Origin of the sequence: Arthrobacter ginsengisoli (genome assembly GCF_031456935.1) — a bacterium.
GTDB classification, from domain to species: domain Bacteria; phylum Actinomycetota; class Actinomycetes; order Actinomycetales; family Micrococcaceae; genus Arthrobacter; species Arthrobacter ginsengisoli.
Window position 1 is genome coordinate 1 of sequence record NZ_JAVDVQ010000025.1, and the last position, 50551, is coordinate 50551.

Consider the following 50551-nt stretch of genomic DNA (forward strand, 5'->3'; position numbering starts at 1 on the left):
CCTAACCATCCACAGCGGGACACCTCTGGGGCGTTGCTGAAGTGAATGCTGCGCTCGTTAACCCGTCCCATGGCGGAATCTGTACACACGACTTCGACGGTGCAACACTGCGTTGATGAACATCTCCGAGTGGTGGCCCCTGGTCGATGCGGAAACACGCGGCTGGCTCATTGAGCACAACGGCGAGCCGCTGCCGCCGCAAGTCATCGCCCACATCATGGCGGTTACCGGCGGCACGACCGATTCTGAGTGGTGGGCCGGCAAATCAGCAGACGGCCCCCAGCTTTCGGACGAGGCTGTGGATTGGATCGAGGCTGTCGCCAATGACGAGGAGCCGGCTGCGGGCTGATATCTTCTGACGCGTCCCGCAGGGGGTTCCCTAACGGGACACGTCAACGTTATGTCGTCGTGGGGCAGTTCGTGCTGCGTTCGGGGCGAGGCCTTGATCGTTGGCACCGTGCCGTGGCGGCGGCTGCTGGCGCCGCCGGGGTTCCGTTGTCTTCGTGTAGCTCTGTTAAGCCGCTGTCAGCGTCTGAAGGGGCGCTACCTGGTCATGCAGCGGTGCGCCGATGGGATCATGAATGGCTTGAAGGGAGGTGACCTGGTGATGGAGAGTCGAGAGGCTGAGCATGCCGTGCTGTATGCCCAAGACTCGGCAACGGGCGCGGGCATGACCCGGTTGCAGCCGCGGTTGGATTTCTCCAGCAGGATCAAGTTTCAGGGCGAAGAAGCGCCGCGCCCTGTCGATGCGGGGTGCGGCTGTTTGGGGGGAGGCCTCTGGTGGGGCGAAGTGGGGGTGTGGACAGTGTCCACACTTTGGGTCTCGGACTGGGCCGTACCGGTGCCGGACTGGGCCGGATTCCGTATGTTTTGGCGGGAGTCCAGTGTTTGCAAGGGCGGGAACCCGGTTCGAGTCCCACCTCGGGCACAGTGTTTCCGCAGGTCAAAGGCTTTTTGTCTTTTTGCGATTGACAAAGCTTGACATGGATAAAGCTAAAGGTTTAAATCCGGCCCCTACCGGCGCGGTTGCCGAACCGGCTGTTGCTGACGAAGGCCTCCACCTTCTTTAGCGGCAACTGTTGCGCGCGGCATTCGGGCCAGCAGCGGCGAGTTGCTCATTGCCGCGGGCTTGGAGCCACGAGCGTCACGTTGGGTTTCAGACTGGTTCAATACGGTGACGAAATACGGTGACGTAAAAGAGAAATCAACCCCTATTCTGACGGCTCCGCGGCTGTACCTGGCGTCAGGCTGGGGTGTGCTTCACCCCGATAACCGCGAAAGGGCATCTGGTAGTCCGCTCCAATCGCACGGCCACCAAATGACCAGCCTGCCGGAGTCACATCGGCTAGCTCCCACGGTTCGATGCCAGGCCTCGCTGGAAACCATGAACCTTTGCTTGGTATGCCAGGCGCGCGAGCTTTAGCGGGCTTGACGGAATATGGCGGTGGCCTGAACGAAGGCTTTGCCGGTGCTGCCTGGTTCGGCGCTGAACAGTTCGACGTCGACGACCCGCAGTGACGAACCGGCATAGCGCACATGTGTTCGGGTGGCGATTTCACCGAATGCCGGTCGCAGGTAGGTAGCCCGGAGCGACTGCAGGTCGTAACCGGTTCTGTCGGGCATGGCTTGCTGGGCGGTCAAGGCGGCCATCATCATCAATGCGCCGCCGTGGAGGGCCCCTTCGGAGTTGCGGAGGAGGTCTTTGCGGGCAAACTCGAGTCCGGGAACGAAGCTTTGGGCGAAGTCGGGGCGACCACCCGGCAGGGCCGGGGTTGCGGGACCAGCGGCGAGCAAGGCACCCAAAGAGGCCCCTTCCTCCTCGCCGAGCGGTTGCTTAGCTAGGGCCTCGAAACGGTCCAGCCCTTCTGAGGTGTTTCCCTCTGCGCGTTGGAACCAGCCGGTGCCCTGGACATATTCGGTCCCGTCCGGACCTTGGAGTGTTCCTGTGGCCATTCCGCCGGCCTCATCGCCCACCAGCGCGCGGGTCCAGGCTTCGAGGACGGTTCCGTCGGCGGGCAGCGGGCGCATGAAGTTAAGGTGCAGTTCGGTGGTGACCACCCAGTTGAGCCCATCCACGCTGGTGCGGAGGGCGGAGGAAAGGGTGTTGTCCAAGATGACGGCGGCGGCGGCGCCTGTCGGGCGGCCGTCCATGTCGAGGACCCAGTGGCCGGTGTCCATGACGCCCGTACGAACGCCAAGTAGCCCGTCGGGACGGTCCCTGAGCAGGCGGACCCTCATCATCTTCTCCACAGGGCCGGTTATGGTCGGGCGTTTGACCGGCAGCTTGGGCACATCTGTGGGTGGTTCAGCGTCCGTGGGGGCCTTGGTTGCCGGGGCGTGCGGTGGGTGGTGGCCGGAAGCGGTCATTGACACAGGGTCACACCTTCGGTTGGTTGGGCGGTCGATTCAGCAAAACTACGCAGAATGGCGGGCAGATCCAATTCATGGAGCTTCCTCAGGGACGTTGCTGGCATGAACAGGACAGGAGGGTCAGCAGGCTAGTAGTCGGTCTGCAAGCGAGCATTGCCGCTTTGCACCCACAAGGTGGAGGCGCCGTTTACGTTGGGAATGACGCATCCTTGGCCGACAAACCGGGAGGGCGCTGTTTGGTCCCGGTCTTCCGACTGCAGGGGTTGCCCCCAGCCAGTCTTGGGGCAGTGCTCACCCGAGCGGATAGCGAGCGTTTCTCTTCGCGTAGTCATAACGGTCCTCAGAGGAGAAATAGTGGCTGGAGGGTGCAACCGCTGTTTGCGGTGTGTCGTATGAAAGAGGTACCCGGAAGGGAGCTTGCGTTCGGCTTATTTGGTGACTTTGCCCATGCGGCTGGCGATGGGTGTGGTGAACAGAGGTTGGGCCAGGAACCAAGCGGCGGCAACCATGGCCAGCGATGCCAGGAAGACCACCAGACCCCACCAGTCCACAACGTCCCGGGAGGTGTACATGTGGTTCAGGTTCCGTAGTGCCCCGGTGCAGAACACCAGGAAAATGTGCACGATGGTGAACCCCACGAAATAGAGCATCACCGGGAAGTGCACTGCACGGGCCCACTCCACCGGGTAGGCCTTGTTGAGCCGTTCGGCCTTCTCCGGCCACCACGTGGAGAACCGCATCCCGGAGAGCACAGCCAGCGGGGCAGCAATGAACACGGTGACGAAGTAGGCCATGACCTGCAGGGCGTTGTAGTGCACCCACCCGTTCTCGGAGGGCCAGTCGAGGGAGGCGTATTGGACGGCTGCGGAGAGCATGTTGGGGATGACGTCCCAGTGCGTGGGCACAATCCGCATCCACTGCCCGGTGGCGAACAACAGCACCACGAACACCAGGCCGTTGACAACCCAGAGTACGTCCAGGCACTGGTGCAGCCATTGGGTGAGGGAAACTTTCTTCGGGCTGTTGCCCTTCGGAGCGAAGAAGGAGTTCTTCTTCGGCGTCCAATAGCCCGAGGGTTTGCGCTCAGTGCGGACCTGCAGGCCGGTGCGGATAATCAGGACGATGAAGAACATGTTCAGGAAGTGCTGCCAGCCCAACCAGGACGGGATGCCCTCAGGGGCTGACCCCGGCTGGGAGGCGTGCCCGTCGTAGGTGGCAATGAACTGCTGCACGCCTTCGAGGGTCCGCAGCCACCGGGCGCCTAATACGACTGCTGCAGCCAGGACCAGCAGCCCGGCGACGATCGCGGCAGGCTTCACCAACCTCGGAAGAGCGGTCGGTGACTGGGCCGTTCCGCCTGCGGCGGGGGTCCCCGTGCCCGCGGTGGCTCCCGCGCCCGCAGGGGTCGGAGCGGCGGACGGGCCTGCGGCTGGCGTGAAAGCGGGGGCGCTCCCCATACGCGTTTTGGGAGCACCCTCTTTGCGGGTTTCCGCCGGGGCCATCCGCACGGCGGCGGGGGTGGATGTTGCCGTGGCTGAGGGGGCCTCGGAGGGTGCCGGGGTACCGCTGCCCATGCGTCGTTTCCGTGCAGGGGGTGCCGCTGCCGAAGTTGGCTGTGCACCCATGTCTGCCGTGGCCCTGTTATCCGTTGCGACGGGTGAATCCACCGTGGCCGGGGGGTTCGAAGGCGTTGCCGCCGTGGGGCCTGAGGTGGGCGGCCGGGGGTCGCTTGCCGGCACGCCCGGGGGAGTGTCCAGCGGCTTGTAACCTGCCATGCGGCGCGGGGCCGCTGGCCTGCCTGGGGTGTGATCGCTGGTCATTGTAAGTGTCTGTCCTGGGTTCGGGGGATGGAATAAGTCGCGGCTGCGTCCGGGCGCCGCTAATTGCGGCGGTTGTTGATTTCCTTGATGAGCTGCGGGACCACGGCGAAAATGTCCCCGACTATCCCGAAGTCCGCGATGTCAAACATTGGGGCGTCCTCGTCGCTGTTGATCGCCACGATTGTCTTGGCGGTCTGCATCCCGGCGCGGTGCTGGATCGCCCCGGAGATCCCGAGGGCTACGTACAGTTGGGGTGTCACGGTTACCCCGGTCTGGCCGACCTGATAGGACTGCGGCACGTAGCCGGCATCCACTGCTGCCCGGGAGGCACCCACTGCGGCACCCAAGGCGTCAGCGAGGTCTTCCACGAGGGAGAATGCGTCTTTGGATCCAACACCCCGGCCGCCGGAAACCACGGCTTTGGCCCCACGCAGAACTGGGCGCCCGTTTTCGGCAGGGGTATCCGTGAGCTCGACGATGTTCGCTCCCCGAGCCACTTGGGTGATGACAGCTGCGGTGGCGACTTGCGGGGCCTCAATGGCCTGCGCACGGGCTTCTATGGAGCCTGGACGCACGGACGCGATCATCAGCCCGCCTTCCACGGTGGACTCGGTGGTGAAGTCGCCACCGAAGACCGCGTGTGAGGCGATGACTTCCTGGTCGTTCTCGTCGTAGCGCACCCCGACCACGTCCGCGGCCACCGACCCGTTAGCGACGATGGCCAACCGGCCGGCCACCGCCTTGGAGTCGTTTGTTCCCGGCACCAGCACCAGTCGTGCGGAGTAGGCTTGGATGGCGTCTGCCAGGGCACCGACTTGCGCTGAGCCCAGCCCTGCGGCCGCAGGGTCGGCCTCGGCGACGTATACGTGGGCGGCGCCCAACGCGCCCAACTGTGCAGGCAAGTCTTCGCCTGTTCCGGGGGCGGCGATTACGACGGCCACGGGGCTGCCGATGCCGGCAGCCGCCCCGAGCAGGGATGCCGCCGTCGACTTCGGCGATCCCCCGCCGGTGGTCTCGATCAACACGAGTACATTTCCAAAATTTGCCATGATGGGTTCCTTTACCTCTTGGCCAGCACCGGCTAGGGTTGCCGGAGGCTGCGGGGGCTGTTCAGGGGCCGCCCGGATTCGACTAAAGACAGGACGGGGATGGGTGCCCGGTCAGACCAGGCGGTTGGAGATCAGGAAGTCGGCCAGCTGGGCTGCTGCAGTGCCGTCGTCCGTGATTTTCGGGCCGGCCTGCTTGGGCGGGCGCGCCGTGGCCGAGACCATCACGGAACGCACGGAGGCCGCTTCCGGCCCGGCCTGGATTCCCAGATCCGCTAGTGCCCACGTCTCCAGCGGCTTCTTCTTGGCGGCCATGATGCCTTTGAAGTTCGGAAACCTGGCCTCCGCGGTTTTCTCCGTCACGGAAATCACTGCCGGGCATGCCGAGGACAACCGGAGTGTGCCTCCATCAACCTGAGCCCGTCCCGATACTTCGTTTTCAGTGATCGCAACTTCATCCAATCCTGGCAGCACTGGCCAGCCCAGAATCTCGGCAACCATGGCAGGGACCATCCCGCCGCGCCCATCGGTGGCCTCATTGCCGGCCAGCACCACGTCGACGTTTCCGATCTTGTCAATCGCGGCTGCCAGCACCCGGGACGTCTGGACCATGTCCGAACCCGTCAAGGCCGGGTCGTTGACAAACACTGCCGAATCCGCACCCATCGACAAAAGCTTCCGGAGTGCCTTGTTGGCGTCCTCCGGGCCCATGGCCAACACAACTACTTCCGCATCCTTGGTGGAATCCTTGACCAGCAGTGCATTTTCCAAGGCACGCTCGTTGATCTCATCCGGCACCGGATCAGACGCGGCCCGGTCCAACAGTCCCGACTCCAAATCGATCTTCCGGTCCGACCAGGTGTCCGGAACCTGCTTAGCCAACACGACAATCTTCACTTCACTTCTCCTTCTAATAACGCATTCAATTGACTACGTCCCGAGGCTGTCATTGCTGAGGGGACGGGGGGCGCTGAGTAATGGATCAGGCGCTCGAGGACCGGTTGTCAGCCGCCACAGGAGGGCGCTGGCAGATACGGTCAGTGCGCCGAAACCGCAGGACATCAAGACGAACGGCGTTGTACCCAACGGGACAAGCCCCAGTGCAAACGTGCCCAGCGCGGTCCCGGCATAGAGGGCGGAGTTGTTCCATGACAGCGCGTAGGCGCGGTTCTTGCCGGCCGAATTGGTCAGCATCTCCTGGCTGTTACTGACGAAGGCCGATCCTGCCGCAAACGTAAACGCCCAGCCGGCCAGGGAGAACCAGAGGTGACCCGAGGCGGTGGCCAGGATGACGAAGCCGGTCATCACAGCGGCGAAGGAAAGGTTCAACAGCTGTTGCGAGCCATGCCGGGCGCGAACCCAGTCCACGAGACGCCCCCCGACGGTGGCCCCCAGCAGGGAACCTGCTCCCACGATCGCACCCACAAGACCGAGCTGGGCGGTATCCAGGCCGAACCGGGTGAAGAGCAATGCCCCGGCGAAGGTGTAGGTGGCATACCGGGTGGCCTGCGCAAAGAAATTAGCCGTCAACAGAAAGCTGAACTCCCTACGACGCCACAAATTCAAGGAGTCCGCGAACGCCTCCCTGATACCGACCTTTTCCGGGACACGGACTTCCTTGCCCAAACGCAGCCCGATCAGCGCAGCCAGCACTGCACCGAGCACGGCAATGGCCAGGAAGGTCCACCGCCACGACGCGAACGAGGCAACGAGGCCTCCCAGCGGAACGCCTACGATTTGTCCGGCAGCAAAGGTCGAGGCCACGCCCGCTACGGCCTTGCCCACCTGGTGGGGCGCCGCCGTCTCCGTAGCGAAGGACCACACCGGCGGGCCCATAATTGAGGCGCCAACGGCAGCCAGTACCCGCCCGGCAACCACCAGACCAAGCGTTGGCATAAGTGCTGCCCCCAGCACGCCGACACTGAATACTGCCGCTCCGACCCACATGGCCGAGCGTCGTGTGAAGCGGTTGGTGATCAAGGCGACCGCCGGGCTGAGCAGTGCGTAAACGAGGGAGAAACTCCAAGCAACCACGGAAGCTTCCCCGATGCTCACACCGAAACCCGCGCTGATCTGTGGCAACAGCGGCGAGACCATGAACATGTCCATGCCCAGAACGAGGAACAGCGAGCTGGCGAGCCGTTGCTTGGACCACGGGGTGGCCGTGATCATTGAGGTGGATATCATCGCTCGGCTTCCCTGCTCCCGCTATGGTACTGCTGCGCATGAAGTGTCATGGTGCTCACGCCTCCCGGACGAGGGCGGGCCTGCCGGCCCGTCCCCGTGGGTTAGAGGCCCATCCTCTTGGCGAGGACGTTCCGCTGGATCTCGTTGGTACCGCCGCCGATCGGGCCGACCCGTGAATCCCGGAAGTACATCTGCATGTCGTATTCCATGGCGTAGCCGGAGCCGCCGTAAACCTGCAGGCCGATGTCGGAGACCTTGAAGTTGTTCTCCGTGGCAATGATCTTGGCTATCGAGGTTTCCTCAATGGCAGACTCGCCGGCGTCCAACAGCTCCGCCACCCGGTACGTTGCCTGGCGTGCCTGCTCGGCCATGATCCACATGTCGACCAGTTTGTGCTGGATCACCTGGAACTTGGAGATGGGCTGGTCGAACTGGATGCGCTGCTGCGCGTAGTCACCGGCATCCTCGGTGATCCGATAGCAGTTCCCTGCCGAGATCGCGGCCAGTCCCAGACGCTCCAGGCCAAGCGCCTTCATGAGGTTCTTCCAGGTCTTGCCTTCCTCACCGATGCGGTCCTCGTCCGGCACGAAGACGTTCTCCAGCACAACTTCGTTCGCGTGCGTGGTGCGCCGTCCCAGCATTTGCAACGGGTTGATCGTCACACCGGCACTCTTGGCGTCGACGAGGAAGGTAGTGAAGCCCTGGTGCCGCTCAGCGTTCGGATCCGTCTTGGCGATCACAACAAGGTAGTCGGCCACATGCGCGCCGGAGATCCAGACCTTGGTGCCGTTGAGTACCCAGCCGCCGTCCTGCCTCACTGCCTTGGTCCGGAGGCCGGCTACGTCAGAACCGGTTCCCGGCTCGGACATAGCGATGGACATCTTGATGGAGCCGTTGATGATACCCGGGATGATCCGGTGCTTAAGCTCCTCGGAGCCAAACTTTGCCACGTGGCCGCCAGCATAGATCGAGGTGATCATCACCGCTTGCCCGATGCCGGCGTAGTGGTATCCAAGGGTCTCCATGAAGTTGGTGATGTCCTTGTAGCTGGCGCTTGCGCCTCCGTACTCCTCGTCGAAAAACAAGCCCAGGAAGCCGCTTTCTGCAAGTGCATTGTAGGCGGCATGGGGGAATTCTTTGACGTCGTCGATACGGCGGATTTCTTCCCTGGGCAGCGTTGCTTCCAGGATCTCCAGGACCGCCTCGCGGACCATCTTCTGATCCTCGGTGAGTCCCGTGGTGTTGACCAGTAACTTCATTGTCTTGTCTCCAGTGGTAGTCATGTGTGCTGCGATGTTGTCGTGCCGTGTTGGGTGGTCAGTTGGCGGCGGGTTCCGGTTCTGATGCCGCTCGTCCTGCCATCCCGGCCCTGGTGTAGGCCATGGTCTTCATAAGGCCCCGCTGGACCACCGTGTCGTCCTGATTTACGAGTTCCATTAACCGGACAACCACACCCCGGTCAGGTTTCGATGTGATCTTGGCGCCCTGCACGGTAGTCCGCAACCGCACCGTGTCCCCAATAAAGATCGGTGCGAGGAACTGCCATTCGTCCACACCCAGCGCGGCGATTGCGGTGCCGTCGAAGTCACCCATGCGGGCGCTCAGTCCGGTGACGATCGACATGCCCAGAGTGCCGTGGGCGATCCTCTGCCCTATGGGGGAGCGGCGCGCAAATTCGGCGTCCGTATGCATGGGGTTGGAATCGCCTGAAATCCACGAGTACATGACGATGTCCGTCTCAGTCACGGTTCTGGCTGGGCTCTCGTTGACGTCACCGAGGGTGAAGTCCTCTACGCATTTGCCCATTCCGCTGTCCCTTCTGCGTGGTTGGCGACCGGTGCGGCGCCGCCCGTTTTCGGGGTGCTGCCGTGCTCCCGAGGTGCCAAAACGATGAGGGCGTCGACCGCCATGGGTCCGTGCTCCCGGGTGATGCGTACGGGGTTGAGCTCGATTTCGGTCGCCAGGCCGTCGAGGTCCCGCACTAGTTGTGAGAAAGCGACGATGGTGTCGGCGAGGGCATCGATGTCGTAGGGGGCGTGGCCCCGGGCGCCCTCAAGGACTTTGACCAGAGTCATCTCCCTAATGGCTGCCAGGGCGGTCGGACGATCGAGCGGAGTGAGGTAGACCTTGACGTCCTTGAGGATCTCGACCCAGGTGCCCCCGCTGCCGAGCAGGACCAGGGGTCCGAATACGGGGTCGAAGCGGGCACCCAGCAGGATTTCGGGTCCTTCCCCGGCCATCTGCTGCACGCTGTAGCCGACGATTTGGGCGTGCGCGGCCTCCGAGAGCATGCGGGCAGACATGGTGGTCAACGCCTCGCGGACCTCGTCGGCACTGGCGAGACCGACCCGTACGCCGCCTACCTCGGACTTATGCAAAATGTCCGGGGACACGACCTTGAGCACCACCGGGTATCCCATGGCGTCCGCAGCGGCGACTGCCTCGTCCGGAGTCTGGACCACCTGTTCTGCCGGAACCTTGATGCCGTAACGGGCCACGATCTCCTTTGCGGCAGTCTCCGTCAGCGCTGTCGCGCCGGAGGCTGCGGCGCCCAGCAATCCGGCGGCGGGATTCCCGACTGCGGCATCGGCGGTGGAGCCCGACAACGGGGACCAATCGGTGCGGGCGTGCCAGTCCATCCATCGTCGGATCGTCCACATGCACCGGGAGGGGGACCGGAACACGGTGACGGAGGCATCGCTGTCCAGGTCGCGGCTGCCCGGTCCTTCCAGCCATTCGTTCATCCAGACGGCGGCCAGTGCGGTGTTGGTTTCGCTTGCAACCTCCGCGAGGTAACGGGCCCTCACACCGGTGGTTGTCTCGTGGACAAACGTCAGCGGAACCACTACGGCCCCGTAGCTCGGATCGTCACAGAAGGACATCACTGCTGTCTTGAACGTGGAGATGTCCTTGAGTACCTCGGCAGTAAGGTCCGCCGGATTGGCCATGGAACCGAAGCCGGGAACGATGTCCTGGAGGACGGCGGCCGTGGCGTCATCCAGGGCCGGCAGCGGCAGAGCGTTTTCTTCAGCCTTATCGGCACAGATCACGCCTGCCCCGCCCGAAGTTGCCATGATCCCCACGCCTGCCCCGTTAGGGCCCTGGGGATTGCGGGAGAAGAACGTCGCGACTTCCAGAAGAGCCTCGAAGTCCTCCACCAGGACCGCACCGGCCCGGCGGAAGGCTGAGCGGTAGGCCTCCGCGGAACCTGCGAGCGTCCCGGTGTGGGACAGTGCGGCCTTGCTGCTGGCCTCACCGTTTGCGGCCTTGTAGACGATGACAGGCTTTCCGGCCCGACCGGCCTTCAGGATGGCCTCGATGAACCGCCGGCCATCGGAGATACCCTCGAGCAGGCACACGATGACTGAGGTGTCCGGGTCTTCCGCAAGGTAGGACACGTAGTCGGCAACGTCCACATCCACCGAGTTGCCACAGGCAAGGAACTTACTGAAGCCCATGCCACGATGCACACCCTGAAGAAGCGAGTACCCGAGAGCGCCGCTCTGTGAGACCAGGGAGATGCTGCCCGCGTCACCGGAGATCATCTGCCCGCAGTCGGTCATGAAGTTCATGGCCGCCTTGCTCTGGGCATTAACGAGGCCAATGCAGTTGGGGCCGGCGAGCCGCAGCCCGCCGTGCCGGGCGGTATCCAGCAGGCGAAGCTGCGCTGCTTCGCCGTCCACATCCCCGGTCTCACGGTAGCCGGAGGCATAAACCACGGCCCCGCCGATGCCCAGGCGGGCCGCTTCCTGGATGACCGGTTCGGCCAGGTGCTGTCCCACACAAACGATGACACAGTCGGGGACCTCAGGGAGGTCGGCCAGATTGGAAAAAGTGGGCCGGCCAAGGATCTCGCTGTGCTTCGGGTGGATGCCGTAAACGGTCCCCGTGAAGTTGGCGAGGTTCTCGAGCGTCCGGCGCCCGAAGCTGCCTTCGGTGGGCGAAGCGCCCACCACGGCAATGCTTCTCGGCTCGATAAGCCGGCGCAGATCGTCGCGCCCATACAGGGGCCGCTGCTGAATCATGTCTCTCCTAAATATCAACGGTTGAACCATTGCAATTGTGGCGCTAGTCTCAAGATACGTCAAGAGAGCTTTCTCAAGGCCGCGAAGCAACGGCTAGGAATCGTCAGGAGCACAGAATGGGCAGAGTGGCAGTCATTGGATATGCGGCAACACCGGTAGGCCGGTTGCAGCCACGGACCGGGGACGCGGGCTCACTTGAGCACGAAGTCCTCGCGGACGTCGTGCTCCGGGCCGTCGAGATGGCCCAGGTGGACAAGTCGGATATTGGGGGTCTGAGCTTCGCGCAGCCTCGTCCGTATACCCAGCAGAAGTACTTCGGGACGTTTATGGCCAGCTATCTGCAGCTGCCCTGTGACGGATTCGTGGCTGAGGTTCTCGGCAACGGAATGACCGGTGGCCTCGCCTTTGAGCATGCTGCCGACAACATCCGCTCGGGACGGGCAAAGGTGGCCCTTGCCCTCGGCGTAAACTACGAGACTGCCATCTCTTCGGGTGAGCACATGATGAGCTCCATGCGCGCCGTCGGGGATGTGGACTTCCAGGCCCCCTTCGGTATCACGCCCATTGCGTGGTACGCCATGGACATGATGCGCTACATGCATGAGTTTGGGGTCACGCGCGAGGACGTGGCCACCGTGGCCGTGAAGAACCGCCACCACGCCAGCTTGAATCCGCTGGCCCAGTACCGCAAGCCCATTACCCTGGACGAGGTCATGGCCCAGCCGACTATCGTCCACCCCCTGGGGCTCTATGAAGTGCCCCCGCGAAGCGACGGCGCGGTGTGCCTGGTGTTGGCTGACGAGGACGTGGCCCGCGCCAGCGGCCGGCCCTACGTCCTGGTCCGCGGCACAGGCTTCCACCACGAGGGTGCCCACCAGATCACGGCCACACCCAACGACATGATCGCCCTGAACGCTGCCCAGAAGGCCGGCGGCCAGGCCTTCGCTGAGGCCGGGCTGAAGCCCTCCGATCTCGACTTCGCGGAGCCGTACGCCCCCTGCACGATCGTCGAGGTCCTGGTCAGCGAGGCGCTGGGAATCGTTCCGCGCGGTGCCGGCGCCAAATTCGCGGCAGAAGGCAGGACCTCCTTGGGTGGGGACATTCCCATCTCCACCTCGGGCGGATTGACGTCCCGGGGCCACCCGGCGTACGTCACCCCGCTGTACAACCTCCTGGAAGCCGTGGAGCAGTTGATGCACCAGGCGGGCGACCGTCAGGTCCAGGACGCCTCGATCGGCCTGGCCACCGCTGAACTTGGCAACTACAACGCAGCTCTCGTGCACATCCTTGAAAGGGTTTCCTGATGATCAACACCGTCCAGCTGAACCACCCCCACCCCTACCCACCGCGGAAAACCCCGTTCACCACCCCGTTCTGGGAGGCGCTGGCAGAAGGGCGTTTCATCACCACGCGGTTGGGGGCAGCCGGGGCCATCACCTTTCCGCCGAGGGACTTCGATCCGGCAACGTGGAGTAGGGACGTCGAGTGGGTGGAACTGTCCGGGCGCGGAACGCTCTACTCAGTGACGTCCGTCCATGCAGCTCCGGAGGCGTTCCGTGAGTTCACGCCGTACCAGGTCGCGATCGTCGACCTGGACGACGGGCCCCGTTTGGCCACTGCCTTCCTCGGACCGGTGGACACGCCGCTGGATTCACCCATAGAAATCGTGGCAATGCGATACACCGACGAAGTCGCTTTCGCTGCCAGGCCCCTGGTCCCCTGAAGCCGTGACGGGGGCATTCCAGCCATTCGCCAACGTCCGGCCAAGGCGCGCGGTGGATGAGATCATCGAGCAAATTCGAAGCCGTATCCAGTCCAATGAGCTCAATCCGGGGGAAAGACTACCCAGCGAACGGGATCTGGCGGAGCAGCTCGGCGTCAGCCGGAACACCCTTCGTGAGGCTCTTCGGATGCTGGAATCCTCCGGGCTCGTCACACTGAAAAAGGGATCCACCGGCGGCGCGTTCCTCAACGACTCGAATTCGGCAGCCCTGGCCCAGGGCCTGCTCGATGGGATGGGGCTGCGGCAGTACGACGCCAAGGAACTCATCGATGTCCGTCTCGTCCTGGTGAACTATGTTGCTGAACAGGCGTGTCTGCACGCCACAGACGTTGAGATTGAGGAACTGGCCGCCGTCGTGAGTTCCTCGGAGGAAGCCGAAACCAACAACCTCGACTTCGAGGATCGCCTGGAGCGCCACATCCTGTTTCACCGGAAGCTCGCTCAGATCGCCCACAACGGGATTTCCGAGGCGCTGACGGGACCGCTCCTGGAAATTACGCGGCACTTTCATCAGAATGCTGGCCCCACCGGTGGTTTGGAGACCCACGGAACCCGCCGTCAACTCGTGCAGGCGCTAAGGGACCGGGATCCGCACGCCGCCAAGCAGGCATTGACGAAACACTTTGACCTGCTCCACCGCCGCATCCAAGCCGGGGCTCTCGGGTAGCCGGCCACCAAAAAGGAAGCCAGTCCCGGGTCATGCCTGGGACTGGCTTTTCCATGCTCCTGAGCTTGCAGCGCCGTCCCTCTGCAGTTCCGTCACGAATAAGCTGACACTGGATGTTTCGCCGTCACGCCCATACCTGGAGATCCGGCTCGAAGACTCAGGCAGACCGGCCGTGACTACCGTAGCCATAGTGCCCTCAGTATGTGTATGGTTGATCCATTACTTGGGTGATTGAAGTCTCACATGTGTTAACGCCGTAGAGAATTTGTTCCATGAGCCGGATGCCAAATCAACGGAGGCTGGCACCCGAACCAGACAACGGTCCCTGCGGTTACGATACTCGAACGTATGGACATCACCCACGCCGGTTAAACGAAGGTAGACAGTGGATTATTCAGCTCAGCCGTTCGCGCAGGTACAGCCGCGCCGCGCCGTGGATGCAATCATGAAGCAGATCCGCGACCGCATCCAATCCAACGAACTCAGGCCAGGTCAGAAGCTCCCCGCCGAGCGGTTGTTGGCGGAGCAAATGGGCGTGAGCCGGAACACCGTGCGTGAAGCTATTCGCATGTTGGAGGTCTCCGGCCTGGTCACCTTGAAGAAGGGGGCAACCGGCGGTGCGTTCCTTAATGATTCGAACACGGCTGCCTTATCGCAGAATATTCGCGATGGCATCAACCTTAACCAGTACGACGCCACCGATCTCATCGACGTGCGTTTGGTGCTGGAGACTTACGCTGTCGAGCGGGCCTGCCTCCACGCGACGGACGAAGAGATCGATGAATTGGCTGCAATTGCCCGGCAGTCAAAACTTGCGGAGAGTTCCGAACCGAATTACGAACAACGGCTGGTCCTGCATATGGATTTTCACCGGAAGCTCGCCGCCTTCGCCCATAACCGCGTGCTCGAGGTATTGACCGAGCCGCTGCTGGAAATGACCCGGCAGTTCCACCTCAAGTCCGGACCGGCCGCGGGAATGGAAACCCACGAACTCCGTGCCCGCTTGGTCCAGGAGATCCAGGACCGCGATCCTGAAGCCGCCAAAAAGATCCTGGCTGAACACTTTAAGGCACTGCAAGACCGCCTCTTCGCCGTCACCCTCCACAGCTGAAAATGACTGATGCTCCGGAGCCCCTGAATGGGCTCCGGAGCATCAGTTTTCAGAATTACTTGCCGATGGCTGCGGCACGCTCCGCTGCTCCGGCGTGGCCGGACTCCGCGGCCAGCGCAGCGATGTCCCGTCCCATGCGGTAGCCAAACACCAGGGCAGGGCCGATGTGGGAGCCGTATCCTGGGTAGCCGCCGCCGAACACGGAGACTGCAGCGGCGCCCACCGAGAACAGCCCAGGGATGCGGGATCCGTCGGCCCGGATCACCGCGTGGCGTGAGTCAACGTCGATTCCGGCGAAGGTGCCCAGATCGCCCATGCGCACTTTTGCGGCGAAGAACGGACCCTTGGCCAAGGGTGCCAGGTTCGGGTTAGGCTTATGCTCCATGTCCCCGCGGAAGTGGTTGTAGGCAGTAGAGCCACGGCCGAACTGGGTATCCTCGCCGGCGACGGCGTCCCGGTTGAAGCGCTCAATGGTGGCCGTCAGCCCGGCTGCGTCAACGCCGATCTTCCGGGCCAGCTTTTCCAGTGTGTTGCCCTTGACCAGGTAACCCATCTTGTAGAACAAGGCGCGGGGGATTGGCCAAGGCTTAGCATAGCCAATGCCGTACTTGTCCATGAGCTTCCTGTCGCCCACAATCCACGCGTAGACAGAGTCCTCGTCCTTCATGTGCGCCAGCATTTGCCCACCGAAGTCGTGGTAGCTCAATGCTTCGTTCCCGAAACGCTTGCCGTTGCGGTCCACCGTGATCATGCCCGGCAGCCCGATCTGGCGCAGGTGCGGGAAAAGGCGCTCGGCACCGGTGCGCAGGTACTTGAAGACCGTGACGGGCGCCCACGAGCCTACCGAGGAGACCTCGGCGTTGATCCTGCCGCCGACTTTCATGGCCATCCGTGCCGAGGAGCCGTCATGGCCCTGGGTCGGGGTGAAGTGCTCCCCGCCGTTGCGGTCATGCCGAAAGTACTGCCTGCGCAGGGCATCATCCCCGGAGAAGCCGCCGCCGGCCAACACCACGCCCAGCCTTGCCTCTACCCGGCCTGCGTGTTCGCCGGTGAGGACCGCACCGGTGACCGCGCCGCCGTCGTCAATTACCAGGTCCTCCACAGGAGTGGAGGTCCACACGCGCACGCCGGCGTCCAGCGCGGAAGCGACCATGCGGGTCATCAGGGCCGAACCGTTGGTGCGCCTGAGGGGCTGCTGGAACAGCGCAGTGTCCGCCCAGGTCCTCAGCAGCTTGCCGGCCGTGTAGGTAAAGGCCTTTACGGACTGATTGGCCTTCAGGATCGTGCTCAGGTCCGGACCCACCTGCGGCATGTAGCCGAAAACGGTGTAGGAGCTAAGGTATGGCTGCAGTTCCTTGCGGCGGTTGCCCAGCATGCGGATGTCGGCATCGGTGGGCAGGATGGCGCGGCCGCCGAGTTTGGCGCCCGGCAGGTCCATCTGGTAGTCGGGTGCCTTCTCCGGATAGCTGAAGGTCACCTTGGTGTGGTCCTCGAAGAAAGCAATGGCTTCCGGAACGGTGTCCAGGAACCCGGCGATGCCGTCCTCGTTGTATGTCTTCGGCGCCAGGGCTTTCAGGTACGTTTCGGCTTCGGCCCGGGTGTCGCCCGTGGCCGCAGCGCCCCTGCGGTTGCCGGGGACCCAGGCCCATCCGGCGGATAGCGCGGTGGTGCCGCCGAAGTGCGGAGACTTTTCGGCAACGATGACATTCAAGCCGTCGTGCGCGGCCCGCAGTGCTGTAGCCATGCCGGCCGCACCGGAACCGACGATGAGTATGTCGCAGCGGTGGGTAGTGGTGGGGGTGTCAGTCATGCCTGTTTCCTAGCGTTTGGAGGTCAAGGCAGCGCTGCCTGAAGGGGTGAGGGGCGTCGTTGAACCGCCGAGTTCGAGATCCACATAGGCAAGGTCCTGCACGTTCGGCAGTGAGTAGGGCTTGATGGCCTCGTGGAGTGGGTGGGTGTTGTAGACGGTGAGTGCATTGCGGTCCTGGAAGTCCGCAACGATGACGTGGTCCCATGATCTGTCCGTCTTCAAGACGTCAGGTCCGTGGGCCAGTGAAAGCAGGCCGGGGATATTGCCTTCCAACTGTTCCAGGCCGGTGATCCAGCTGGCGCGGATTTCCTCGGTGAAACTGTCCTTCCAGCGGAACATGACGATGTGCCGGATCATGCGGGCACCGACTCGGACTCGGCCGTGTAATGGGCCGGTTGATCGGCCAATCGTCGGCCGGCCAGGTAGGCCATGGTCATCAGCGGGCCCAGGGTCGCCCCGGCGCCGGGGTATCCGGCGGCGTAGGGGCTCTCGGTGGTGTTGCCGGCGGCGAAGAGGCCAGGGATGGTGTTTCCGTCGACGTCGAGGACCTGGCCATTGCCGTCAGTGGCCACACCTCCGCATGTCCCGAAGGCTCCGTTGACAACCTCGAGGGCGTAGTAAGGCCCGTACTGCAGCGGCCCCAGCGAAGGGTTCGGCCACTGGTTGTCCGCGTCCCCCCAGTACCGGTCGTACTCTGAAGATCCGCGGCCGAAGTCCGGGTCCTCGCCCTGGAGGGCGTTGGCGTTGAACCGCTCCACAGTGGCTTTGAGGGCCTCTGACGGAACGCTGATCCGGGAAGCGAGGTCGGCAAGCGTCGGTGCTTCGATGAGCCAGGCCGGGGTCGGGTTGCCGGCACGGTGGTCCATGATGCCGTAGCGTTCGAGATAGGACTGGTCGAATACCACGTGGGCCGGGGTGTTCAGCGTCTGGTTGTTCGCCGAATCCCAGGAGTGCAGCACGCGTGCCAGGTCGTTGTAGTTCTGTGCCTCATTCGCGAAGCGCTGGCCGTGGCGGTTGATCATTATGGAGCCGGGCCCCTGGCGCTCGAACCGCAGCAGCGAACCGACAGGTTCCCCGTCGCGCATTGTCCCGGTCAGGGACATAGGCGCCCACCAGGCTTCGCGGGTACCGCGGGTCATGGCGCCGATGCGCTGGGCCATCTTCAGGGCGTCCCCGGTATTTGAGGGCGGTGAGCACATGGTGTATAGGCGGGTGGCGAGCATCGAGTCAGCCAGCTGCCGGTCCCACTCGAAACCGCCCGCAGCCAGCACCACGCCTGCGCCGGCTGCGAACTCGGTGCCGTCACTGAGTACGACGCCGGTCACGCCGCTCTCGCTGGTCAGGAGCCTTTCAGCGCGGGCCTCGACAGCGAAGTGAACGCCATTTTTGAGGCATGCGCTGATGAGCATTGCTACCAAGGAGTGGCCCTTGGCTGCAAACCCGTTGGCCTGACGCTCGTTCAGTTCGTCCCACGGGAAAGCGGTGAAGGCGCCCCAGTCCTCGTATTCCTGCATGGTGTAGGGGAGCCGGCCGTCCGTGCGGACGTGCCCGGCCAACGGGCCGAGGGCCTCGTGGCAGTTGAACAGCTCGGGCTCCACCGTCCTGCCGCCCTTGACGGCACCGGGCAGATCCTGGCGATAGTCCGGGAAGTTGTCCAGGAAGATGAACCGCACGCCGAGTTCGTCCGCCGCGAATCGGAGCATCGTGTCGCCGTGGTCCAGGGCCGCGTCGAGCAGTTCGGACCGGCCGCGGCCGCGGGCCACGGCCTCCACATACTCACGGCCGGCGGACTTTGAATCGTTGATGCCGGCTTCCCGTGCGTAGTGGTTGTCCACCACCCAGAGCATGCCTCCGGACACTGCGGAAGTGCCTCCCAGCAGCTCGGACTTCTCCAAAACGATTACGGACTGGCCTGCATGGGCTGCGGTGGCAGCGGCTGTGAGTGCGCCCGCACCGGAGCCCACCACGACGACGTCATAGCGGCCGGCGTTCTCAGCATTGAGGATGCGCATTTGGTTCTTTCACTCTCCAAGGGTCTGGCGTCCAGCGGGATGGCTGGAGCAATTCCCTGATCGTGGCACGGTGGAAGGCGCAATACCGAGGTGGTGTTCCATTGATTCGAACGCCTGATCATTGAATGGAACAGGCTTTGGGCTGCCCATAAGAGTCCGAAGTTCGCGTGCCGGCCTGAGGTGCGTTCAGTTCGGCGCGGGGAGGCTCCGGCGAAGTGTGCCCACGGGTGCCGGATTGTATCCAAGCCGGCGGGAAATGGCACGGGCAGCCATCTGCATTTGCGGCACGAGCGCCGGAACGTTCTCCTGGCCCCTGGGGACGATAGCGGTGAGGCACGCCAGGGGAGTATTCCCGTCCGCGAAGATCGGTACGGAGATCCCGCTGGACTCATCGACGATTATTCCGGCCATGGAGCAATATCCGGTCTGGCGGATGATGGCCAGGACTTTCCGCAGCTCCTGCGGATCCGTCACCGTGGCATCTGTCAGTTTCTCCAGTCGTCGGCTCAGGAACCGTTCCTGGTCCGCCTCGGGGGCGAAGGCCATAAAGACCAAGCCGCCCGAACAGCCATGGACCGGGAGCCTCCCGGCGATTCTGGTGATGTTAACGACGGACTCGTTTAAGGCCAGCCGCTCGATGTAGAGCACATCCGTGCCCTCAAGTACGCCCAGCGAAATATTGTGGCCGTTGTGGGCCGCCAGATCCTCCATGACCGGCAGGGCTGACTCGCGAAGGCTGGCGGCCCGGGAGCCGCGGGAAGCCAGTTCCCAAAGCCGGTGGCCATGCCGCAGCCGTCCGGAAGGGTCCCGGACCAGCAGGCCCTCAATCTCCAGTTCGCCCGCGAGGCGATGCACTGTGGACAGGGGCAGATCGACCTTACGGCTCAGCTCCCGCAAATGAAGAGCGGGGGCCTCATCCGCAAATGCAGCAAGAATCCGCACAACGCGGTGGATGACGGATTCCCCTGAGGTGGAATTGGCCACTGGACGCCTCTCAATAGGGAAGTACTTTCATCATACCGATGAACGGAACACCCGGGGTGTCGGTGCCCGCTGCGGTAGTGCGTCGATGAACACGGCCACCGGAACCAGTCGGCGGCCGGAAGCCAGCGCAACACCAGCGAGCCGGGCAAGAACAGCACCAACTGATTGCCGATTGCACCGTTGACTACTCGTCCTCGCCAGGGGCAGCGGTTGCGACGAAGACGCGGTATTGACTATATGGCTTAGATCACTATCATTGGAGCAATGGTTCCTCCATTGAGACCTTGCGAGGGCTACCTCCTCCAGCCGTTGATCTCTGCTGGACACCCCCTGCTTCGATTCAGCCGCCCCGAGAATCACCACTCAAATGGGGCCTATCCTTACACAAAGGAGTGTTATGTCCACAACAACCGAACGGGTGCGCGTTTTAACGCCTGAACAGAAGGACAAGGAAGTCCGTCGTGTCATCGCCTCAAGCTTCCTCGGAAGTGTGATCGAGTACTACGACTTTTTCATCTATGCCTCGGCCGCATCGCTGGTTTTCGCGCCAGTGTTCTTCTCCAACCTGGATCCCCTGGCCGGCACGATCGCCTCGCTCGCAACCTTCGCCGCCGGTTACGTCGCCCGTCCCATCGGTGGCCTGATCTTCGGCCACTTCGGTGACCGGCTGGGCCGCAAGAAAATGCTCGTCCTCTCGATGGCGGGGATGGGCATCGGATCATTCCTGATGGGCCTGATTCCCCCGGCTGATGCCATCGGTTCCTGGGGTGCCGTGATGCTGGTTACGCTGCGCGTAGTCCAAGGGATTTGTGTGGGCGGTGAATGGGGGGGCGCCGCCTTGATGTCCCTGGAGCATGCCAAGGCGAAAAAACGCGGCTTTGCCGCGTCGTTCGCTACCGCCGGCAGTTCCTTTGGTACTTTCCTGGGAACCGGGGCCATGGGTCTTGCTGCACTGCTGCCCCACGATGCCTTTATTACCTGGGGATGGCGCATACCGTTCCTCGCCTCCGCAGCCCTGCTGGTTCTGGGCTTGATCATACGAGCCAAAGTTTCCGAAAGCCCTGTCTTTGAAGCCGCGATGGCTGCTCAAGAGGAAAAGAAGAGGGAGTCCGCTCCTCTCGTAGAGGTACTTCGTCATCCCAAGATCCTCATCCTGACCACCTTGAGTTGCATTTCCTTGTTCAGCATGTCCGCCATGATCAGCACCTTCGGACCAACCTATGCTGTCGCCGGCGGCGCCAGCAGCTCCAGCGTTCTGTTCGGCTTGTCCATCAGCGGGCTTTTCTCTTCTGCAGGGGTCCTGGTCTTCGGCAAACTGTCGGATACGTTGGGCCGCCGCTGGCTCATGATGGCAGGAGGCATTGCAGTCGCGCTGTTGACCTATCCACTCTTCGCGGCAATTGGGTCCGGAACCATCGCGCTGGTCTTTATCGCCTTCGTGACACTAAAGGTCCTCTACTCGATGATCTATGGTCCGATGGCGGCATTCCTTGCTGAGCAGTACCCGCCCCGATCGCGGTACACCGGCATCTCGCTCAGTTACCAACTGGCCAGTTTGATTGGCGCCGGATTCACCCCTGTCATCCTTGCGTCGCTTTACGCTGCATCCGGCAAGGACATCGGTCCCGTCATCTGGTTCATGATGGGCATGTGCGCGATCAGCGTGGTGGCCGTTTTCCTCACACGTGAGACCAAGGACAACGACATCATGACGGGCGCAGCGGCCAAGGATTTTGCAACCAAACCTTAACAGCGTCGGCCCTAGCCGATGAGCCGAGATCACACAATGATTCGGGTCATCGGTGGCGCTGATCCGCTACTGAGCACAGGCAAGGCCCGGACGAAGCCCCATCGTCTGGGCCTTGCCTGTGCTGATCGCAGCCGATGCCTGTTTCCACCTGACTCGAACCGACCGGAAGTAGTTCTATGCATTACATCAAGCTTCGTGACCTCACCGTCTCCGCGATAGGGCTCGGCTGCATGGGTATGTCCCATCTCTATACGGGCCATAAACAGGCTGATAAAGAATCGATCCGTACTATCCATCGTGCCCTGGAACTGGGCGTGACCCACTTTGACAGCGCGGAGCTCTACGGGCCCTTCAAGAATGAAACACTTCTGGGAAAGGCTTTGAAGGGCCGCCGCGACCAAGTGGTTCTTACTTCCAAGTTCGGTCTGATCTCGCACGTGGGGAACCCGGGCCCCGCGGACAGCTCGGCCTCAAACATCCGCGCCGCGGTGGAAGGCTCCCTCACGCGCCTCGCCACCGATCACATCGACCTCTATTACCAGCACCGCGTTGACAAGACGGTGCCCATCGAAGATGTCGTGGGAACGTTGACTGACCTCATTGCCGAGGGCAAGATCCGCCATATCGGTCTCTCGGAGGCCGGTCCGGACACCATCCGGCGGGCGAATGCGGTTTATCCGGTCACCGCGCTGCAGTCCGAATACTCGCTGTGGACCCGTGATGGCGACGATGGAACCCTGGACTTGTTGAAGGAACTTGGGATCGGTTTTGTGCCCTACTCACCTCTCGGCCGCGGTCTTCTTAGCGGAAAGATCCTGTCCCTTAGCCAGCTCGACCTGGACGACTGGCGTTTGAGCAACCCGCGCTTTATGGACGGTGCATTAGACAAGAACCTCGATGTGCTCAAAGAGGTGGAATCCGTGTCCGAGGAGGCCGGAGCGACTCTGTCCCAGGTGGCGCTGGCCTGGTTGCTGAGCAAGGGGGAGGACTGGTCGCCGATTCCGGGCACTATTCGGATTGAGCACCTTGAAGAAGTCCTTCTTGCGCTGGACGTGAAACTCAGCCCGGAACAAATCATGGCCCTGGATAACGTCACGCAGCCAGTGGGCGATCATCATACCGCCGCCCAGATGCGGCTTTTCGACCGGGAATACTCGCTCAGCACACAGGTTGGGCGATAGCCGTATGTCTGTGCATCCTAAGGTAGCGTTCGTCGGTCACAGCGAAGCCGGGTCCGTTGTTGCCAGCGAGCTGATTAAGGCTGGGTTCGACGTCGTCGGTTTCGATTTAGCGGTGAGCAGATCACCCATTGCGCCTATGGCGAAGAGCCTTGAGGAGGCAGTAGCCGGCGCTGCCGTGGTTCTTTCCCTGGGCCCATCCTCTGCGCCGTTCAGGGTTGCCGAGAGCGTGGTGCCCCTCCTTGCCAAGAGTGCGCTTTACGGGGACCTGAGCGCCGGCACGCCTGCCGTGAAAAAGGAACTTGCCGCGTTGTTTGACGACGGTTCATATGCGGATATCGCAGTTGTTGGACAGGATCCGGTGTCCGGCGAAATACCAGCCCTGGATGTGGCCGGGACTGGCGCCAGGAAGCTGATGGACCTGCTTGGACCGTCCAGTCTGCGCTTGGAGTATGTTTCCGAGGTGCCGGGCGAAGCAACGGCGCGCCGGCTCTTCCGCAGCCTGCTGGTCAAAGGTATGGCAGGAGTCATCACTGACAGCTTGTGGGCCGCGGAGAGCATGGGCTTGCAGAACTGGGCTTACCAGGAGATTCTCGAGGAATTTGAATCCCATTCCGCCCAGACGGCCAAGCGGTACCTTTTGGGCACCGCACTGCACGTCAAGCGGCGGCAGATTGAAATGATGGACGTCGTTGAGATGCTAAACGAAACCGGTTACGAGAGCACCATGATCGCGGCCATCGAGTTCACCTACGGACGTATCCTTCATGGAAAAAAGATTCCATTCAGCAAGGCGCCATAGTTGCTGTGGGGTTCGCCGGACAACGTGAGGGGTGCTCCTTCGCTTGGAAACAACTGTCAAGACAATTGATATCCGAGAGACGGAGCACCCCTTTGTTGGTTAAGCTCTCGCTTTTAGTGGCCGCACTGGACCCCCGGCTTAGTACGCGAGCTGCTGCTGCAACGCGTCGAGCACTACATAGCAGGGAAGAACCTGGCCCACGCTGGAGTTGGGCTCGCGCTTTTCCTTGATGGCTGCCACGAACTCGCGGTCCTGCAGCTCGATGCCGTTCATGGACACCGCCACGTTGGAGACGTCGATGGGATTCTCTTTTCCATCGACAAGGTCGTCATACCGCGCGATGTAGGTGTTGGTGTCACCGATATAGCGGAAGAACGTCCCGATGGGGCCGTCGTTGTTGAAGGAGAGTGACAGGGTACAAATCTTGCCTGTTTCGGTTTGGAGCTGGATGGACATGTCCATCGCAATGCCAAGTTCAGGATGCTTGGGCCCCTGGATGGCGTTGGCTTTCACGATCTTTTCGCCGGTCTGGTACTGGAACAGGTCCACAGTGTGGGCAGCATGGTGCCAGAGCAAGTGGTCTGTCCAGGACCGGGCCTGGCCCAGGGCGTTGGCATTGGTGCGCCGGAAAAAATAGGTCTGCACATCCATTTGCTGAATTGCGAATTCGCCGGCGCTGATCTTGTTGTGCACAAATTGGTGCGAGGGATTAAACCGGCGCGTGTGGCCGGCCATGGCAACAAGGCCCGTCTCCTTTTGGACGTCCACGATTTCCTGCACGCCCGCCAGGGAGTCAGCCATCGGGATCTCGACCATGACATGCTTGCCCGCACTTAGGGCCTCCAGGGTCTGGGCATGATGCATCTGTGTAGGCGTTGCAAGAACAACGCCGTGTAGGTCGTCCTGAGCCAGCAGTTCGGAGTAGTTGGTGAAGGCGGCTTTAGCCCCATATTTGACGGCTACCTCCTTCGCGACGTCCATTTTGCTGTGGGTAACATACTGGATCTTGGCGTCAGGGATTTGGGTGAGGGCTTCAAGGTGCTTGTGGCCGAAGGCGCCCAAGCCTACGACGGCAATATTGACAGTCATGCGTCTCCTTCCTTAGGGGTAAGGATCAGGTGGCCAACGGATGTGTTGGAAGCGGGTACGTGGTTGAATCGGTGGACCTCGTCGACTTTGTCGCCGAGGGCGCCGCGCATGATGAGCCACATGATGAGTTCAACGCCTTCAGAACCTGCTTCCCTCATGTACTCGAGGTGGGGCTTGTACTGGAGCACCTCGGGCTGGTCGATGAGATCGTCCATAAACTTTTGGTCCCAGGGCAGGTTGATCAGGCCCGCGCGGGCGCCCTGGATTTGGTGGCTCATGCCGCCGGTGCCCCAGACCTGGACGTTAAGGTCCTCGTCGAACTCTTCCACCGCCCGCCGGATGGCCTTGCCGAGGGAGAGGCAGCGTTCGCCGGAGGGCTGGGGGTACATCACGACATTCACGGCCAGGGGTATGACCTTGGAAGGCCATTTGTCTGGAGTGCCGTACATCAGTGACAGGGGAACTGTGAGGCCGTGGTCCACCTCGAGCACGTTCAACACAGTCAGGTCGAAGTCATCAAGGATGAGGGAAGCAGCCAGATGGGTTGCGAGCTCCGGGGCCCCTTCGACGGACGGGACGGGTCTGGGCCCGTAGCCCTCGTCGCAGACCTCGAATGATTCGGCCACACCGATGGCGAAGGTGGGCATGATTTCCATCCCGAAATACGAAGCGTGGTCGTTGTAGACGATAATTGCCACGTCAGGATTGTTGGTCTTGATCCAGCTTTTCGAGAACTCGTATCCCTGGAACATCGGCTTCCAGTAATCGTCGTCTGTGCGGGCCATGTCGATCGCTGCGCCGACTGCGGGCACGTGGCTGGTCGCGATCCCAGCTGTAATTTTTGCCATTATGCTTCGTCTCGTTCCTTCTTGGAGCGCCAGCCCTGAACGCTGCGGCCGCCGGCCAGCATCATTGCCTGGTACTGCTCCACGTTCATGTCGGTCATCGTGCTTACGGCCTGGACATACGACAGTCCTTCGGCCGCGAAAATCTTGGACAGGAAGTAGACGTTTCCGCCGTTGTCGAGCATCTTCTGGAAATCACGGGTAAGGACGGCCTGTTTCTGGTCCGCCGACATCTCCCACTCGTCCAGGTAAGAGCGCTCGTCCGCCAAGAATCTCCTGCGGTTTTCCTCCTTGCGAAGGCTCATGCAAAACTCGTTCAACTGGAAGCCTTCGCGACCCTTCTCAATCGTGAAGATGGTTGTGCCCGGAAGGTCCTTGAACTGTTCAAAATCTGGCTTCATGGTCAGCTCCAATAAAGGTAGTTGGGGTTGGCTACGAGCAACTTCTCCTGCAAGGCCGGCGTTGTTGCTATGGACGGGACGTAGTCCACGAGAATTCCGTCGTCGGGCATCTCTTGTTTCATGTTGGGGTGCGGCCAATCCGTCCCCCACAGGACGCGGTCGGGGAACTCCTCCACGACGGTCTTGGCAAACGGTGCAACATCCGCGTAGGCAGGTGCTCCACTGACCGTGATGCGGTCCGGGCAACTGACCTTCGAGATGACGTTGGAGTTCTCCTGCATGAAGCGCAGGAACTCGCCAAACTCTGCGCCGTCCACGGGTTTGGTGACGTCGGGGCGGCCCATGTGGTCGATCACGATCGGAATGTTCAGGGAGGTGAAGAAGTCCCATTTTTCCCGGAGATCGGGGGGCTCGAAGTAGAGCACGACGTGCCAGCCCAGCGGACGGATTTTCTCTATGATTTCGCGGTAATACTCGTCGGGCTTTGGGTCCACCAGGCGTTTGACGTAGTTGAAGCGGACGCCTCGGACGCCCAGCTCGTGCATCTGTGCCAGTTCCGCCGGAGTTACCGAGGGCTTTACGGTGACGACGCCGCGCGCCCTGTCGTTCGAGTTCGCCAGGACATCCAGAAGGGCGGAATTATCCGTACCGTGGCAGGTTGCCTGAACCACTACGTTCTTCTCGAAGCCGAGGAAGTCGCGCAACGCGAAGAGCTGATCCCTGCTGGCGTCGCACGGAGTGTACTTCCGTTCAGGAGCGAAAGGAAAGATGCTGCCTGGCCCGAAAACGTGGCAGTGGGCATCGACTGCCCCGGCTGGAACCTGAAACGTCGGCTTGCTGGGGGTGGGATCCCAGTCGAGCCAGTCGGAATCCTTCACGAAGGTGAGTGTGTTCATGAGACCAAGGCCTTCATCGTCTGGTTGAGGCGTGGAAAGACTGAGCGGGCGTTGTTGGCGAAGATGTCTTCGCGTTCTGGCCGGGAAATGTCAGCGGCGTCGATGTAGCGCTTCGTATCGTCAAAATACTGGCCCGTCTGGGGATCGGTGCCGCGCACGGCGCCGATCATCTCGGAACCAAAAAGAATATTCTTGTTGTCGATGACGTCAAGCAGCAGGTCGATGCCGGGCTGGTGGTAAACGCAGGTGTCGAAGAAGACGTTGTTCATCAGGTGTGTATCAAGGGCCGGCTGCTTCAACATGTCTGCAAGTCCGCGGTAGCGGCCCCAGTGATAGGGGACGGCTCCGCCGCCGTGGGGAATGATGAACCGCAGCGCCGGGAAGTCCTTGAACAGGTCACCCTGAAGCAGCTGCATGAACGCGGTGGTGTCTGCGTTCATGTAGTGCGCGCCGGTGGCGTGGAAGTTGGAGTTGCACGACGCCGACACGTGAATCATGGCGGGAACGTCCAGCTCCACCATCTTTTCGTACAGGGGGTACCAGTACTTGTCAGTCAGCGGCGTTGTCTGCCACATCCCGCCGCTGGGGTCAGGGTTGAGGTTGCAGCCGATGAAGCCGAGCTCGTTGACGCAGCGCTCGAGCTCCGTGATTGATTCAGTGAGATCGGCACCGGGGGACTGCGGCAGCTGACAGACACCGATGAATGACTCAGGAAAGAGATCCACGACGCGTTTGATCAGGTTGTTGCACGCAACGGTCCATTCAAGGCTGATCCGCTGGTCACCCTCGTGGTGGCCCATGGCAGACGCCCGTGGAGAAAAGATCGTCAAATCAATGCCGCGCTCGTTGATGAGGCGCAACTGGTTCTTCTCGACGGAGTCGATGATGCTCTGGTCGGAAATCTCTGGGTACGCAGGGCTGGGCTTGCCGGCCTTGAAGGCTGCCAGCTGATCGATCCGCCACTGATTGTGAAGTTCCGGGGCAGTTGTGTAATGGCCGTGGCAATCAATGATCATGTGTTCTCCCGGAAAATTTGAGGGACATAAACGGAGCCCGACATCAACATGCGGGCGGTGCGGAGTAAGGCGGACTTGGTCACGACGGGATGGTCCGAGGAGTTATCGACTTCCATCTGGACCGTAAAGAATCCGGAGGGGTGCTCGACCTGGACCTCCATGGCGGCACCGTCGCCACGGCCGGGTGTATCCGGCGACCCGATTTTCTCGGCGACACTGCCCTTGAGGACACAGGCGGTGGCTACCGAGACGGCACCGAGAACACCGATGGATTCGTGGACCCTGTGCGGGATGAAGGTGCGGGTGCTGATGGCCCCGCCCCCCTTGGCCGGTGCAAGCAGGCTCATCTTAGGAACCGTCTTGTTGGTGACATCGCCGAGATTCATCAGAGGTCCGAGCTGAAGGCGGATTTCTTCAACCCGGCCCCTCAGCTCCGAATTTGCCTCGAGTTCGGCCGGAGTCTCATAGCCCGTTATGCCAAAATCGGAAGCGTTGAGGCAGGCCACCGGCATGCCGTTATCAACGCAGGTGACCTCGACTCCGTTGACGACGTCGGTCACGTTGCCTGTGGGCAGCAGCGAACCACAGCTTGAGCCAGAGACATCCTCGAAATTGATAGTGATGGGAGCATGCGTCCCAGGAACACCGTCGATGCGGGCGGAACCGGCGTAATTGACCACTCCGCCTGGAGTTTCCACATACGCTGTGGCCTTGGAATCCGTGTTCACCAAGTAGATGGCGACGGGAGTGACACCGTCAGCAGCCGGCAGAAGTCCGTTTTCAAGGGCGAAGGGACCTACCCCGGCCAGAATGTTGCCGCAGTTCTGTTGATCGCTGACCTCGGCACGGTCCGGCCACACCTGAAGAAAAAGATAATCCACGTCAATCCCGGGCCGGATGGACCGGTTGACGACGGCAACTTTCGAAGTGAGCGGGTGGCCGCCGCCCATTCCGTCGATCTCCCGGGGGTCGGGTGAGCCCATGGCCGCCAAAAGGAAGGCATCCCGGGCGCCCCGCTCAGTGGGCAGGTCCTCGGCCAAGAAATACAGCGCCTTGGACGTGCCCCCGCGCATCACAGTGCAGGGGACCGCCATCTGACGGGTCATTGCTGGTAGTCCTCGTAGACCAGACCCTTGGCGGCAAGCCTCTCGCGCATGTTGTAAATGTCCAGGCCCAGCTCGCCTGACTTAAGACGTGCCCGCTTTGCGGTCTCATTCGCCTCACGCTCACGGCCCTTGGCGAGGACGCTCGCGGCGTCGTCTCGCCGAACAACACAAACACCATCGATGTCGGCCACGATCACGTCACCGGGACGGACGAGCTGGTTGGCGATAACGACGGGAACTTGTACGTTACCGACGGTCTCCTTCACAGTTCCCTGCGCACCGATGGCCTTGGACCACACCGGAAAATTCATGTCGGTCAAGATGTCGACATCGCGAACACCGGCATCAATAATGAGACCGCGGACACCGTGCGCGAGAAGACTTTCAGCGAGCAGGTCGCCCAGGTATCCATCGTCACAAGGACTCGTTGGCGTCACGACCAGGATGTCGCCGGCCTGGGCCTGCTCGACGGCAACATGAAGGGACCAGTTATCGCCCGGAGCAACCTCGCAGGTAAGTGCGTTTCCGGCTACCTTGGCGGGAAAGATAGGACGCAAACGAATGTCGAGCAGGCCGGTTCGACCCTGGGATTCATGTACCGTGGCCACACCCAGTTCAGCAAGACCATCAACGATGTCCAAGGGCGTCCGTGGGGTACCGCGAACTACTACTGCCATGATTCTCCTTTGAATACCGCGGAATTCCGCGGGTTGCTGCGTCGGAGTTTTGGGTCCGGAACCCCCTTGGCGGGCTTCCTTCGGGACCCAGTCTCGCGCATTGGTCCATCCATTGATATGGTGGAGGTCACGACAGGTCTTGTCAAGACGGAGGAGAAAAAATGCAGTCCCCAACCGTAAGCCAGAGCGGCGCCAATGAGCTGGAATCAGCGGAGAAACCGTTGCTCACCGTACTGGCCGAATTTGCGCACTCACTTGAGGGTGATGCCATTCCTTCTGCTGTACGCGACCAGGCCAAGCTCTGTCTTCTCGACACCTTGGGATGCATTATCGCTGGCTCCGTAACAGCGGAGGCCGCGGCCCTGCAGCGGGCGGAACGCCGTCTGAGCAGTGGCTCGGGAGTCCTGTTGTCTCCGAGTGAGGAGGCTCGAGTCTTGGGTTACATGGGTGACGTACTGGAACTTAATGACTTGATCGGGGGACACGCAAGCATTGGGATCGTTGCCGCGGTGATAGGTGCTGCCCGGCAAGCGGACTCTTCCGGGGAGCAGGTGGTCGATGCCATCGTCGCGGGCATTGAAGTCACTTCCCGCCTCTATGAATCCACGGCATGGACGAAGAAGCCTTACACAGAGTCGGGGATGGTCATCCCGAGCCTGGTATCCGCCATAGGTGCCGCGGCCGCCGTTGCCCGACTGCGCGGCCTTTCCGTCGCTATGACGGCCGAAGCAATGGGCATTGCCGGGACCATCGTCAGCTGGGGTCCGGCCGAGGTCATCTTCGGCACGGGAGGAACCATCAAGCCGATCCTGTTCGGTGCGTGCCCTGCAGACAGCGGCATCAAAGGCGTTGAGTATGCTCTGGCGGGACTCACCGGGCCGCCGCACTTGATCGAAAGCCCACTCGGGCTTATGGCTGCACTCTCACACAGTTTTGACGAAAGTGAGATCCGTTCACCAGATGTATGGCATCTGCTCAAGCCGCAGCGAAAACTTCATGCATCCTGCGGATACACCCACTCGAGCATCGACGCCGTGGTCGATCTCGTCCGCCAAGGCGTTAATGTAGCAGAAGCCAAGCAAATCAAAGTCCAGGTGCCCGAATACTTGCTGGCCGCCGTACGCAAGGACCACATGCCGGAAACACCCAATGAAGCTCGCTTCCATCTGCAGTACTGCCTCGCTCTCGCGGCGAATGGTGCCGACTTTATCAGTCCAGCGCACACTCTCGAATTCGAACGATACGCGTCCCCCGAAATCGAATCGTTGATGGAACGGATTGAAGTCTCTTCACTGGAAATCAGTGGCACAATTCATGCGAAACCCTACAACATTTCACGAGTAACCATTGAGGGGAATGACGGGAAAATAGTCGAAGGCGGCTGCAACGCCCCTCGGGGTTCTGCTGCCAACCCGCTGACAGACGACGACGTTCTACAAAAGTTCAGGCGTCTGGCATCTGCACGAATGCCGGACACCGAGATTGAATCGGGTATCAGTCTTATCCAGAATCTTGCCCGTCCAGGAAACGACAAAGGTCTTTGGGCGATCATCGACGACATTTTGGAAGCAGACGCGAAGGCCAGCTAAGTGCGCGGTGTGGAAATCGGGGAAGAGGACAAGAGTAGAAATGCCCTCGCTCTGTTCTCTCAAGCAGCCAGTTTTATAGTGGATAGCGGATCGTGGGTCTGGCGCAGTACTTCGGCGTTCGCGCCTACGTGATCACTGACAAAGACGGCGTGCACAAGCCAGGCGGCCAAGGCAAGCGCGTGTTGCTGGAGAAAGCCAGAGATCCTGCCCCGTCCCAGAGTGAGCTTCAGGCTTTGCACGGCTTGGCGGATGCAACGGTATCGAACTTGAAGGCCGCACTTGAGCAGCAGGCGAGTCTCAATCGCGGCCTTGCAAGGTGGGATGCGTTCGTTCTGGCATCCGATCTTGAAGGCCTGCTGCTCGACACGATCGGTCAGAAGAAGCTCGCTGAGATGCTCGGACCGGCGGGCGAGAACGAGGTTGACCAGGCGGCGTCGGATAGATACGCATCAGGCGTCACAGGAAAAGAGGAGTTGGCGGCCTGGCTTGGCTCGAAGGGATGGAACTCCACAGGTAAGAAGTCGGGGAAGGTCAAGCCTCACTTGCCGTCGGCTCTCCTGAGAGAGCACCTTGCCACACGCAAGACCGCCCCTCAGGCGGTCAAGCCGCTCGATGACTGGCTTCGCACGATTATGAAGGATCACGAGCGGTCACCGCTCTGAAAATTGTCGTTGGCGCTGCTGCACACACCAGCGTCGAGGTGTACTCGCAACTACGAGGATGGCCCCGATGGATGTGTCGCTCATTCATCCCGTCATTTCCCTTTAGCCACCGGGCAGCTTTCGTCACACCCGAAACATGGATCCTTGATGTTCTCGCGGTCCTAAACCAGTCAAACTTGGACCATGACAGATTCCTCCGAGGACGATCCATTGTTCGCTCGTCTTCTCGAACAACAGTTGACTGCGCTAGAGCGGCTCTACGGGGAGTCCGAATCAATGGAGGAAGCACTCGAGATCGTTACCCGGCAACGCGATGGAGTAATCGCGGAACTTCGGGGCATTGTTGCAGATCTCAATGCCTTTGACGTCGCTGCCTTCAGACATTGGGCTTCGGCATATGGAGAAGTGCCGCGTACAAACGTGCGAGGCGGGCCCTGATGCCGGATATAACAGGCAGGCACCGAAACACCGCTTCTTACGGGCAGCCGGCCGCTGGATCGGATTCTTCCTGCGCTCGCATGAGTTCTGGCGGTCGTGCTCTCTGGGTAGGCCCTGTTAGACCAAGAATGACCTCCCCTCAATTGAGCCAGACCCGTTGTCGGAAGAAGTCTCAAGCGATGGAAGTCGGCCTGTTGACAATGTCAACACGCTACGCCTCTGACTGGGTCGTGCAGCCCTCGGACTGCTCCGGATTCCGCATGTTTGCGCGGGGGCCCAGTGTTTGCAGGGGCTGGAATGCAGTTCGAGTCCCACCTCGGGCACGTGTTTTCCCTGTTCAGGGGCTTGTGAGCCTCTGAGTGTGTACAATTCTCCTTTTATGGGCCCTGTGGGGGCCCTTTTTTTGTTGGTGGCGGATGCTCTGGCGGCTCTTTCTCGTGGCTTAGACAGGGCGGCGGCGATCACGATGGCCAGGGAAGATGTGTGTCCGATGAGCAGGATGACTCCTGATGCGACGAACGCGGTGACGCTCAGGTGCAGGAGGGGCCGGGGGTGGCGGTCCAGCAGCGCTCCGGTGATGGCCACACCGATGACCGATGCGATGCCGTAGATCAGCAGGATGAAGTCGGCGGAGAGGTCGGTTTCTGTGGCGCGGAGGTAGGGGGCAATGTAGGTGTAGATGGTGCTGTGTGCGAGCATCCAGGCGACGATGACGGCGAGGATGAGGGCGACTCCGGGGATCCGGAACACGCGCCCCAAAGGAAGCCGCGACGTGGCCGGCTGCCCGGGGGCATCAGGGACGAATGCGATGATCAGTGCAACGACGACGAGCCCGAGGATGGAGAGCGCACCGAAGGACCATCGCCAGTCGAAGGTCGTTCCGATCCAGGCGCCGAGGGGGGTGCCGAAAGCGAAGCCGAGCGGCGCGCCCGTGGAAACGATGGCCAGGGACAGCCCGGCGTTCTGGGGCGGGCTGATGCGGCGGCCGTAGGCAGCGAGCATCCCCCAGATGATTCCCGAGAACGCGCCGGCGAAGAATCGTGAGACGAGGGACAGTGCAACCTCAGGGGAGAACGTGGTGAGGGTGTTGGCGAGCACGAGTCCGGTGATACTCGCGAGCAGCAGCGGCTTTCGTCGCATACCGCGGGTGAAGGTGATCGCGGGGATGGTGGCGAGGACCGTGCCGAGGGCGTAGGCGCTGACGAGCAGACCGACAGTTCCTTCGCTGGTGTGGAGGCCTGCCGCGATGACGGGTAGCAGGCCGGCCGGCATAGTTTCGGTCGCGACGAGGATGAATCCCATTGCGGCCAGGACGACAAGCGCGACCAAAGGCAGTCTTTGCCGTGCCCTGGCTTCCGGTGCTGGTGTTCGTGTGGGGGCGGTTGTCATGTGGCTCCTTTCGTGCGGGTCGGAGACGCCAGGATCGGGCTTGGAGATCGGACGCGGCGGGAGGTCTCTCCCACGGGCCGTGGGGTAGACCTCCCGGGTCTTGGCGTTTGCCGTGTTACCCGTTATCGGGCGGCAGCCTCTGCGGCGTGCCTGGACGGTTGGGCGAAGTGAATTGGATCAGACTGTGAGCAGCACCTTGGTGGCCCGGCGCTCGTCCATGGCTTTGTAGCCCTCGGCAGCCTGTTCCAGGGGCAGGGTGAGGTCGAACACCTTGCCGGGGTTGATCTTGCGGTCCCAGATCAGCTCGGGCAGGAAGCGGCGCACGGGGGCGGGGCCGCCCTTGAGCTGCACACCCGTGAAAAACAGGTCCAGGCCGTTGAGCTCGACGTCGTGGCCGACTCCGACGTAGCCGATGCGGCCGCCACCGCGGGCGGCGTGGATGGCCTGCCACATGGATTCCTGAGTTCCAACGGCCTCGACGACGCCGTGGGCGCCGTATCCGCCGGTCATCTCCTTGATCTTCGCGGCTCCCTCGTCGCCGCGTTCTTCGACGATGTCGGTTGCGCCGAACTCACGGGCCAGCGCTCGGCGCTCCGGGTGCCGGCTGAAGGCGATGATGCGCTCGGCGCCGAGCTGCTTGGCGGCGAGGATCGCCGAGAGTCCGACGGCACCGTCTCCGACCACGGCGACCGTCTTGCCAGGCCCTGCCTCGGCAGCGACTGCGGCATACCAGCCGGTGCCAAGCACGTCAGACGCGGCCAGCAGCGACGGCAGCAGATCTGCCTCAGGTACTCCTGGAGTGGGGACCAGCGTGCCGTCCGCGTGGGGGATGCGGGCGAGTTCGGACTGGGTGCCCGTCATGAACACCCGGTGGATGCAACCGGACTGGTAGCCGGCCTGGCAGACCTCACACGTGTTATCTGAGGCGACGAAGGAGCCGACAACGAAGTCGCCGACCTTGACGTTCTTCACGTCGTGACCGATCTGCTCGACCACGCCCGCATACTCGTGGCCCATATGGGCCGGTCCATCCAGCTTCTCGATTCCGCGATACGGCCAAAGGTCAGAACCACAGATACACGTTGCAGCGAGCCGGATCACCGCATCGGTGGGCTCGGCGATCTTCGCATCCTCAAGTTCTTCGACGCGCACGTCACCGGGGGGCGTACATGACAACACCACGCATAATTGCTCTCCTGTTGGTTGGGTACAACCAGTCAAGCTCTATTTCCGTGCGCGGGGGAGTCTCTGTTGAGGGGTGTACCGGGAGGGAACCCCTCGTTCCTCCGCGCCGATTTACCCTTGAAGCATGGATAACCGGGCTGAAGTGCGTGAGTTCCTGATGTCACGGCGCGCACGACTCACACCAGAAGACGCCGGCATTGCCGCAGGGTCGAATCGTCGAGTGGCCGGGCTGAGGCGCAGCGAGGTGGCGCTACTTGCCGACGTCAGCGTGGAGTACTACGCCAAGCTCGAGCGCGGTTCCATCGCGGGCGCGTCCTCGTCCGTGCTCGAATCCGTCGCCGGGCTCTCCGCCTTGATGACACCGAGCGTGCGCACTTGTTCGACCTGGCCCGGGCGGCAGATGGCATCCCCACCTCCGGCAGGCCCCGCAAACGCGCCACCACCCTAGCCGGGGCCCGCTTGAGCCTGCAGTGGGCGCTAGAAGCGATCACCGAGGGCGTCGCATTCGTCCGCGACCCTTACCAGAACCTGCTCGCGACCAACGCCTTGGGGCGCGCCTTCTACTCGCCGGTGATCGGAGACGGCGGCCGCACCCCGAACCTCGCGCGGTTCCAATTTCTCGACCCGGCCTCGCGGCACTTCTACCCCGACTGGGAGCTGTTCAGTGAGATGTGCGTCGGCATCATGCGTGCCGGAGCGGGCCGGGACCCCCACGACCGCACAATGCAGGACCTCGTCGGAGAGCTCTCGACGCGAAGCGAGGCCTTCCGCGCACTATGGGGCGCGCACAACGTACGCACCCATGGCTCCGGAACGAAACGCTTCCATCACCCCGTGGCCGGCGAACTTACCCTGGCGTACGAAGAACTCGCGATCACCGCCGAGCCAGGTCTCGTGCTTATGGTCTACACCGCAGAGCCAGGTTCCCCCTCAGCGGAACGGCTCCGCCTCCTCGCAAGCTGGGGAGCGAGCGAGCACACGCCCACCGAAAAGCACCGAACCACCAGCTGACCCACTCCACCCGTCCTCGCCCTGGATCACTTACGACGAGCCCATGGACCTTCAGCACATCACGGCGCTTGCGGCGGTGGCTATGTCCTCAAAACATTGGCACCGGGGCCGACCTTGCCCGACCCGGCAAACTGCCGTGGATCCTTCTCCGAATGATTAGGGCGGAAATCCGGACGTCGGTGCGGGCACCTGCTGTTCGCGCCGACTGCCCGGGCCGGCGTCGGGACGCCGCTCCGCCGAGGGCGCTTACGCCAGCAGGCGCCAGGGAAGTTCTTGCCGGAGGCGTCAGCGAGACAGCAGGACGCCGACCTGGGTCCGGATGTCCCGAACAACCTCGTCGATGCTCATGGCGGCGTTCACGCTCGCCGCCATGCTAAGGAACATGATGGCGGTGACGACGTGTGCCGTCGTTGCGGCATCACCAGCGCTGACCAGCTCGTGCCTGCACAGGACGGCAGCGATGGCCTCCTCGGTCTGCGCGACGATGGAGAGGGCCTCAGCGTGACGGGGCTCCGCGGGATCACCGAAGACCATTTCCCGCAGGTACGTGCGTCCGTTGTCGACCTGGACGCGGTTGCATTCCACGATCGGCCGTACGATTGCCAGCACCGCATCGAGGATATCCCGGGTGGATTCGGCATCAGCCCGACCTTGCTGAAGCGCTTCAGCGTAGTGGGCGTTCTGCACGAGGAGGAGGAGTTCGCCTTTGGTCTTCGCGTAAAGGAACAGGGTCCCGGTGCCGATGTCCGCCTTGTCGGCGATCTGCTGGGTCGTGACGTCCTCGATGCCGTGTTCGGCCAGCAGTTCGCTTGCCGCGGCCGTGATACGGTCCAGCTTCTGCTGCTTGTTCCGCTCGCGCCGTCCGACCGGCTGGGAGGCGAGAGACATGGTGATGGATCCTCCGGAATAGATTCTGACTGCACTCAGTTATGAGTGTAGTCACTACTGTGTGGGCTCGAATGTTCCTTCGTTCATTCTCCCACGCAAGGGCCGAACCCCAGTGTTCTGCCCCGGCAGAGTGGTGGCGCTATTACCCCGCGACGCAAAGGACCGCACACATGACTTCCTCCCTCTGGCAACCCTTCACCCTCGGCAATGTGGAGCTGCCGCACCGGCTCGCGCTGGCCCCGCTGACCCGGAGCCGCGCAAACCCTGACGGCACCCCCGGGGAACTGGCTGCGGAGTACTACGGCCAACGCGCCTCGCTCGGGCTGATCATCACCGAGGGCACGCACCCGTCCGACGATGGCCAGGGCTATCTGAACACCCCCGGCATCTACACTCCCGAACACATCGAGGGATGGCGAAAGATCGCCGACGCGGTGCATGCAGGCGGCGGAGCCCTGTTCATCCAACTGATGCACGTCGGCCGGATGTCGCACCCGGATAACACCCCGCACCACCGCGGGCCCGTTGGCCCATCGGCGATCTCGGCCGAGCAGGACATGTTCACTCCAACGGGCCCGCAGAAGACGCCGGTGCCGCGTGAGCTGACTGCCGAAGACATCCAGGCCACCATCGCCGGGTTCCGCCACGCCGCAGCCTCCGCTATCGCAGCGGGAGCGGACGGCGTGGAGATCCACAGCGCGAACGGGTACCTGCTCCACCAGTTCCTCTCGCCAAACTCGAACCACCGCACGGACGAATACGGCGGATCGGTGGAGAACCGGTCCCGGTTCGTCGTCGCGGTCGCCCGCGCGGTGGCCGAGGAGATCGGGGCAGGCCGGACCGGCATCCGCATCTCACCGGCGTTCCCGCTGGGCGGAATCAACGAAGGGGACCCCGCCGACGTCCGGACACAGTACCGCCACCTGGTCGGCGAACTCGCCACCCTGAACCTTGCGTACCTGCACGTACACCACCTCGGTGATGACGAACTGCTGCGGTCCTTCCGCGACGCGTGGCCTGCAGCCATCCTCGTCGTCCGGTACGGGCGCGACCGCGAGCAGATCGCCGACGACATCGACGCCGGACTCGCGGACATCGCGCCGCTGGGCCGCTTCGCCCTGGCGAACCCCGACATTGTTGAGCGCCTGCGCACCGGCGCACCGCTGAACGAGCTGGACCCGGCCACCCTGTACGGCGGCGGCGCCGCTGGGTACACCGACTACCCTGCTCTGGCACACACCTAATCGTCTGTCGTGGGCCACTCGCCACCGACATCACACACCCCTACCCAGCAGAACCATCAGAAAGAAGAAACCAATGCCCGCACTCAACGGAGCTGTCGTCCTCATCACCGGAGCCAACGGCGGAATCGGCACGCAGTTCGTGCACGAAGCCCTCGCCCGGGGAGCTGCAAAGGTTTATGCCTCCGCCCGCACCCCCCGCACTTGGAACGACGAGCGCATCGTTCCGCTCGCCTTGGACATCACCGACTCGGCCTCCATGCAGGCAGCGGTCGAGGCGGCACCGGATGTGACCGTTCTGATCAACAACGCCGGCGCGTCGGTTCCCAGCCCCGGGATCCTCACCCACACGGACGAGGAAATCCGCAGCAACGTCGAGACGAACTTCCTCGGTCCGCTCTTCGTCGCCCGCGCATTCGCTCCGGTCCTGTCAGCGAAGGACGAAGCGACGATCATCGACATCCACTCGGCCCTGAGCTGGTACGCCGTCGCCGGCATCTACAGCGCCACCAAAGCCGCCCTCTGGTCCGCGACCAACTCCCTCCGCCTCGAACTCGCCCCCGAAGGCGTGCACGTCGTCGGGGTCCACGTCGCATACGTCGACACCGCGATGGCCGCGCACGCCACCGACCCGAAGCTCGACCCGGCCGTGCTGGTGCGCACCGTGTTCGACGCCACCGAGGCGGGGGAGTACGAGGTCCTGGCCGACGATACGTCTGTCCAGCTCAAGGCCGGACTCAGCGCACCCCTCGAAGCGGTCTACCCGCAGTTGGTGGACACAAACGCATAAGCGAACAACCGGCGCCACCGCGTTCACCAAAAGTGAGCGCGGTGGCACCACCCTGCCAAAGGACGACGCGGCCCACGATGCCCAAGAGACGACGGAAGGGGTGGGGAGTGTCTGAATAACGGAGGATCCGGGGTTGGCCTGACACACCGGGGTAGTCACTAGCCAGGGGCCGCGTCAGGGGTGGCGATAATTTTGATCACTCTGCTGACGCGTTTGTGGGTGTCCTGTCCGAGCTGGCCAGCGCGACGAGGCGCCACGCCAATGACTGTGCCCGCCCATATTCACGGGCGGGCGGGGGCACAGTGGCTCTCTGCTCTGTTGGCGGGATTTTGTCAGGTAGGTGCTGGTCAGCGGGCGAGGAATTCTACGGCGACGGGGGAGAACCTGTCGTGGAACTGGAAGATTCCCCCGTGGCCCGAGTCGGGGTAGATGATCAGCTCGGATCCCTTGATGCGCCGGTGCAGGTCCCCGGACAGGACCGACGGCACCATGCGGTCGTTGTCGCCGTTGGCGATGAGGGTGGGGTGCGTGAGCCTTGACAGGTCCGACGGCGCGGAGCGGCCGAACTTCCGGATTGCCTTCAGCTGAGTCTGGAAGGCTTTGGTGCTGATCGGCTTGTCGCGGTCGACAGTGCGCTCCTGCAGGCGCTTGATGAACGCCTTCGCGGCCGGCTTGCCGGTCGCGTTGCGGTTAAAGAACAGGAACTCCTTCGGGTCCGAGCGTGTCAGGGTCGCGCGGAGGACGTCCCAGTAGGTGGTGCCGACGACCTTGTCGATGTCCTTGCCGCCCCGCGGCCCGGTACCGGCCAGCACGAGCTTGCGGACGAGGTCGGGATGTTTGAGGAGCAGGTCCTGGGCGATCATGCCGCCCATTGAGAAGGAGAATACGTCGACCTGGTCGAACCCGAGGGCCTTGATGAAGGTGTAGGCGACGTCGGCCATCGCCTCGATGCTGTCGGGAACCTGCCCGGTGGAGGCTCCGACACCGCGCTGGTCGAAGGTGATGACGTGGCGGTTCTTCGCGATGGGGTCGACGATGTGGGGGTCCCAGTTGTCCAGGGTCGCGGCGAGGTGCACGAAGAACACGACGGGGATACCGGCCTTGGGCCCCAGTTCGCGGTAGGCGTAGGTGACGCCACCGGCGGTGATGGTGCGTGTGGCGGCTTTCGCGTACGAGGTGACGACAGAGCCGTTCGGGGTGTCGAAGCTGCTCATGCTGGTAGTCCTCCTGAGTGGTCTGTGAGGTGAATGGCTGTCGGCGGCTCAGGAGGGCAGGGTGACGACGGCTTTGCCGCGGAGGCCGCCCTTGGCCAGCGACTCGAGCGCCTGTGGGGTTTGGGCGAAGTCGAAGACCTGCCCGACGACCGGGCGCAGCACGCCGTCGTCAACCAGGGCGGTGATTTGGCGCAACTGGTCGCCGCTGGCACGCATGAAGAGGAACTCGTAGCTGACGCCGAGCTTCTTCGCCTGCCGCCGGATCCTGCTGCTGAGCCCCGCGATGGCCAGGCGCAGGACAGGGTTCAGACCGGCTTTGCGCGCGAACGCCGGGTCCGGCGGACCGGCGATTCCGATCGCCTTCCCGCCGGGCTTCAGGATGCGCAGTGACTTCACGAGGTTCTCCCCGCCGAGGCTGTCGAGTACCAGATCGTACCCGGCGAGGAGCTGCTCGAAGTTCTGGGTACGGTAGTCGATCACCGTGTCCGCGCCGAGGTCGCGCACGAAGTCGGCGTTGGAGGCACTCGCGGTGGTCGCGACGGTGGCGCCGAGGTGCTTGGCGAGTTGGATCGCGATCGACCCGACCCCGCCGGCCCCGGCGTGAATGAGAACTTTCTGCCCCGGCCGTACGTGGCCTTGCTCAACTAGGGCCTGCCACGCCGTAAGTGCAACCAGCGGTAGCGAGCCGGCCTCCTCCATGCTGATCGATGCGGGTTTCAGTGCCAGGTCGGCCTCGGTGATGGCGATGCGCTCGGCGAACGTGCCGATGCGGTCTTTGTCGGGGCGGGCGTAGACCTCGTCGCCCGGTTTGAATCCGCGCACCTTCGCCCCGATGCGGATGACGGTGCCGGCGACATCGTTGCCGAGGATCAGCTGGAGCTTGTACGGGAGGATTTGCTTGAACTCACCCAGGCGGATCTTTTCGTCCAATTGGTTGAGGCCAGCTGCCTGGACCTGGACCAGCACATCGCGGTCGCCGACGGTCGGCTCGGGGACGTCTGCTGCGCGCAGCGGCTCCTTGTACTTGGTGACGACGAATGCCCTCATGGCGTGCTGCTCCTCTATGACGTACGGCTTCATTAAAAATGAGTCTACTCAATTATGAGTTGACTCAGAAATGTTGTCAAGTGGGATCGTGAGGGGCGCGCGTTCATTTGAATGTTCCCGAAGACGTGGGATAGGGAGTTTCGGGCGTCCATCGCCGGGGCCACATTCCCGCGATGGATCATGGCGAAGCATGCAGTCTGCACATATGGGTGTGTGTGATCGACTATCTGTAGGCCGTTTCAGCCAGGAATTTGAGCCAGGTTGGTGGCTCGTTTCAGGCCAAAAGAGCGGTAAGAATCAGGCCAGTCTTTTCTCCTGAAAATCGTGGTTTCGGGGGCTTGCCTGCAGATAGAGATCACCCGGTGGCGAGGGCCCTCCCAGAGTGTCAGGGACATGGGCCCGCCACCCCCAGATAGGTTCCTTACGGCGCTGCCATTGCGAAGCGTATGCGCCGGAAGGGCTGGAAAGCAGATGACGGTACCCATGTCCGTACAAGAAAATATCAGAAGGCTGGACTCCCAGGGAGTCCCGGGCCGGGAGATCGCCCTCACCTTGGGCGTTAGCCGGTCCTCGGTGGCGAAATACTCCGATCAGGAAGACTTCTCCCCGGCACCGCCGGCGCCGCTGGCCCGGTCCGGGGTCTCGGTGCTGACCGGGTTCGAGCACATTATCGAAGCGTGGCTCGCCGGGGACCAGCGCCGGAATCGCAGGCAGCGGCATACGGCCAAACGCGTGTTCGACCGGCTCGTGGATGAACACGGGTTCACCGGCACCTATTCTCCGGTGCAGCGGTTCGTGAAGAAATGGACGGCCCGCAACAGGACTGCAGGGGAAGGTTTCACCGAACTGGTGTGGCCGGCCGGCACCGCGCAGGTCGACTTCGGCCAGGCCGAGGCCATCATTGCCGGGATCCGGCAGGTCCTGCACCTCCTGGTGGTGACCTTCCCGTTCTCGAACATGCGCTTCGTCCAGGCATACCGCGGCGAAACCGCCGAATGTGTCTGCCACGGGCTGCGCAGGGTGTTCGAGCACATCGGAGCCGCCCCGGGCACCTGGTCTTTGACAATGCCACCGGCATCGGACGGCGGGTCGGCACCAGGGCCGTGGAGACCAAGCTGTTCGGCGCGTTCAAGCTGCACTACCGCTCCGAATCCAGGTACTGCAACCCGTATTCCGGCCATGAGAAAGGCAACGTGGAAAACGTGTCGGGTTCCTGCGCCGCAACTTCATGGTCCCCGAACCGGAGGCCGCCACCTTGGCCGGCCTCAACGAGGTTTTACTGGCGCGGTGCGATGCCCTGGCCGCCACCACGCATTACCGCAAGGGCCTGCCGCTGGGGGAACTGTTCATCCAGGACGTGGCCGCGTCCCTGGAACTTCCGGGAGTCGGGTTCGACCCGGTACGCTACGAGTCGCGCAAGGCAGACAAGACCGGGAACCTGCTCATTGACGGGAACACCTACGCCGCCGGGCCCTCCTTCCACGGGCGGATGCTCACCGTCGGTTTGCGCCACGATGTCATCGAGATCCTTGACGAGCATTCCGAACCCGTGAGGTCTTTCCCGCGGGCTTTCGGCCGGCAAACCGGGACGGTCTTTGAACCGGCCTCCCTGGTCCCGCTGCTGGTGACCAAGCCCGGCGCGTGGTCCCATTCCCCGCTGCGTGCCCTGGTCACCGACCCGGTCCGGGACTGGCTGGATGCGGCCTCTGCCACCGATCGGCGGCGCCTGCTCAACGGGGTCGATGCCGCGTCCGGGTCCGCCGGTTTCGATGCAGCAATGCAGGCCGCCCACACCCTGATCCGCCGCGGGGACGCCCCGGACATGGCCGCCCTGGGCATGCTCGCCCGTCGGCTGGCGCACGGCACCGAACCGGCGGCAGCGAACGTGGATTTGAGCGTCTATGACACCTTCACAACCCTGAACACCACTACGGGAGAAGTCGCATGAATCCGGTCACCGTCCAGGACATCCTCGAAGCGGGCAAGCATGCCTCCCTGACCGGCAGCGTGTTGACCGAATGGGCAGAGAAAGGCACCCCGAAACAGCGCGAGTACCTCCACGGAGTGCTGGTCGCGGAGCACGAATCCCGGCAGGAATCACGCCGGGCCCGGCTGCTGAAATCCGCGAGGCTGCCGACCCTGAAAACACTCACCGGATTCGACTACACCAGTGTCAGGTTCCCCGAAGACTACGGGCGGCAGGCACTGGAATCCCTGGAGTTCATCACGAGGGCCCAGGACCTGGTCCTCTACGGGGATGTGGGCACCGGCAAAACCCACATGGCCACCGCCCTGGTGGCAGCGGCATGCCGGCAGGGCATCCCGGCCCGGTTCTTCACCACCTCCGCCCTGGTCATGATGCTGCGCCGCGCCAAAGACGAGGGCCGGCTGGACAAGGAGCTCGCTTCCCTGGCCAAAAACCAGCTCCTGGCCATCGACGAACTGGGGTACCTCCCGATCGACACCGAAGGGGCCAGGCTCCTGTTCCAGGTCATCGCCGATGGCTACGAAAACCGCAGCCTCATCATGACCACCAACCTCGAATTCTCCCGCTGGGGAACCGTGTTCGGGGACGACAACATGGCAGCAGCCGTCATCGACCGGCTCGTCCACCACGGCCGGCTCCTGCAGTTTCGTGGCGAGTCCTACCGGGTCAAGAATGCCCTCATGAAATAGGCAAGCCGCCGGAATGGCCCGAAAGCGTGCCGAGGTGGCCTGATTCTTAGCGCTGAAATGGCCTACTTAAAGTTGACGAAACACACATATGGGCCCTGATCGGTGATGGTGACAGCCGGTGGGAAGTCGCCGAGGAGGGGACCAGTGCTGCGACTGCGGGGCGCTTGCCCCTGTTCGTGGGCCTAATCCGGGCTTCAACGCGATCGGCCGCGGTCAAGTTCTCCGGGAGTGCGCGGAGGTCCGTGTGCTCAACGGTGGTGTATGGTCAGCGCAATCAGGACACCATGACTTCGAATGGGCGTGTGGTCGTTGGGTTTTAGGCTTTGAGAAGGGTCCAAAAGGGGTGTACAACGTACACACCTTGGGCTTCGGACTGGGCCGTACATCAACTGGACTCGTTCGGATTGGCTATGTTTCCGCGGGTGCCCAGTGTTTGCAAGGGCTGGAATGCAGTTCGAGTCCCACCTCGGGCACGTGTTTTCCCTGTTCAGGGGCCTGTGGTCCTCTGAATGTGTACAAATCTCCTCTTATGGGCCCCTGCAGGGGCCCATTTTTGTTGGTGGTGCCTGGTCTGGCGGCTCCTGCTCATGACTCGGACAGCGGTGTTGCTCCTTACTCCTTCATGGCCGGGAGCGCTTGGAACCGCATGACTTGCTGAGACTTGGGGATCAAACCCTCAGGATCGTCGCCGTGAACAGCCGGAACTCCCGGGAAACTCTCGTCATTTCGTCGATGATGTTGTTCGACTCAGGCCTCGCATGGCTCAAACACCGAAGTTGATAAGAAGGCACCCTGCGGTCTCGACCTTGGCCGCGGCGCTTCATTAGGTCCGTTGCTCTCCGGGCTATTGCCGCCTCCCGGGCAAATCAGACGGGGAGCGGAGGGGTGAGATGGGCCTCCGGCGGTCCTCCCCGGGGAAGCTGCGGAATCACCCTGTGCGGGGACAGAGAGGACATGAGATTCCGGCCGTAAAGACTCGGCAGACGACGGCGGGAGGTCCCGCCGTCGTCCGCAAGAGTTGCAGTCAGCGCTGTCCGGCTAGGAGGCGGGCTCCGTTATTCCAGGGGCGAGACCGTAGAAGGGCGTGAACCGACCTCTGGCTCCGGGGGAAATGTTGGAACGGACAATCGAGGCGTTCTCCAGCGCTGCCAGGTGGTATCTGACTGCGCCGCGCGAGGACGCGATGCCGTTGCTGATGTCAGCTACTTTGCTGGCCCCATGGTTTGCCAGGTAGTCGATGATTTGTGATTTGATCGGAGTGTTTCTCGCTCTTTTCGTCCGCTGAATGCGGTGCACGTCCATCGGGCTCTGGATTTCAATGTCAGCCGTCATTGGCGATGACCTTTCATCTGGTGTGAGGGTAGGTTCGCTGGTTGAAAATTGGCTGGCCGACCGGGTGCCGGTCAGTGCCTCGAAACGAGCTCAGGCTCCCTGCTATCTTCAGTGACTTCCGCGTCTTGGTTGGCTTCCGCGCGTGGCGCTTCGAGGAGGGAAGTGGACTTGTCGTGGTTCCGGCCGATGACCGCGGTGGCGATGGCATTTCCCAAGATGTTGGTGGCGGTGCGTCCCATGTCCAGGAGTTGGTCGATCACCAGCAGGACACCAATTCCGGCGGCCGGGATGCCGAAGGCAGGGACCACGGCGGCTACGACGACGAGTGACCCGCGCGGCACGCCGGCCATGCCCTTGCTGCTGAGTAGGAGCATTGCGGTCATCGCGATCTGCTGGCCAAGGTCCATGTCGATGCCGTAGGCGTTGATCAGGAAGACCGACGCGAAGGTCATGTACATCATGGAACCGTCCACGTTGAACGAGTAACCCAGGGGCAGCACGAAACCGGTGGTGCGCTTCTCGATGCCGAACTTGGTCAGGCCTTCAATAAGCTTGGGCAGGGCGGCTTCACTGCTGGAGGTGGCGAACGCGATGACCATGGGTTCACGCACTATCCGGACCAGTCGGAAGGCCGCCCGTCCGAGGAAGGCGACGGCGACGCCGACCATGATGACCCAGAGGGCCGAGAGAGACACATAGAACCCGCCGATGAATGACGCGTAGGTGGCAAACGCATCGAGACCCTGGGAGGTGAAGGCCGATGCGATGCCGGCGAAAACGCCCACTGGTGCCGCCAGCATCACATATCCGGTGACCTTCAGCATGACGCCCATCAGTTCATCGATGGCATCGGCTATGGAGGAGCGGCCCTTCTTCCGGAGGTTCAGCAGCGCGATGCCGAAGAGGGCGCCGAATACGAGGATCTGAAGGGGATTGTTGGCCGTCAGGGCGGCGAAGACGCTCGTGGGGATGATGTGGGTGATGAACTCCTGGTAATCGAGGGGCTTCGTTTCCATCCCCGCGTCGCCTCCCGGCATCAGGTGGAGCCCGTCACCGACGTTGAGCAAATGGGCCGTGATGAATCCGAACGCGCCCACCAGGATGGAGGCGGACAGGAACCAGATCATTGAGCGGCCAAAGAGCTTGCCCACGCCGGCGGATTTGGCGGCTCCTGCGATGCCGGAGACGAGGGTGGCAAAGATCAGCGGGGCAATGATCATTTTGATGAGGTTCAGGAACATGTGCGTCACGGTGTCGAGGACGGCCACGACGGATTCGCGCGTGGCCACCGGCAGCAGCCAGTGGAAGAGCAGACCGCTGAGGATCCCGAACAGGAGCGCTGCCAGGATCCACATCGTTGATTTGTTTTTCATAGTCAGTCCTTGGGTAGAGGCCGGGTTGGTGGCCCGGTGCTGGAACGGTCCTCGTCATCGAGTTCCGTTTTCTCTGTAGTCGGTCGGGATTTTGGGCACGACGGCGTGCCCCTTGCTCCCTGGTCGGGCGGGGTCGTAGGTGTGCGGCGGCTATTTGCTCAGGTTGGCCAGGCGTTGTGGGCTGAGGAGCTCGGTGAGCTGCTCGTCGGTGAGCAGTCCGTGTTCGAGTACGAGCTCCGCGACGCCCTTGCCGGTGGCGAGGGCTTCCTGCGCGATCGCCGTGGCCGTGGCGTAACCCAGTTGCGGGTTCAGGGCGGTGACGAGGCCGATTGACTGTTCCACCGTGAGACGGAGGTGTTCGGTGTTCGCGGTGATGCCCCGGACGCAGCGGGCCGTGAGGGTGCGGCAGGCGGCTTCCAGGTGGGAGATGCTCTTGTGGAGGCTGTGGACGATGATCGGTTCGAAGGCGTTGAGCTGGAGCTGGCCGGCTTCTGCAGCCATGGTGATGGTGACGTCGTTGCCGATCACCTCGTAGGCCACCTGGCTGACCACTTCCGGGATGACCGGGTTGATTTTGCCGGGCATGATCGAGGAGCCGGACTGCACGGCGGGGAGGTTGATTTCGCCGAATCCGGCGCGCGGGCCGGAGGAGAGAAGCCGGAGGTCGTTGCAGATCTTGGAGAGTTTCACGGCGACCCGCTTGAGCACCCCGGAAAGGTGCACAAAGGCGCCGACGTCCTGGGTGGCCTCGATCAGGTCCACCGCCGTGACCAGCGGCAGCCCGGTGATCTCGGCAAGGTGCCGGCAGGCGGCCTCGGCATACCCGGCGGGTGCGTTGAGGCCGGTGCCGATCGCGGTGGCGCCGAGGTTGATTTCGTGGATCAGCAGGTCGGCTTCGGCCAGGCGGAGCCGGTCCTCGCCGATCGTGACGGCGTAGGTGCCGAACTCCTGGCCGAGCGTCATGGGGACGGCGTCCTGGAGCTGGGTGCGGCCCATCTTGACCACCGTGCGGAACTCAAGGGCTTTGGCGGCGAAGGCGTCCTCGAGCTCGGTGAGGGCTTCCAGCAGTTCCCGGGCCGCGAAGATCGTGCCGAGCTTGACCGCCGTGGGGTAGACGTCGTTGGTGGACTGGCTGAGGTTGACGTGGTCGTTGGGGTGCAGCCGGGCGTAGTCGCCCTTCGGGTGCCCGAGGATTTCAAGGGCCCGGTTGGCGATGACCTCATTGGCGTTCATGTTCGACGACGTCCCGGCGCCGCCCTGGATGACGTCCACCACGAACTGCTCGCTGAGCTTGCCGTTCATGACGTCGGCGCAGGCTTCCGCGATGGCCCGGGCACGTTCGTCGTCGAGGAGCCCGAGCTCGTGGTTGGTGCGTGCGGCGGCGAGTTTCACGGCGGCTAGCCCGCGGACCAGGTGCATGTTGGAGGAGAGCGGCTGGCCGGTGATGGGGAAGTTCTCCACGGCCCGGAGGGTGTGGACGCCCCAGTAGGCGTCGGCAGGGACATCCCGGTCGCTCAGGAGGTCGTGTTCGGAACGGGTGTCCGGGGCGGTATGGGGGATGGTCATGTGGTCCTCACAGGGCTTCGTTGACGGGTTTGGACGGTAATAATCCGGGGCCGGGGCAGGCTTGAGTGACGCCGCGGCCGGGACGGTGGGCATGGTTGTTCCACGGCACAGGGACGGGCCAGGCTTGTGGCGATTGCGGTGGGGGATGGAGAGTGAAATCCGGGGTTTAGGATCTAGCGTGTATGGCCGGCCCTGGAGTTTCCGCTTCCGGGGACGATGGTGCCCAGGGCGCATTCAACCCCGTGCAAATGCATTCTCATGGCCTGCGATGCTTCCTCGGCTGATCCATTCTCGATGGCCGCGAAAATGCGGGCGTGTTCCTGGCCCGATTCCTTGCGCCGGTCAGCCACGAGGTTAAGGGTGTTTGATTGGTTAGCCATGGCGTCGCAGATGTCTGACAGGAATGATTCGAACACGCCATTGCCGCTGCACCGGGCAATGGTCACATGGAACTCAGTGTTCAAAAGCACCCACTGCTGGAGATCGTCTTCCTCGGACATTTCCCGAAGGATTTCCCGAAGAGCCTCCAGGTCTTCGCTGCTGCGGCGTTGGGCGGCGAGGCCCGCGGCCGGCACTTCTACGTGGGGGCGGGCTTCAACGAGGGCGCTGGCCGAATATTTGCCGAGTTTGAGGTCCTGGGCCACCTTGTCAGCGATCACGAAGGTGCCCTTGCCCGTGTGGGTGGCCGTGAGTCCCAATGCGGTGCAGGAACGCAGCGCCTCCCTGACCATCGTGCGGCTCACACCGTACTGTTTGGCCAGCGATGCCTCCGAGTCGAGGCGGGTGCCGACAGGGATCTTGCCGCCCTCGATAGCACTCCGGAGGGATGCGAAAACCGCTTCAGCCGCGCCAACGCGTACGACTCGATCATGCGCAGCTGTCCAGCTGTCCAACAGGTCCATACCAAGACTATGGCACTTGTCACACTGCCCGTCAAGGAAGTCCCGAAAATGACGAAATGGGGGCGGCCTTAGGCCAACTCACGAGGCATCCCAGTTCACAACGACGAAGGCACTCCCATGCCCGCGGGGTTGGCGCCGTGGCCTGAGGACGAGGGTCTGTATACCCTGTGTCCCTCATGCGGCCGCGTTTACTATGACGCGGTCATCGAAGAGACAGGGACCGCGCCCTTTGCTCTCCGTATCGATGTCACTGCCGGACCGATTGCCGAGGCAATCCGTGTCCACTGGGACGTCAACACGTAGCCCTGTGACCGTGTCCAGGATCAGCAACGGTATGCCGGGGACCGGTGCGGGGAACGTGGCGACCACGGCCTCCCACCGGTGCGCCGATCGCGACGGGCAAGCTGGGCCGGGGACAAACAGATCAAACAACATTCCCGCCGCGATCTACTACACCCTGGATTTCCACGGCACCAAAGGAGCCCTGGCACCTGCACGTATGGAAGGAAAGCGGCGGAACGCTACTTCTGCTGCTCCTCGGATCTGCCCTCCGATCAGGTCGCTGCCTGCCTGATGTCCCCGTAGGGTTCGTAGTTGCTGGACACGGCGACGAGGCCCTTTCTCTGGCCGCATGGGGCTCGTGGCGGATGAGTTGCGGCCAAAAAATTGTCGCCCTCGCCTGGGCAAGGACGGTGGCCCGTGCTGGCATTCCGGTGGCACGATCGCGGTGCCGTCCTGTTGAGCCTCGCCAGACTGTATGAGGTCTGATCCTCCCGCGGCGGATCGCCACCGAGGTCCAACACCCCGGACCAGGAAGCCAGAGCTGATGGACGGCGACCGGCTCAGGCGTCCTCGGTCTGCATGAGGTCTGCGGTCCCGTGGGAGTTGCCTCGGCGTGCGGGGCAACTCAGGGCCTCTGGGGCACGGTCGGCGGGGAAATTTTGCGGACCTTGACGGCTTGCCTCGAGCTTGGGATGGTGGAAGTCGGATCGAGGAGGCGGGCACCATGCAAGAGAAAAGCTGGTCGGTGAACATCGTTATCGACGAACATGAAAACCAAACACGGGCCACGGCGCGATTGAGGGCCGGGAACCGGGCTGAACTGGAAGGTGTCGGGTTGGCCAGGCTGAATCCGGTGGACTCGGATGTCCCCGAGATCGGGGACGAGTTGGCGACCGCACGCGCCCTGGCGGACTTGGCGCATCAGCTGATCGAAGTCACCGCGGCCGACATCGAAAAAATTACCAAAGAACCTGCGCATCTCCGCCCTTAGCCCTGCCATGCCGAGAGCTCCTGCCGCCCCGGCTGGAATCCGCCCGCTGAACCGGGCGGCGCACTCGGTATCATGACCGCCGGAGCATTGGTGTTCCCGGTAGGCACCTTGTCAGCGACTTACTGCGACAGCAGCTCCGTTCACCTCCCGATGGCGAACAACCCCCGGAGTGGATTGAGGAAGCTGGAGTACACGCTACTCACGCGATTGAGTCTCAGCTCGAGTCTTTGGACGAGACAGCGCCGGACACGGATTTTGAACGAGCGTTCCGAAACATCTGGGCATTGCGCGACCTGACTTTCGAGATCTATGTCCGCCTTTTGGCCCTCAGTTTCGCCCCGGGCGGATGCCCCAAACCTCATGTGTGCGAAGCTGCCCGTCCCGTTCCCCGGCGGCTAGC

42 protein-coding genes and 3 pseudogenes are annotated in these 50551 nt (G+C 62.6%); 17 read left to right on the plus strand and 28 right to left on the minus strand.

Annotation, left to right across the window (positions count from 1 at the left end; all coding sequences use genetic code 11):
• Positions 1 to 115: 115 nt before the first annotated feature.
• Positions 116 to 349: a hypothetical protein gene (locus J2X01_RS18900; protein ID WP_310061082.1), complete on the plus strand. Its 234-nt coding sequence runs from the start codon at positions 116 to 118 to the stop codon at positions 347 to 349.
• 1070 nt (positions 350 to 1419) lie between these two features.
• Here the strand turns inward: J2X01_RS18900 and J2X01_RS18905 are convergent.
• From J2X01_RS18905 to J2X01_RS18940, 8 genes are all read right to left on the minus strand, one after another.
• Positions 1420 to 2367, minus strand: a complete 948-nt coding sequence (locus J2X01_RS18905; protein ID WP_310061084.1) for a PaaI family thioesterase — start codon at positions 2365 to 2367, stop codon at positions 1420 to 1422.
• Positions 2368 to 2798: 431 nt separating this feature from the next.
• Positions 2799 to 3689, minus strand: a complete 891-nt coding sequence (locus J2X01_RS18910; RefSeq protein WP_310061087.1) for a cytochrome b/b6 domain-containing protein — start codon at positions 3687 to 3689, stop codon at positions 2799 to 2801.
• A 560-nt stretch (positions 3690 to 4249) separates the two neighbouring features.
• The gene (locus tag J2X01_RS18915) at positions 4250 to 5239 is read right to left on the minus strand and encodes an electron transfer flavoprotein subunit alpha/FixB family protein (protein WP_310061089.1); all 990 of its coding nucleotides are present in this window, start codon (positions 5237 to 5239) and stop codon (positions 4250 to 4252) included.
• A 111-nt stretch (positions 5240 to 5350) separates the two neighbouring features.
• Entirely contained in the window at positions 5351 to 6133 is a 783-nt protein-coding gene (locus J2X01_RS18920) for an electron transfer flavoprotein subunit beta/FixA family protein (RefSeq protein WP_310061092.1), read from the minus strand.
• A 33-nt stretch (positions 6134 to 6166) separates the two neighbouring features.
• Positions 6167 to 7423, minus strand: coding sequence for an MFS transporter (locus J2X01_RS18925; protein WP_310061098.1), 1257 nt, complete (start codon positions 7421 to 7423; stop codon positions 6167 to 6169).
• Between the two features lie 101 nt (positions 7424 to 7524).
• Positions 7525 to 8706: an acyl-CoA dehydrogenase family protein gene (locus J2X01_RS18930; protein ID WP_310061101.1), complete on the minus strand. Its 1182-nt coding sequence runs from the start codon at positions 8704 to 8706 to the stop codon at positions 7525 to 7527.
• Positions 8707 to 8740: 34 nt separating this feature from the next.
• On the minus strand, positions 8741 to 9229 hold the full coding sequence (locus J2X01_RS18935) for a MaoC/PaaZ C-terminal domain-containing protein (protein ID WP_310061103.1): 489 nt from the start codon (positions 9227 to 9229) through the stop codon (positions 8741 to 8743).
• Complete coding sequence (locus J2X01_RS18940; RefSeq protein WP_310061105.1) at positions 9214 to 11448, minus strand: acetate--CoA ligase family protein; 2235 nt, start codon at positions 11446 to 11448, stop codon at positions 9214 to 9216. Before J2X01_RS18940 ends, J2X01_RS18935 begins: the two co-directional genes overlap by 16 nt.
• 125 nt (positions 11449 to 11573) lie before the next feature.
• Here J2X01_RS18940 and J2X01_RS18945 point away from each other — a divergent pair, with 125 nt between their 5' ends.
• The 4 genes from J2X01_RS18945 (at position 11574) to J2X01_RS18960 (ending at position 15009) form a co-directional block, all read left to right on the plus strand.
• Complete coding sequence (locus J2X01_RS18945) at positions 11574 to 12752, plus strand: thiolase family protein (RefSeq protein ID WP_310061106.1); 1179 nt, start codon at positions 11574 to 11576, stop codon at positions 12750 to 12752.
• On the plus strand, positions 12752 to 13171 hold the full coding sequence (locus tag J2X01_RS18950; RefSeq protein ID WP_310061108.1) for a Zn-ribbon domain-containing OB-fold protein: 420 nt from the start codon (positions 12752 to 12754) through the stop codon (positions 13169 to 13171). Before J2X01_RS18945 ends, J2X01_RS18950 begins: the two co-directional genes overlap by 1 nt.
• Positions 13172 to 13223: 52 nt before the next feature.
• Positions 13224 to 13898, plus strand: a complete 675-nt coding sequence (locus tag J2X01_RS18955; protein WP_310061110.1) for a FadR/GntR family transcriptional regulator — start codon at positions 13224 to 13226, stop codon at positions 13896 to 13898.
• A gap of 385 nt (positions 13899 to 14283) precedes the next feature.
• Complete coding sequence (locus J2X01_RS18960) at positions 14284 to 15009, plus strand: FadR/GntR family transcriptional regulator (RefSeq protein WP_310061113.1); 726 nt, start codon at positions 14284 to 14286, stop codon at positions 15007 to 15009.
• 55 nt (positions 15010 to 15064) lie between these two features.
• Here J2X01_RS18960 and chcC2 read toward each other — a convergent pair whose 3' ends face one another.
• From chcC2 to J2X01_RS18980, 4 genes are all read right to left on the minus strand, one after another.
• Entirely contained in the window at positions 15065 to 16819 is a 1755-nt protein-coding gene (gene chcC2, locus J2X01_RS18965) for a 4-oxocyclohex-2-ene-1-carboxylate 5-dehydrogenase (RefSeq protein ID WP_310061116.1), read from the minus strand.
• A 9-nt stretch (positions 16820 to 16828) separates the two neighbouring features.
• On the minus strand, positions 16829 to 17176 hold the full coding sequence (locus J2X01_RS18970; RefSeq protein ID WP_310061119.1) for a Dabb family protein: 348 nt from the start codon (positions 17174 to 17176) through the stop codon (positions 16829 to 16831).
• Entirely contained in the window at positions 17173 to 18831 is a 1659-nt protein-coding gene (chcC1, locus tag J2X01_RS18975; RefSeq protein WP_310061122.1) for a 4-oxocyclohexanecarboxylate 2-dehydrogenase, read from the minus strand. Before chcC1 ends, J2X01_RS18970 begins: the two co-directional genes overlap by 4 nt.
• Positions 18832 to 19017: 186 nt before the next feature.
• Entirely contained in the window at positions 19018 to 19815 is a 798-nt protein-coding gene (locus J2X01_RS18980) for an IclR family transcriptional regulator (protein ID WP_310061125.1), read from the minus strand.
• 397 nt (positions 19816 to 20212) lie between these two features.
• Here J2X01_RS18980 and J2X01_RS18985 point away from each other — a divergent pair, with 397 nt between their 5' ends.
• From J2X01_RS18985 to J2X01_RS18995, 3 genes are all read left to right on the plus strand, one after another.
• A complete protein-coding gene (locus J2X01_RS18985) occupies positions 20213 to 21565 on the plus strand; it encodes an MFS transporter (RefSeq protein WP_310061128.1) in 1353 nt (450 codons plus the stop codon).
• Between the two features lie 176 nt (positions 21566 to 21741).
• On the plus strand, positions 21742 to 22746 hold the full coding sequence (locus J2X01_RS18990; RefSeq protein WP_310061130.1) for an aldo/keto reductase: 1005 nt from the start codon (positions 21742 to 21744) through the stop codon (positions 22744 to 22746).
• A 4-nt stretch (positions 22747 to 22750) separates the two neighbouring features.
• Positions 22751 to 23545 carry a DUF1932 domain-containing protein gene (locus tag J2X01_RS18995; RefSeq protein WP_310061134.1) on the plus strand — a complete coding sequence of 265 codons (795 nt, stop codon included), beginning with the start codon at positions 22751 to 22753 and terminating at the stop codon, positions 23543 to 23545.
• A gap of 138 nt (positions 23546 to 23683) precedes the next feature.
• Here J2X01_RS18995 and J2X01_RS19000 read toward each other — a convergent pair whose 3' ends face one another.
• Genes J2X01_RS19000 through J2X01_RS19030 form a run of 7 tightly spaced genes read right to left on the minus strand, consistent with a single transcriptional unit; the run spans position 23684 to position 29575 of the window.
• Positions 23684 to 24634 carry a Gfo/Idh/MocA family oxidoreductase gene (locus tag J2X01_RS19000; RefSeq protein WP_310061137.1) on the minus strand — a complete coding sequence of 317 codons (951 nt, stop codon included), beginning with the start codon at positions 24632 to 24634 and terminating at the stop codon, positions 23684 to 23686.
• On the minus strand, positions 24631 to 25482 hold the full coding sequence (locus J2X01_RS19005) for a class III extradiol dioxygenase subunit beta (RefSeq protein ID WP_310061140.1): 852 nt from the start codon (positions 25480 to 25482) through the stop codon (positions 24631 to 24633). Before J2X01_RS19005 ends, J2X01_RS19000 begins: the two co-directional genes overlap by 4 nt.
• The gene (gene ligA, locus J2X01_RS19010) at positions 25482 to 25880 is read right to left on the minus strand and encodes a protocatechuate 4,5-dioxygenase subunit alpha (protein WP_310061142.1); all 399 of its coding nucleotides are present in this window, start codon (positions 25878 to 25880) and stop codon (positions 25482 to 25484) included. The genes J2X01_RS19005 and ligA overlap by 1 nt, the downstream gene beginning before the upstream one ends.
• A 2-nt stretch (positions 25881 to 25882) precedes the next feature.
• Complete coding sequence (locus tag J2X01_RS19015) at positions 25883 to 26776, minus strand: amidohydrolase family protein (protein WP_310061144.1); 894 nt, start codon at positions 26774 to 26776, stop codon at positions 25883 to 25885.
• Complete coding sequence (locus J2X01_RS19020) at positions 26773 to 27792, minus strand: amidohydrolase family protein (RefSeq protein ID WP_310061146.1); 1020 nt, start codon at positions 27790 to 27792, stop codon at positions 26773 to 26775. The genes J2X01_RS19015 and J2X01_RS19020 overlap by 4 nt, the downstream gene beginning before the upstream one ends.
• Positions 27789 to 28898, minus strand: coding sequence for a 4-oxalomesaconate tautomerase (locus J2X01_RS19025; RefSeq protein WP_310061148.1), 1110 nt, complete (start codon positions 28896 to 28898; stop codon positions 27789 to 27791). Before J2X01_RS19025 ends, J2X01_RS19020 begins: the two co-directional genes overlap by 4 nt.
• Positions 28895 to 29575 carry a 4-carboxy-4-hydroxy-2-oxoadipate aldolase/oxaloacetate decarboxylase gene (locus J2X01_RS19030; RefSeq protein WP_310061150.1) on the minus strand — a complete coding sequence of 227 codons (681 nt, stop codon included), beginning with the start codon at positions 29573 to 29575 and terminating at the stop codon, positions 28895 to 28897. Before J2X01_RS19030 ends, J2X01_RS19025 begins: the two co-directional genes overlap by 4 nt.
• Positions 29576 to 29736: 161 nt before the next feature.
• Between J2X01_RS19030 and J2X01_RS19035 the strand changes: the two genes are divergently transcribed.
• The 3 genes from J2X01_RS19035 to J2X01_RS19045 all read left to right on the plus strand — a co-directional run bounded on the left by J2X01_RS19035 (position 29737) and on the right by J2X01_RS19045 (position 32264).
• Positions 29737 to 31164 (plus strand): MmgE/PrpD family protein, encoded by a 1428-nt coding sequence (locus J2X01_RS19035; RefSeq protein WP_310061153.1) that lies wholly within the window; start codon positions 29737 to 29739, stop codon positions 31162 to 31164.
• A 92-nt stretch (positions 31165 to 31256) separates the two neighbouring features.
• Positions 31257 to 31826, plus strand: coding sequence for a hypothetical protein (locus J2X01_RS19040; protein WP_310061155.1), 570 nt, complete (start codon positions 31257 to 31259; stop codon positions 31824 to 31826).
• Between the two features lie 183 nt (positions 31827 to 32009).
• Positions 32010 to 32264 carry a hypothetical protein gene (locus J2X01_RS19045; protein ID WP_310061157.1) on the plus strand — a complete coding sequence of 85 codons (255 nt, stop codon included), beginning with the start codon at positions 32010 to 32012 and terminating at the stop codon, positions 32262 to 32264.
• Between the two features lie 117 nt (positions 32265 to 32381).
• Here J2X01_RS19045 and J2X01_RS19050 read toward each other — a convergent pair whose 3' ends face one another.
• Together J2X01_RS19050 and J2X01_RS19055 are read right to left on the minus strand one after the other, a co-directional pair.
• On the minus strand, positions 32382 to 33653 hold the full coding sequence (locus J2X01_RS19050; protein WP_310061159.1) for an MFS transporter: 1272 nt from the start codon (positions 33651 to 33653) through the stop codon (positions 32382 to 32384).
• A gap of 177 nt (positions 33654 to 33830) precedes the next feature.
• Positions 33831 to 34839 (minus strand): annotated as a pseudogene (locus J2X01_RS19055) (zinc-dependent alcohol dehydrogenase family protein).
• Positions 34840 to 34962: 123 nt separating this feature from the next.
• Between J2X01_RS19055 and J2X01_RS19060 the strand changes: the two are divergent.
• Positions 34963 to 35849 (plus strand): annotated as a pseudogene (locus J2X01_RS19060) (helix-turn-helix transcriptional regulator).
• A gap of 285 nt (positions 35850 to 36134) precedes the next feature.
• On the opposite strand, the gene J2X01_RS19065 reads toward J2X01_RS19060, so the two are convergent.
• Positions 36135 to 36737, minus strand: coding sequence for a TetR/AcrR family transcriptional regulator (locus J2X01_RS19065; RefSeq protein WP_310061161.1), 603 nt, complete (start codon positions 36735 to 36737; stop codon positions 36135 to 36137).
• Positions 36738 to 36907: 170 nt separating this feature from the next.
• On the opposite strand from J2X01_RS19065, the gene J2X01_RS19070 reads away from it, so the two are divergent.
• On the plus strand, positions 36908 to 37981 hold the full coding sequence (locus J2X01_RS19070; RefSeq protein ID WP_310061164.1) for an alkene reductase: 1074 nt from the start codon (positions 36908 to 36910) through the stop codon (positions 37979 to 37981).
• 73 nt (positions 37982 to 38054) lie between these two features.
• Positions 38055 to 38768, plus strand: a complete 714-nt coding sequence (locus J2X01_RS19075) for an SDR family oxidoreductase (protein WP_310061166.1) — start codon at positions 38055 to 38057, stop codon at positions 38766 to 38768.
• Between the two features lie 347 nt (positions 38769 to 39115).
• Here the strand turns inward: J2X01_RS19075 and J2X01_RS19080 are convergent, their stop codons facing one another.
• Both J2X01_RS19080 and J2X01_RS19085 read right to left on the minus strand, forming a co-directional pair.
• Positions 39116 to 39982: an alpha/beta fold hydrolase gene (locus tag J2X01_RS19080; RefSeq protein ID WP_310061170.1), complete on the minus strand. Its 867-nt coding sequence runs from the start codon at positions 39980 to 39982 to the stop codon at positions 39116 to 39118.
• Between the two features lie 48 nt (positions 39983 to 40030).
• A complete protein-coding gene (locus tag J2X01_RS19085; RefSeq protein WP_310061188.1) occupies positions 40031 to 41029 on the minus strand; it encodes an NADP-dependent oxidoreductase in 999 nt (332 codons plus the stop codon).
• A 483-nt stretch (positions 41030 to 41512) separates the two neighbouring features.
• On the opposite strand from J2X01_RS19085, the pseudogene istA reads away from it, so the two are divergent.
• A pseudogene (gene istA, locus J2X01_RS19090) lies at positions 41513 to 42977 on the plus strand (IS21 family transposase).
• Positions 42974 to 43705 carry an IS21-like element helper ATPase IstB gene (gene istB / locus J2X01_RS19095; RefSeq protein WP_310061172.1) on the plus strand — a complete coding sequence of 244 codons (732 nt, stop codon included), beginning with the start codon at positions 42974 to 42976 and terminating at the stop codon, positions 43703 to 43705. The pseudogene istA and the gene istB overlap by 4 nt, the downstream one beginning before the upstream one ends.
• A gap of 1038 nt (positions 43706 to 44743) precedes the next feature.
• Here the strand turns inward: istB and J2X01_RS19100 are convergent.
• From J2X01_RS19100 to J2X01_RS19115, 4 genes are all read right to left on the minus strand, one after another.
• Positions 44744 to 45037, minus strand: coding sequence for a winged helix-turn-helix domain-containing protein (locus J2X01_RS19100; RefSeq protein ID WP_310061175.1), 294 nt, complete (start codon positions 45035 to 45037; stop codon positions 44744 to 44746).
• Positions 45038 to 45108: 71 nt separating this feature from the next.
• Positions 45109 to 46410: a dicarboxylate/amino acid:cation symporter gene (locus tag J2X01_RS19105; protein WP_310061178.1), complete on the minus strand. Its 1302-nt coding sequence runs from the start codon at positions 46408 to 46410 to the stop codon at positions 45109 to 45111.
• Positions 46411 to 46560: 150 nt separating this feature from the next.
• Positions 46561 to 47976, minus strand: a complete 1416-nt coding sequence (locus J2X01_RS19110; RefSeq protein WP_310061181.1) for an aspartate ammonia-lyase — start codon at positions 47974 to 47976, stop codon at positions 46561 to 46563.
• Between the two features lie 173 nt (positions 47977 to 48149).
• The gene (locus J2X01_RS19115) at positions 48150 to 48878 is read right to left on the minus strand and encodes a FadR/GntR family transcriptional regulator (RefSeq protein ID WP_310061183.1); all 729 of its coding nucleotides are present in this window, start codon (positions 48876 to 48878) and stop codon (positions 48150 to 48152) included.
• 1006 nt (positions 48879 to 49884) lie between these two features.
• On the opposite strand from J2X01_RS19115, the gene J2X01_RS19120 reads away from it, so the two are divergent.
• Positions 49885 to 50151 (plus strand): DUF1876 domain-containing protein, encoded by a 267-nt coding sequence (locus J2X01_RS19120; protein WP_310061185.1) that lies wholly within the window; start codon positions 49885 to 49887, stop codon positions 50149 to 50151.
• Positions 50152 to 50551 lie beyond the last annotated feature (400 nt).

Excerpts from the sequence above, each read along its gene's own strand:
- J2X01_RS18900 (WP_310061082.1), top strand. The coding sequence starts at position 116 with ATGAACATCTCCGAGTGGTGGCCCCTGGTCGATGCGGAAACACGCGGC.
- J2X01_RS18905 (WP_310061084.1), bottom strand. The coding sequence starts at position 2,367 with ATGACCGCTTCCGGCCACCACCCACCGCACGCCCCGGCAACCAAGGCC.
- J2X01_RS18915 (WP_310061089.1), bottom strand. The coding sequence starts at position 5,239 with ATGGCAAATTTTGGAAATGTACTCGTGTTGATCGAGACCACCGGCGGG.
- J2X01_RS18925 (WP_310061098.1), bottom strand. The coding sequence starts at position 7,423 with ATGATATCCACCTCAATGATCACGGCCACCCCGTGGTCCAAGCAACGG.
- J2X01_RS18930 (WP_310061101.1), bottom strand. The coding sequence starts at position 8,706 with ATGACTACCACTGGAGACAAGACAATGAAGTTACTGGTCAACACCACG.
- J2X01_RS18935 (WP_310061103.1), bottom strand. The coding sequence starts at position 9,229 with ATGGGCAAATGCGTAGAGGACTTCACCCTCGGTGACGTCAACGAGAGC.
- J2X01_RS18940 (WP_310061105.1), bottom strand. The coding sequence starts at position 11,448 with ATGATTCAGCAGCGGCCCCTGTATGGGCGCGACGATCTGCGCCGGCTT.
- J2X01_RS18950 (WP_310061108.1), top strand. The coding sequence starts at position 12,752 with ATGATCAACACCGTCCAGCTGAACCACCCCCACCCCTACCCACCGCGG.
- chcC2 (WP_310061116.1), bottom strand. The coding sequence starts at position 16,819 with ATGACTGACACCCCCACCACTACCCACCGCTGCGACATACTCATCGTC.
- J2X01_RS18970 (WP_310061119.1), bottom strand. The coding sequence starts at position 17,176 with ATGATCCGGCACATCGTCATGTTCCGCTGGAAGGACAGTTTCACCGAG.
- chcC1 (WP_310061122.1), bottom strand. The coding sequence starts at position 18,831 with ATGCGCATCCTCAATGCTGAGAACGCCGGCCGCTATGACGTCGTCGTG.
- J2X01_RS18985 (WP_310061128.1), top strand. The coding sequence starts at position 20,213 with ATGTCCACAACAACCGAACGGGTGCGCGTTTTAACGCCTGAACAGAAG.
- J2X01_RS18990 (WP_310061130.1), top strand. The coding sequence starts at position 21,742 with ATGCATTACATCAAGCTTCGTGACCTCACCGTCTCCGCGATAGGGCTC.
- J2X01_RS18995 (WP_310061134.1), top strand. The coding sequence starts at position 22,751 with ATGTCTGTGCATCCTAAGGTAGCGTTCGTCGGTCACAGCGAAGCCGGG.
- J2X01_RS19000 (WP_310061137.1), bottom strand. The coding sequence starts at position 24,634 with ATGACTGTCAATATTGCCGTCGTAGGCTTGGGCGCCTTCGGCCACAAG.
- J2X01_RS19005 (WP_310061140.1), bottom strand. The coding sequence starts at position 25,482 with ATGGCAAAAATTACAGCTGGGATCGCGACCAGCCACGTGCCCGCAGTC.
- ligA (WP_310061142.1), bottom strand. The coding sequence starts at position 25,880 with ATGAAGCCAGATTTTGAACAGTTCAAGGACCTTCCGGGCACAACCATC.
- J2X01_RS19015 (WP_310061144.1), bottom strand. The coding sequence starts at position 26,776 with ATGAACACACTCACCTTCGTGAAGGATTCCGACTGGCTCGACTGGGAT.
- J2X01_RS19020 (WP_310061146.1), bottom strand. The coding sequence starts at position 27,792 with ATGATCATTGATTGCCACGGCCATTACACAACTGCCCCGGAACTTCAC.
- J2X01_RS19025 (WP_310061148.1), bottom strand. The coding sequence starts at position 28,898 with ATGACCCGTCAGATGGCGGTCCCCTGCACTGTGATGCGCGGGGGCACG.
- J2X01_RS19030 (WP_310061150.1), bottom strand. The coding sequence starts at position 29,575 with ATGGCAGTAGTAGTTCGCGGTACCCCACGGACGCCCTTGGACATCGTT.
- J2X01_RS19035 (WP_310061153.1), top strand. The coding sequence starts at position 29,737 with ATGCAGTCCCCAACCGTAAGCCAGAGCGGCGCCAATGAGCTGGAATCA.
- J2X01_RS19045 (WP_310061157.1), top strand. The coding sequence starts at position 32,010 with ATGACAGATTCCTCCGAGGACGATCCATTGTTCGCTCGTCTTCTCGAA.
- J2X01_RS19050 (WP_310061159.1), bottom strand. The coding sequence starts at position 33,653 with ATGACAACCGCCCCCACACGAACACCAGCACCGGAAGCCAGGGCACGG.
- J2X01_RS19065 (WP_310061161.1), bottom strand. The coding sequence starts at position 36,737 with ATGTCTCTCGCCTCCCAGCCGGTCGGACGGCGCGAGCGGAACAAGCAG.
- J2X01_RS19070 (WP_310061164.1), top strand. The coding sequence starts at position 36,908 with ATGACTTCCTCCCTCTGGCAACCCTTCACCCTCGGCAATGTGGAGCTG.
- J2X01_RS19075 (WP_310061166.1), top strand. The coding sequence starts at position 38,055 with ATGCCCGCACTCAACGGAGCTGTCGTCCTCATCACCGGAGCCAACGGC.
- J2X01_RS19080 (WP_310061170.1), bottom strand. The coding sequence starts at position 39,982 with ATGAGCAGCTTCGACACCCCGAACGGCTCTGTCGTCACCTCGTACGCG.
- J2X01_RS19085 (WP_310061188.1), bottom strand. The coding sequence starts at position 41,029 with ATGAGGGCATTCGTCGTCACCAAGTACAAGGAGCCGCTGCGCGCAGCA.
- istB (WP_310061172.1), top strand. The coding sequence starts at position 42,974 with ATGAATCCGGTCACCGTCCAGGACATCCTCGAAGCGGGCAAGCATGCC.
- J2X01_RS19100 (WP_310061175.1), bottom strand. The coding sequence starts at position 45,037 with ATGACGGCTGACATTGAAATCCAGAGCCCGATGGACGTGCACCGCATT.
- J2X01_RS19105 (WP_310061178.1), bottom strand. The coding sequence starts at position 46,410 with ATGAAAAACAAATCAACGATGTGGATCCTGGCAGCGCTCCTGTTCGGG.
- J2X01_RS19110 (WP_310061181.1), bottom strand. The coding sequence starts at position 47,976 with ATGACCATCCCCCATACCGCCCCGGACACCCGTTCCGAACACGACCTC.
- J2X01_RS19115 (WP_310061183.1), bottom strand. The coding sequence starts at position 48,878 with ATGGACCTGTTGGACAGCTGGACAGCTGCGCATGATCGAGTCGTACGC.
- J2X01_RS19120 (WP_310061185.1), top strand. The coding sequence starts at position 49,885 with ATGCAAGAGAAAAGCTGGTCGGTGAACATCGTTATCGACGAACATGAA.